Source organism: Streptomyces sp. Q2 (genome assembly GCF_056820935.1).
Window position 1 is genome coordinate 1 of sequence record NZ_JBXEJE010000033.1, and the last position, 54,421, is coordinate 54,421.

At 68.6% G+C, this 54,421-nt stretch carries 50 protein-coding genes and 15 pseudogenes (1 of these 65 cut by a window edge); 29 read left to right on the plus strand and 36 right to left on the minus strand.

Going from position 1 to position 54,421, the window contains the following annotated elements; genetic code table 11:
- Positions 1-231: 231 nt before the first annotated feature.
- Positions 232-600: a VOC family protein gene (locus ACWBNA_RS32305; RefSeq protein ID WP_482708063.1), complete on the minus strand. Its 369-nt coding sequence runs from the start codon at positions 598-600 to the stop codon at positions 232-234.
- Between the two features lie 63 nt (positions 601-663).
- On the opposite strand from ACWBNA_RS32305, the gene ACWBNA_RS32310 reads away from it, so the two are divergent.
- Entirely contained in the window at positions 664-1,122 is a 459-nt protein-coding gene (locus ACWBNA_RS32310; protein ID WP_482708064.1) for a MarR family winged helix-turn-helix transcriptional regulator, read from the plus strand.
- A 43-nt stretch (positions 1,123-1,165) separates the two neighbouring features.
- On the opposite strand, the gene ACWBNA_RS32315 is transcribed toward ACWBNA_RS32310, so the two are convergent.
- Positions 1,166-1,342, minus strand: a complete 177-nt coding sequence (locus tag ACWBNA_RS32315; RefSeq protein ID WP_482708065.1) for a hypothetical protein — start codon at positions 1,340-1,342, stop codon at positions 1,166-1,168.
- Positions 1,343-2,230: 888 nt separating this feature from the next.
- Between ACWBNA_RS32315 and ACWBNA_RS32320 the strand changes: the two genes are divergently transcribed.
- On the plus strand, positions 2,231-2,986 hold the full coding sequence (locus ACWBNA_RS32320; protein ID WP_482708066.1) for a GAF and ANTAR domain-containing protein: 756 nt from the start codon (positions 2,231-2,233) through the stop codon (positions 2,984-2,986).
- Positions 2,987-3,250: 264 nt separating this feature from the next.
- Here the strand turns inward: ACWBNA_RS32320 and ACWBNA_RS32325 are convergent, their stop codons facing one another.
- Positions 3,251-3,622, minus strand: coding sequence for an STAS domain-containing protein (locus tag ACWBNA_RS32325; RefSeq protein WP_482708067.1), 372 nt, complete (start codon positions 3,620-3,622; stop codon positions 3,251-3,253).
- A gap of 362 nt (positions 3,623-3,984) precedes the next feature.
- Here ACWBNA_RS32325 and ACWBNA_RS32330 point away from each other — a divergent pair, with 362 nt between their 5' ends.
- The 3 genes and pseudogenes from ACWBNA_RS32330 to ACWBNA_RS32340 form a co-directional block, all read left to right on the plus strand.
- Positions 3,985-4,500, plus strand: a complete 516-nt coding sequence (locus ACWBNA_RS32330) for an ATP-binding protein (protein ID WP_482708068.1) — start codon at positions 3,985-3,987, stop codon at positions 4,498-4,500.
- Positions 4,501-5,248: 748 nt separating this feature from the next.
- Positions 5,249-5,344, plus strand: a pseudogene (locus tag ACWBNA_RS32335) (hypothetical protein); the annotation flags it as partial.
- A gap of 132 nt (positions 5,345-5,476) precedes the next feature.
- Positions 5,477-5,575 (plus strand): annotated as a pseudogene (locus tag ACWBNA_RS32340) (hypothetical protein); the annotation flags it as partial.
- Between the two features lie 562 nt (positions 5,576-6,137).
- Here ACWBNA_RS32340 and ACWBNA_RS32345 read toward each other — a convergent pair.
- The 8 genes and pseudogenes from ACWBNA_RS32345 to pdxR all read right to left on the minus strand — a co-directional run bounded on the left by ACWBNA_RS32345 (position 6,138) and on the right by pdxR (position 12,637).
- On the minus strand, positions 6,138-6,512 hold the full coding sequence (locus ACWBNA_RS32345; protein WP_482708069.1) for a hypothetical protein: 375 nt from the start codon (positions 6,510-6,512) through the stop codon (positions 6,138-6,140).
- Positions 6,513-7,113: 601 nt separating this feature from the next.
- Positions 7,114-8,021, minus strand: a pseudogene (locus ACWBNA_RS32350) (ATP-binding cassette domain-containing protein); the annotation flags it as partial.
- Between the two features lie 72 nt (positions 8,022-8,093).
- A pseudogene (locus ACWBNA_RS32355) lies at positions 8,094-8,369 on the minus strand (ABC transporter permease); the annotation flags it as partial.
- On the minus strand, positions 8,359-8,736 hold the full coding sequence (locus tag ACWBNA_RS32360; RefSeq protein WP_482708164.1) for an ATP-binding protein DrrA1-3 family domain-containing protein: 378 nt from the start codon (positions 8,734-8,736) through the stop codon (positions 8,359-8,361). The gene ACWBNA_RS32360 and the pseudogene ACWBNA_RS32355, both read right to left, overlap by 11 nt.
- Before the next feature lie 33 nt (positions 8,737-8,769).
- A pseudogene (locus ACWBNA_RS32365) lies at positions 8,770-9,174 on the minus strand (ATP-binding cassette domain-containing protein); the annotation flags it as partial.
- Between the two features lie 159 nt (positions 9,175-9,333).
- Positions 9,334-9,570 carry a hypothetical protein gene (locus tag ACWBNA_RS32370; RefSeq protein WP_482708070.1) on the minus strand — a complete coding sequence of 79 codons (237 nt, stop codon included), beginning with the start codon at positions 9,568-9,570 and terminating at the stop codon, positions 9,334-9,336.
- A gap of 415 nt (positions 9,571-9,985) precedes the next feature.
- On the minus strand, positions 9,986-10,453 hold the full coding sequence (locus ACWBNA_RS32375; RefSeq protein ID WP_482708071.1) for a hypothetical protein: 468 nt from the start codon (positions 10,451-10,453) through the stop codon (positions 9,986-9,988).
- Between the two features lie 693 nt (positions 10,454-11,146).
- The gene (gene pdxR, locus ACWBNA_RS32380; RefSeq protein WP_482708072.1) at positions 11,147-12,637 is read right to left on the minus strand and encodes a MocR-like pyridoxine biosynthesis transcription factor PdxR; all 1,491 of its coding nucleotides are present in this window, start codon (positions 12,635-12,637) and stop codon (positions 11,147-11,149) included.
- A 56-nt stretch (positions 12,638-12,693) separates the two neighbouring features.
- Between pdxR and ACWBNA_RS32385 the strand changes: the two genes are divergently transcribed.
- Positions 12,694-13,386 carry a pyridoxamine 5'-phosphate oxidase family protein gene (locus tag ACWBNA_RS32385; RefSeq protein WP_482708073.1) on the plus strand — a complete coding sequence of 231 codons (693 nt, stop codon included), beginning with the start codon at positions 12,694-12,696 and terminating at the stop codon, positions 13,384-13,386.
- On the opposite strand, the pseudogene ACWBNA_RS32390 reads toward ACWBNA_RS32385, so the two are convergent.
- The 3 genes and pseudogenes from ACWBNA_RS32390 to ACWBNA_RS32400 form a co-directional block, all read right to left on the minus strand.
- Positions 13,381-13,521: pseudogene (locus ACWBNA_RS32390) on the minus strand (IS5/IS1182 family transposase); the annotation flags it as partial. The gene ACWBNA_RS32385 and the pseudogene ACWBNA_RS32390 overlap by 6 nt on opposite strands.
- Positions 13,522-13,620: 99 nt before the next feature.
- A complete protein-coding gene (locus ACWBNA_RS32395; protein WP_482708074.1) occupies positions 13,621-14,013 on the minus strand; it encodes a hypothetical protein in 393 nt (130 codons plus the stop codon).
- Positions 14,014-14,029: 16 nt separating this feature from the next.
- A pseudogene (locus ACWBNA_RS32400) lies at positions 14,030-14,772 on the minus strand (transposase family protein).
- 227 nt (positions 14,773-14,999) lie between these two features.
- Between ACWBNA_RS32400 and ACWBNA_RS32405 the strand changes: the two are divergent.
- A complete protein-coding gene (locus tag ACWBNA_RS32405; RefSeq protein ID WP_482708075.1) occupies positions 15,000-15,938 on the plus strand; it encodes a MerR family transcriptional regulator in 939 nt (312 codons plus the stop codon).
- Between the two features lie 74 nt (positions 15,939-16,012).
- Complete coding sequence (locus ACWBNA_RS32410; RefSeq protein WP_482708076.1) at positions 16,013-16,579, plus strand: GNAT family N-acetyltransferase; 567 nt, start codon at positions 16,013-16,015, stop codon at positions 16,577-16,579.
- Positions 16,580-16,614: 35 nt separating this feature from the next.
- Here ACWBNA_RS32410 and ACWBNA_RS32415 read toward each other — a convergent pair whose 3' ends face one another.
- Positions 16,615-17,871: an IS256 family transposase gene (locus ACWBNA_RS32415; protein ID WP_482708077.1), complete on the minus strand. Its 1,257-nt coding sequence runs from the start codon at positions 17,869-17,871 to the stop codon at positions 16,615-16,617.
- Positions 17,872-18,191: 320 nt separating this feature from the next.
- Between ACWBNA_RS32415 and ACWBNA_RS32420 the strand changes: the two are divergent.
- From ACWBNA_RS32420 to ACWBNA_RS32445, 6 genes and pseudogenes are all read left to right on the plus strand, one after another.
- Positions 18,192-19,132 (plus strand): annotated as a pseudogene (locus ACWBNA_RS32420) (IS630 family transposase); the annotation flags it as partial.
- A gap of 128 nt (positions 19,133-19,260) precedes the next feature.
- Positions 19,261-19,830, plus strand: coding sequence for a hypothetical protein (locus tag ACWBNA_RS32425; protein ID WP_482708078.1), 570 nt, complete (start codon positions 19,261-19,263; stop codon positions 19,828-19,830).
- Between the two features lie 257 nt (positions 19,831-20,087).
- Positions 20,088-20,729 carry a maleylpyruvate isomerase N-terminal domain-containing protein gene (locus ACWBNA_RS32430; RefSeq protein WP_482708079.1) on the plus strand — a complete coding sequence of 214 codons (642 nt, stop codon included), beginning with the start codon at positions 20,088-20,090 and terminating at the stop codon, positions 20,727-20,729.
- Positions 20,730-20,991: 262 nt separating this feature from the next.
- A pseudogene (locus tag ACWBNA_RS32435) lies at positions 20,992-21,802 on the plus strand (phosphotransferase).
- 124 nt (positions 21,803-21,926) lie between these two features.
- Positions 21,927-22,427: a GNAT family N-acetyltransferase gene (locus ACWBNA_RS32440; protein WP_482708080.1), complete on the plus strand. Its 501-nt coding sequence runs from the start codon at positions 21,927-21,929 to the stop codon at positions 22,425-22,427.
- Between the two features lie 73 nt (positions 22,428-22,500).
- On the plus strand, positions 22,501-23,499 hold the full coding sequence (locus tag ACWBNA_RS32445) for an aminoglycoside phosphotransferase family protein (RefSeq protein WP_482708081.1): 999 nt from the start codon (positions 22,501-22,503) through the stop codon (positions 23,497-23,499).
- Between the two features lie 31 nt (positions 23,500-23,530).
- Here ACWBNA_RS32445 and ACWBNA_RS32450 read toward each other — a convergent pair whose 3' ends face one another.
- The 3 genes and pseudogenes from ACWBNA_RS32450 to ACWBNA_RS32460 form a co-directional block, all read right to left on the minus strand.
- Positions 23,531-24,031 (minus strand): Tn3 family transposase, encoded by a 501-nt coding sequence (locus ACWBNA_RS32450; RefSeq protein WP_482708165.1) that lies wholly within the window; start codon positions 24,029-24,031, stop codon positions 23,531-23,533.
- On the minus strand, positions 23,932-24,207 hold the full coding sequence (locus ACWBNA_RS32455) for a Tn3 family transposase (protein WP_482708166.1): 276 nt from the start codon (positions 24,205-24,207) through the stop codon (positions 23,932-23,934). Before ACWBNA_RS32455 ends, ACWBNA_RS32450 begins: the two co-directional genes overlap by 100 nt.
- Positions 24,195-24,536: pseudogene (locus ACWBNA_RS32460) on the minus strand (Tn3 family transposase); the annotation flags it as partial. The pseudogene ACWBNA_RS32460 and the gene ACWBNA_RS32455, both read right to left, overlap by 13 nt.
- 555 nt (positions 24,537-25,091) lie before the next feature.
- On the opposite strand from ACWBNA_RS32460, the pseudogene ACWBNA_RS32465 reads away from it, so the two are divergent.
- Positions 25,092-25,205 (plus strand): annotated as a pseudogene (locus ACWBNA_RS32465) (helix-turn-helix domain-containing protein); the annotation flags it as partial.
- 162 nt (positions 25,206-25,367) lie between these two features.
- Here the strand turns inward: ACWBNA_RS32465 and ACWBNA_RS32470 are convergent.
- The 3 genes from ACWBNA_RS32470 to ACWBNA_RS32480 all read right to left on the minus strand — a co-directional run bounded on the left by ACWBNA_RS32470 (position 25,368) and on the right by ACWBNA_RS32480 (position 29,559).
- Positions 25,368-26,714, minus strand: a complete 1,347-nt coding sequence (locus ACWBNA_RS32470) for an IS630 family transposase (RefSeq protein WP_482708082.1) — start codon at positions 26,712-26,714, stop codon at positions 25,368-25,370.
- A gap of 45 nt (positions 26,715-26,759) precedes the next feature.
- Complete coding sequence (locus tag ACWBNA_RS32475) at positions 26,760-28,550, minus strand: diguanylate cyclase domain-containing protein (RefSeq protein ID WP_482708083.1); 1,791 nt, start codon at positions 28,548-28,550, stop codon at positions 26,760-26,762.
- Between the two features lie 862 nt (positions 28,551-29,412).
- Entirely contained in the window at positions 29,413-29,559 is a 147-nt protein-coding gene (locus ACWBNA_RS32480) for a hypothetical protein (RefSeq protein WP_482708084.1), read from the minus strand.
- 259 nt (positions 29,560-29,818) lie between these two features.
- On the opposite strand from ACWBNA_RS32480, the gene ACWBNA_RS32485 reads away from it, so the two are divergent.
- Together ACWBNA_RS32485 and ACWBNA_RS32490 are read left to right on the plus strand one after the other, a co-directional pair.
- Positions 29,819-30,175, plus strand: coding sequence for an STAS domain-containing protein (locus tag ACWBNA_RS32485; protein ID WP_482708085.1), 357 nt, complete (start codon positions 29,819-29,821; stop codon positions 30,173-30,175).
- Complete coding sequence (locus ACWBNA_RS32490) at positions 30,175-31,107, plus strand: anti-sigma factor RsbA family regulatory protein (protein WP_482708086.1); 933 nt, start codon at positions 30,175-30,177, stop codon at positions 31,105-31,107. The genes ACWBNA_RS32485 and ACWBNA_RS32490 overlap by 1 nt, the downstream gene beginning before the upstream one ends.
- A gap of 194 nt (positions 31,108-31,301) precedes the next feature.
- On the opposite strand, the gene ACWBNA_RS32495 is transcribed toward ACWBNA_RS32490, so the two are convergent.
- A complete protein-coding gene (locus ACWBNA_RS32495; RefSeq protein WP_482708087.1) occupies positions 31,302-32,150 on the minus strand; it encodes an RNA polymerase sigma factor SigF in 849 nt (282 codons plus the stop codon).
- A 131-nt stretch (positions 32,151-32,281) separates the two neighbouring features.
- Between ACWBNA_RS32495 and ACWBNA_RS32500 the strand changes: the two are divergent.
- From ACWBNA_RS32500 to ACWBNA_RS32510, 3 genes and pseudogenes are all read left to right on the plus strand, one after another.
- A pseudogene (locus ACWBNA_RS32500) lies at positions 32,282-32,401 on the plus strand (anti-anti-sigma factor); the annotation flags it as partial.
- A 131-nt stretch (positions 32,402-32,532) separates the two neighbouring features.
- Positions 32,533-32,958 (plus strand): annotated as a pseudogene (locus tag ACWBNA_RS32505) (ATP-binding protein); the annotation flags it as partial.
- A 520-nt stretch (positions 32,959-33,478) separates the two neighbouring features.
- Entirely contained in the window at positions 33,479-33,646 is a 168-nt protein-coding gene (locus ACWBNA_RS32510; RefSeq protein ID WP_482708170.1) for a hypothetical protein, read from the plus strand.
- A gap of 11 nt (positions 33,647-33,657) precedes the next feature.
- Here the strand turns inward: ACWBNA_RS32510 and ACWBNA_RS32515 are convergent, their stop codons facing one another.
- Positions 33,658-34,485, minus strand: coding sequence for an SDR family oxidoreductase (locus ACWBNA_RS32515; RefSeq protein WP_482708088.1), 828 nt, complete (start codon positions 34,483-34,485; stop codon positions 33,658-33,660).
- Positions 34,486-34,548: 63 nt separating this feature from the next.
- Here ACWBNA_RS32515 and ACWBNA_RS32520 point away from each other — a divergent pair, with 63 nt between their 5' ends.
- Together ACWBNA_RS32520 and ACWBNA_RS32525 are read left to right on the plus strand one after the other, a co-directional pair.
- Complete coding sequence (locus tag ACWBNA_RS32520; protein WP_482708089.1) at positions 34,549-35,775, plus strand: acyl-CoA dehydrogenase family protein; 1,227 nt, start codon at positions 34,549-34,551, stop codon at positions 35,773-35,775.
- Positions 35,776-35,939: 164 nt separating this feature from the next.
- Positions 35,940-36,404 carry a MarR family winged helix-turn-helix transcriptional regulator gene (locus tag ACWBNA_RS32525; protein ID WP_482708090.1) on the plus strand — a complete coding sequence of 155 codons (465 nt, stop codon included), beginning with the start codon at positions 35,940-35,942 and terminating at the stop codon, positions 36,402-36,404.
- Positions 36,405-36,997: 593 nt separating this feature from the next.
- On the opposite strand, the pseudogene ACWBNA_RS32530 reads toward ACWBNA_RS32525, so the two are convergent.
- Both ACWBNA_RS32530 and ACWBNA_RS32535 read right to left on the minus strand, forming a co-directional pair.
- A pseudogene (locus tag ACWBNA_RS32530) lies at positions 36,998-37,787 on the minus strand (IS5 family transposase); the annotation flags it as partial.
- Between the two features lie 173 nt (positions 37,788-37,960).
- Entirely contained in the window at positions 37,961-38,806 is an 846-nt protein-coding gene (locus ACWBNA_RS32535) for an RNA polymerase sigma factor SigF (protein WP_482708092.1), read from the minus strand.
- A 498-nt stretch (positions 38,807-39,304) separates the two neighbouring features.
- On the opposite strand from ACWBNA_RS32535, the gene ACWBNA_RS32540 reads away from it, so the two are divergent.
- The 4 genes from ACWBNA_RS32540 to ACWBNA_RS32555 are packed head-to-tail and all read left to right on the plus strand — an operon-like array spanning position 39,305 to position 41,389.
- Entirely contained in the window at positions 39,305-40,063 is a 759-nt protein-coding gene (locus tag ACWBNA_RS32540) for a hypothetical protein (RefSeq protein WP_482708093.1), read from the plus strand.
- 20 nt (positions 40,064-40,083) lie between these two features.
- Positions 40,084-40,521 carry an SRPBCC family protein gene (locus ACWBNA_RS32545; RefSeq protein ID WP_482708094.1) on the plus strand — a complete coding sequence of 146 codons (438 nt, stop codon included), beginning with the start codon at positions 40,084-40,086 and terminating at the stop codon, positions 40,519-40,521.
- The gene (locus ACWBNA_RS32550) at positions 40,518-40,931 is read left to right on the plus strand and encodes an EVE domain-containing protein (protein ID WP_482708095.1); all 414 of its coding nucleotides are present in this window, start codon (positions 40,518-40,520) and stop codon (positions 40,929-40,931) included. Before ACWBNA_RS32545 ends, ACWBNA_RS32550 begins: the two co-directional genes overlap by 4 nt.
- Positions 40,928-41,389, plus strand: a complete 462-nt coding sequence (locus tag ACWBNA_RS32555) for a MarR family winged helix-turn-helix transcriptional regulator (protein ID WP_482708096.1) — start codon at positions 40,928-40,930, stop codon at positions 41,387-41,389. Before ACWBNA_RS32550 ends, ACWBNA_RS32555 begins: the two co-directional genes overlap by 4 nt.
- 77 nt (positions 41,390-41,466) lie before the next feature.
- Here ACWBNA_RS32555 and ACWBNA_RS32560 read toward each other — a convergent pair whose 3' ends face one another.
- The 9 genes from ACWBNA_RS32560 to ACWBNA_RS32600 all read right to left on the minus strand — a co-directional run bounded on the left by ACWBNA_RS32560 (position 41,467) and on the right by ACWBNA_RS32600 (position 49,997).
- Positions 41,467-42,102: a 3-oxoacid CoA-transferase subunit B gene (locus tag ACWBNA_RS32560; RefSeq protein WP_482708167.1), complete on the minus strand. Its 636-nt coding sequence runs from the start codon at positions 42,100-42,102 to the stop codon at positions 41,467-41,469.
- 20 nt (positions 42,103-42,122) lie between these two features.
- On the minus strand, positions 42,123-42,878 hold the full coding sequence (locus tag ACWBNA_RS32565; RefSeq protein WP_482708097.1) for a CoA transferase subunit A: 756 nt from the start codon (positions 42,876-42,878) through the stop codon (positions 42,123-42,125).
- A 46-nt stretch (positions 42,879-42,924) separates the two neighbouring features.
- Entirely contained in the window at positions 42,925-43,674 is a 750-nt protein-coding gene (locus ACWBNA_RS32570; protein WP_482708098.1) for an SDR family NAD(P)-dependent oxidoreductase, read from the minus strand.
- On the minus strand, positions 43,671-44,642 hold the full coding sequence (locus tag ACWBNA_RS32575; protein ID WP_482708099.1) for a fumarylacetoacetate hydrolase family protein: 972 nt from the start codon (positions 44,640-44,642) through the stop codon (positions 43,671-43,673). The genes ACWBNA_RS32570 and ACWBNA_RS32575 overlap by 4 nt, the downstream gene beginning before the upstream one ends.
- Positions 44,643-44,757: 115 nt before the next feature.
- Positions 44,758-45,696, minus strand: a complete 939-nt coding sequence (locus ACWBNA_RS32580; RefSeq protein ID WP_482708100.1) for a VOC family protein — start codon at positions 45,694-45,696, stop codon at positions 44,758-44,760.
- Positions 45,697-45,711: 15 nt separating this feature from the next.
- A complete protein-coding gene (locus tag ACWBNA_RS32585) occupies positions 45,712-46,722 on the minus strand; it encodes an amidohydrolase family protein (RefSeq protein ID WP_482708101.1) in 1,011 nt (336 codons plus the stop codon).
- Complete coding sequence (locus ACWBNA_RS32590; RefSeq protein ID WP_482708102.1) at positions 46,719-47,882, minus strand: FAD-dependent oxidoreductase; 1,164 nt, start codon at positions 47,880-47,882, stop codon at positions 46,719-46,721. Before ACWBNA_RS32590 ends, ACWBNA_RS32585 begins: the two co-directional genes overlap by 4 nt.
- A gap of 151 nt (positions 47,883-48,033) precedes the next feature.
- Positions 48,034-48,990, minus strand: a complete 957-nt coding sequence (locus tag ACWBNA_RS32595) for a cyclase family protein (RefSeq protein WP_482708103.1) — start codon at positions 48,988-48,990, stop codon at positions 48,034-48,036.
- Positions 48,987-49,997: a fumarylacetoacetate hydrolase family protein gene (locus ACWBNA_RS32600; protein ID WP_482708104.1), complete on the minus strand. Its 1,011-nt coding sequence runs from the start codon at positions 49,995-49,997 to the stop codon at positions 48,987-48,989. Before ACWBNA_RS32600 ends, ACWBNA_RS32595 begins: the two co-directional genes overlap by 4 nt.
- Before the next feature lie 121 nt (positions 49,998-50,118).
- Here ACWBNA_RS32600 and ACWBNA_RS32605 point away from each other — a divergent pair, with 121 nt between their 5' ends.
- Positions 50,119-51,108 (plus strand): LysR family transcriptional regulator, encoded by a 990-nt coding sequence (locus ACWBNA_RS32605; protein ID WP_482708105.1) that lies wholly within the window; start codon positions 50,119-50,121, stop codon positions 51,106-51,108.
- Between the two features lie 56 nt (positions 51,109-51,164).
- On the opposite strand, the gene ACWBNA_RS32610 is transcribed toward ACWBNA_RS32605, so the two are convergent.
- Positions 51,165-52,433: an MFS transporter gene (locus ACWBNA_RS32610; protein WP_482708106.1), complete on the minus strand. Its 1,269-nt coding sequence runs from the start codon at positions 52,431-52,433 to the stop codon at positions 51,165-51,167.
- Positions 52,434-52,778: 345 nt separating this feature from the next.
- Positions 52,779-53,228 (minus strand): DUF6069 family protein, encoded by a 450-nt coding sequence (locus tag ACWBNA_RS32615; protein ID WP_482708107.1) that lies wholly within the window; start codon positions 53,226-53,228, stop codon positions 52,779-52,781.
- A 130-nt stretch (positions 53,229-53,358) separates the two neighbouring features.
- On the opposite strand from ACWBNA_RS32615, the gene ACWBNA_RS32620 reads away from it, so the two are divergent.
- Both ACWBNA_RS32620 and ACWBNA_RS32625 read left to right on the plus strand, forming a co-directional pair.
- Entirely contained in the window at positions 53,359-53,862 is a 504-nt protein-coding gene (locus ACWBNA_RS32620; protein WP_482708109.1) for a MarR family winged helix-turn-helix transcriptional regulator, read from the plus strand.
- Between the two features lie 77 nt (positions 53,863-53,939).
- Positions 53,940-54,421: pseudogene (locus ACWBNA_RS32625) on the plus strand (TIGR01777 family oxidoreductase) (it continues 432 nt past the right edge of the window).

A 54,421-nucleotide genomic window follows, 5' to 3' on the forward strand; every position in this document is an offset into this window, starting at 1 on the left:
CCTGCCACCGCCCCCTGCCCAGAACATCCACCACCAGCCCGAACCCAAGAGCCAGAGCAACCTAACGGAGTCCTACTAGCAACATGGCGTGGTCGATGCAACTGTTGGCCGACCACTTCCAAGCCGAGGTCATCCAGCCGGCAGAACGTCGTCAAGTCAGCAGGGCAGAAGTAGCGTCACACATGAGCCCAGGGTGCAACCGCTGATGATCGTCCGGTGGCGTTTGGTCGATCAAGCACGGTCGTGGAGCGTGATCTGATAGCCGTCGGGGTCGGCGAAGGTGAAGGTCCGACCGAAGGGACCGTCGATCGGTGCGGAGACGATGGTTTCACCGTCGGCGACGAGCGCGTCGTGGATGGCCTGGACGTCGGTGGCGTGGAGCCAGATCGCGACACCGATGCCAGGCTGGGCGACGGATGCGAGGTCGGTGCCGGGAACGACATCGCGGAGTGCGAACGCGATCGGCTTCGTCTCGAAGACGACGGCGTGCGGAGGTCCGGCCGGCGAGCGGACGAGGCCCAGGTACTGCTCGTAGAACGCCTGCGAAGCGTCGAGGTCGCGTACTTGGAGCGAGATGAAGTCGGGGCCGGTGGCGGGCATGATGACGCTCCTTCTTTGTATGTCAGTTTTCTGACATGCGTGAAGCTATGTCAGAATGCTGACATGAGTCAAGAAGGTGTCGGCGTCGACCTGGAGACGTCACTGGGCTACCTGCTCAAAGAAGCGTCGAGCGCCCTGCGCGCGGCCATGGAGGAAGTGCTGCGGCCGCTCGGGATGAGCGTCACGCACTACTCCTGCCTCGAGCTGCTGGCGCAACGACCGGGCTTGTCGAACTCCGAGCTCGCGCGGGGCGCGTTCGTGACACGGCAGACGATGAACGTGCTGCTCCAGGCCCTGGAACGAGACGGCTACGTGACCAGGCCTGCGGAGGCACCCGTCGGGAAGGTTCTTCCCACGCAGCTCACGCCTCGCGGCCGACGAAGCCTCGAGAAGGCGAGCGCAGCCGTCCGGTCCGTCGAGGCCGGAATGCTGGCCGGCCTGACCGAGACCGAGCAGTCACACGCGTTCCGGATCCTGCAGAGCATGATCCATTCCCTGCACGGTGACAACGAGGGTGCATAGCTCGATCCGCGGCGCACGTATCTACACGGCAGAGGCAGATCGGTCATGAGGCGCGGCGGAAGACGGTGGCCGGGCCGATGACGCCCGGGCCGAACTTGTCGCGGACGCGGTCGATGGCCCCCTCGGCCACCAGCCGGGCCTCACGGGCGCCGTCGAGGCTGACCTGCTGAGCGACCTGATCGGCGCCGACCAGGACCAGTACTCCCCCGCCACCGATCACCGATCACCGACACCGAGCCGGACCCCTCCACCTTCGCCTGCCCCGGCAGCCTGGTCGGCCCCTGCTCCGGATGCCAGCGGCCCACCCACCAATACGGCCGCGGCGGCAGCCCCCTGTGCCAGTGGTGCATGGCCCCCGTCCAGGAGAAGAGGGGCAACGGCGTCCGCTACACCAGCACCCGCCCGCAGGGCTGACCGCGACGCCCGGCACAGCTGCGCGGCACGGCAGGACCGGTGCAGCACCCGGACGGCGTACCGCTGGCGGGGAAGGCATGGCGCGTGACGTGGACACTGCCGGAACCGATGCCACCGCCCTCACGCCCGGGACGGAGCTGACGCCGGGGTGGGCCGCGGAGCCGAAGTGGGGCGGGTACCGGCCCCTGCTCTCCGTCGATGCGGGACGGGTGGTGTTGCGCTCTCGGCGTGGCACCGAGATGGTGCAGGCGTTCCCGGAGGTCGTGGCCGGCGTTCGTACAGTTGCCGGATGCGACCGCGCTGGACGGTGTTGTGTGACCTGCACGGGTGTCTCAGCCCTCGCGGGCCGAGGCCGTCGACGTCGCGCGCTACCGGTGCGCCGACGTCGACGCGCTGCCAGCCGCGCATTCCGAGGTCGACTCAAGTGCCCCGCACCGGGAGGTCTATGCCACCGCGCCTGCTGTCCTTCGGCTGCCGTCTGCATAGCGGTACGGCCGCGGCGGCGGTCAAGGTGAGCGGATCGGGCACGGCGGCACCTGTCTGCCCGGCGCTCCCGGCTCAGCAGCTCAGCCGCCTGCCCGAAGCTCCCCAGACCAGGCGAGAACTGATCACCAACTTCACGACCGCGCCACCACAACTCACCGCCTACGCCACCTGGAACATTCGGGGGCCCACGGCTGCACGGTGGCGACGGATGACGGGCCATGAAGAGCTGGCGGTACTGTGGCTGGACTTGATCGAGGTGGTGGTGGCGGTGGAGTGGCGTGAGTACGCCGAGCAGATGGCTGTGCTGGCGCGGGATCTGCTGGCCCAGGACTCGCTGCAGGCGACGCTGGATGAGATTTCGGCGGCCGCGGTGAGGCTGGTGGACGGCTGTGACGCGGCCGGGATTCTTGCGATGCGCAAGGGCCGGGCCGTGACCCTGGCCGCCTGCGGGGACATGGTCCAGGAGTCCGACCGCCTGCAGGGCGAGCTGGGCGAGGGGCCCTGCTTCGATCTCGCCCGGCGTAAGGGCGGCGAGCGCGTGTACCGGATCGCGGACATGAGCCGGCCCCAGCCGACCTGGCAGCGGTTCGCCGCGCAGGTGCGCAAGCTGGGGGTGGGCAGCATGACCGGCGTCCTGCTCTACACCGACAACGAGGACTTCGGCGCGCTCAACCTCTACTCCCGCCGCTCCGGCGCCTTCGACAGGGACATCGAGACGGCGGGCTGGCTGCTCGCCTCGCACGCCGCCGTTGCGCTGGCCAGCGCCCGCACCATCGACCAGCTGGAACACGCCATGGAGACCCGGCACGCCGTCGGTGAGGCCATGGGCATCCTCAGGGAACGCCACCAGCTCAGCGAGGAGGACGCTTTCAACGTGCTGCGCAACATTTCCCAGCATCACAACATCAAGTTGCGTGACGTCGCTCAGCGAGTCCGATCCGAAGGCACCGAACCACCAGCTTGACGTCAGCCCTGCCGTCTTCCGAGCGTGATCGCAGTGCCGCCCAGGCCTGGTACCCGGGATTTTGAACCGGGACGAGACGGGCGGGCCCGGGGCACGGGGCGGGCAGGCGACGGGGGGCGCCTGCCCGCCCCGTGGGCATGACCCGCTCACGGGGGGAAAGCGGGCCTTGCGGAGGCCGATGACGGCCTTACCAGTGACAACGCACGGGACGCCGACAGTGTCACACCTGCCGGCTGGCTGCGCCAGCTGTCTACGCGATCTTCGTCAGGCCGCATCACGGGCCAGTAGCACAGAGTCCGTACCGGTCAGCCGGAACAAGCGCTCGACCATGGGGGGCGCCGGTCCGGTCACCACGAAGCGCACGCCGGCATCGCGACCGCGGCTGCGGGCTGCGGGCTGCGGGCTGCGGGCTGCGGGCAGGACGTTCAGCCCGGCGCAGTCGCAGAAGTCCACCCGCCGCAAGTCCGCTACGACGCTCCGGGCACCGCTGATCACCGCCGTCTCCAGCTCGTCTTCCAGCCGGGCCGAGCTCTGGTGGTCCACCTCGCCCGCCACGACCACCACGGTCTGGCCGTCGGCTGTCGTGCTGCACACGTGCAGGCGCTCGCCGGTCTGCGTCCAGGGCTCGCTGTCCACATCGTCAGCCTTCCGGCTGTCCGGGCCGTAGTCAAAGGCCGGTCAGGGAAACCCGGACCGGTCTGTCTTCGGCATGCCTGTACCGGGCGCTGGTCTGGCGAGAGTGTGAACGCACGCGAGAGCCCAGCTGCCTGGCCCAGCCATGTGGACTCGTCTCTCGCCAGGGGCTCGCTTGAGCAGTCAGGCGGGAGCGGCCATCTTCACGGCGAGGCCGGCAGCTGTGCATTCGCCCACCGGGCGGGTGTGCCCCCGCCCCGCCGTACTTGGTCGACGGTGTGCGCGGTCGGCGTCCGGGTATACGCACGCGGAAAGCCGCCCGGAGCGGCGACCGCAACGAAAGAACGCATATGGTCATCCCGCTTATGAAGCAGGCGGCAGATGAGCTCGGCACGGACAAGCAGGCCACCCTGCGCTGCGCCACGGTGTGGGACGAGTGCGCGGCTCGTGCTGTCGACGCGCGCCGGGCCCTGCGCGCCTGTCTCGCTCACGCCCGGCATACCGGCCGCACCCCCGTCCCGGCCCCTGTGGCCCTGGACGCCGAACTCACCGTCAGTGAACTGGTCACCAACGCCATCCGGCACGCCCCCGGCCCCTGCGGGCTGATCGTGCAGTTGTCCAACGACGAACTGACGATCACCGTGTGGGACACCTCCACCGAAGAACCCACGGTGAGGCACGGCGACCGGCACCGCGTCGGCGGCCACGGACTTCACCTCGTGCACACGGTCAGCGACGAAGTCGTCGTCGCACCCCACGCCCGGGGAAAACAGATCACTGCCTCTCTACGCCTGGCACCCCATGAGACCACCGCCGGGAACAGAAGCGTCCTGCCCGCATCCCTTTCCGGCAGAACGCGGCAGAACGCGGCAGACGCATGACACGTGAGGCGACCGCGCGCGTCCGGTCCGTTCTCCTGATCATCCCGCCTTCCTCTTCCTGTACGGCGTAGCGGCAGAGCGGGCCGGGCGCGGCTGTTGTCCTGGTGACTGCAGCACTGCTGACCTGAGGGCACAGGCCAGAGGCGACCGCGCACTCTGGTCGCATGTGAGGAGCGGTCACGGGGCACCCATCGATCGCGGGCCGCCGCTCCATCTGATGGCAGCGGCCCGACCAAACTCTGCGAGCAACGAGGAGACCAGCCCAGCGCTGCCCAGTCTCTGCCCGACGGCCACTGCGCCGGGTCCGCCCCTCCGACAACGACGACGACGTCGTCCTGTTCACCCTGCGCACCCCGGCACCGACCTGACACAGACTCCACTGCGAACGGCAGGAAGCAGCCGGCCACAGCCTTGACTCTGCCCGCGTTCCCTCGCGGGCAAGAGACGGTTCCTGCCCGACGCGGCTACGGATCGGATGCCCAGGCACAACCAGGAGAGGGCCCCGCGTCGGCCGGCACACTGCGTCTGCCGCGAGCTGCGCCGGCGGGCCTTGCCGAGGGCTCACCCCGTCGAGCACGAGCTGCGCCGCTCCGGCGGCGGGGCGGACCCGTGCCAGGTGCCTGAAGAGGTGCATGAGCTGCGGCGTCGGCCGCGGGAGCAGGGGCTGTGGAACCTGTTTCTGTCCGCCGGACACGAGGGGCCCGACGCGGAGCGGCTCGGCACGCGCGGCGGCACGGGCCTGACGAACATGGACTACGCCCCGGTCGCTGAGGCGACCGGGTGGTCGTTCCTGGCCCCGTATGTGTTCAACTGTAACGCACCGGACACCGGCAACGCCGAAGTGCTGCTGCGCTACGGGTCCCAGGAGCAGAAGGACCGCTGGCTCGACCCGCTGCTGGACGGGCGGATCCGTTCGGCGTTCGCCATGACCGAGCCGGGCGTGGCGTCCTCGGACGCCACGAACATGCAGCTCACGGCCGCGGTCGAGGGTGATGACGTCGTCCTCGACGGCCGTCGGTGGTGGACCACCGGCATCGGGCACCCGGACCGCGAGGTCCTCATCGTCATGGGGCTCACCGACCCGGACGCACCCAAGTACGCGCGGCACTCGATGGTCCTGGTCCCGGGGCGTGCGCGCCACCCATCCCGCCCTCATCCCTCACTCCAGCCAGACATGAGCAAATCAGCCGCCAAGGGGATGTCGGCCGCTCGGCACCTGTCTACTGAACCGGCTCGGCTGCGTCAGCCAACACGGCCTGCCCGCCGCCAAATTTCCTTGACGAGCCTTTGCGTCGCCTTGTGGAATGCCTCTGCCATTGAGAGTGCGACGTCGTCGACGGGATCGAGCTCGGCACCAGATCATCGCCGAAGGGCTCAAGAGACCTACTTCCAGGGCGGCGAAGGACGCGCCACAGGACTCGACGAGCAATGGACCTTCATCGAACCGTATCTGCCGATAGGTGAGCGCGGCCCCTACCCCAGGGCCAGGCATCGGGAGCGTGGGGGCCCGGCCGTGGTCGGAGCCCCCACGCTCCGAGCTGTACATCCGAGGAATCAGGCGCCGCTCCATCCAGACAGCGGGGCTGGGCCCTCCCCTTCTTCACCGTCCAAGGAGTCAACGCCCGACACCCACCGGGTCATGCCCGTTCTTGCGGCTCTTCCTGAAGGGCCACCCAATGCTCCCGCCCATCGGACGCGAGCGGCTGCGCCGGGCGGCCCTCCAATTCCCGCTGCCTGGCGGCCAGGGCCCTCGCCAGCATCTTCGCCCGGTAGGGGTTCGACGTACCGAGGGCCTTCGCCACCTCCACGGCCTCGTCCAACAGGGCCAACCGTCGCTCAGGCAACTCCCGCACCAGGGGCGACGCGCTCGCCTCCATCAGGACGTACGCCAGCTTCGACCCGTACGCCTCCGGCTCGACCTGTGTCAGAAGGCGGTAGATCCACAGCCCCTCGGCACCGCGCACCACCCGCCTGTTGGCACTGAGCAGCCTGACCCTCGCCAGTACAACCATGTCCTGATCCATCGATCCCCTTCGTCCCCCATCCCCGACCGGTGCACGTCACGCGGCGAGACAGCACAGCGAACTCGCCGGCAACCGATAAAGGTTGCCGACAGGTTGGCCGGAGAGTGAATGACGACGAGTCTGGCGCGCGGTAGCAGCCGCCACAAGGTCGAACGGACGTGCCATGCGTCCTACCGAAACCGCCTCCGAACAGGCATGATGGATCTGACACTCACTCAAGCCCCGTCTGCCACCCCTTGCGTCGACTCGAGTAATTGTCAAATTGTGTGGACCACGAGGCTCCGGAGACGTCCTGTAGCAAGTCTTGCCAGGGCCACGTTCACTTGTACGCCGACAAGTGCGCCAGCCGCGTGACCGTCATGCCCCGGACCCGCTCGGGGGCTGGAAAGCCTCCTGCGGCCCCAGCTCCGCAGACGGCGAGGTCATCGACGCCGCGGCGCATCGTCGCGACAGGTATTCACCACAGCTCACAACGACGCGGTGCGAGTGGGTCGGGAGTTGGCGGGCATAGAGATCGGTTGCACCCGAGCCGCCTCATCCGGCGCGACGAGCACGTCGGCTCCCGACGTTGCCGGCACGGCCCCGATGATCAGACGCGGCCCGCATTCGAGAGGTCCTGGCGGAAGTGCGCGGCGGTGTGGGACTCGGTGGTCTTCAGAAGATCGGACGGAGTTCCTTCGAACAGGATTCGTCCGCCGCCGCTGCTCCCTTCGGGCCGAGGTCGATGATCCAGTCGGCGCTCCTGACGACGTCGAGGTTGTGCTCGATGACGATGACGGTGTTGCCCTGGTCGACGAGGCGCTCGATGATGCCGAGGAGGCGGTGGACATCCGACATGTGCAGACCCGTGGTGGGTTCGTCCATGACGTAGACGCTTCCGACGCGGTGCAGGTCGGCCGCGAGCTTGAGGCGCTGGCACTCGCCGCCGGACAGGGTGCTGAGCGGCTGGCCGAGGCGAAGGTAGTCCAGCCCCACCTCGTTCAGGGCGTGCAGGACGGGGCGGAGCTTGGGCTCTGTAAAGAAGTCCGCCGCCTCGGCTGTCGTCATCTCCAGGACGTCGCTGATGGACCTGCCCCGCAGGCGGTGGCCGAGGACGTCCTCGGAGAAACGGCGGCCTCGGCAGACCTCGCACACCGACTTCAGCGTGTCCATGAACGCCAGGTCGGTGTAGAGGACGCCGAGCCCCTGGCAGTTGAGGCATGCGCCCTTTGAGTTGGCGCTGAACAGGGAGGCGCTGACCTTGTTGGCGTTGGCGAACAGTTTGCGGATCGGGTCCATCAGGCCCGTGTAGGTGGCGGTGTTGGAGCGACGGCTGGTGGTCACCGTCGACTGGTCGATGACGATCGCGTCGGGGTACCGGCTGAGGAACTCGTCGTTGACCAGCGTGCTCTTGCCCGATCCGGCCACGCCGGTGACGACCGTCAGGACGCCGGTGGGGAAGCCGACCGTCACGTTCTTGAGGTTGTGGCTCGTCGCGTCGGTGACGGTGAGCGTCCCGGCTTTCGGGAGCACGGCCTGGGCCAGGACCTTGCCGAACAGCAGGGCGGCCCTGCTCGCGGGCGTGCCGCGGAAGCGGTCGACGACGCCGACCCGGTACTCGGTGAGCAGTCCCACCCCGGCGAAGGAGCCGCTGAACAGTGCCGTCTGGACGATGAGGGCCGGTGTGAGCACCTCCCAGGCGCCGCCGGGCGGGAAACCGGGGGTGTGGTCGACCACGGACACCATGAGGGGTCCGAAAAGGAACAGGTACAGGAGTGGCTGCATGATCCCGATGAGCAGCCAGGTCGGGCTTCGCAGCGCGAGCTTCATGTCCCGCACGAAGATCAGTTGGGTGTCACGCGGCATGGGCGGCCTCCCTGGCCTGAGGCGCGGGGTCGCCGTCCCGCAGGGAGCGTCCGGTCAGGCTGAGGAACACGTCGTCGAGGGTGGGCCGGTTGACCTTGACCGAGGCCATGGTGATCCCCCGACCGTCGAGGGTGCGCAGCAGTTCCGGCAGGGCGGCGTCGCCGCGGGGCACCCGGAAGCGCACCGTGTCGCCGTCGACGCTCACCTCGGTCGCCCCGGTCAGCCGCCCGGCGACGTCGGCCGCCTCCGCGACCTGGTCGGTCACCTCGATGGTGATCGCGTCGCCGGCGACCCGGGCCTTGAGTGCGTCGAGGGTTACCTCGGCGACGATCGTGCCGTGGTCGGTGACGAGGATCCGGTCACACAGCGCGTCCGCCTCGTCGAGGTAGTGCGTGGTGAGGAAGACGGTCGTGCCCTGCTCGGAGCGCAGGCGGCGGACGTGGTCCCAAAGGTTGGCCCGGCTCTGCGGATCGAGACCGGTGGTGGGCTCGTCGAGGAAGACGAGCGTCGGTTCGTGGACCAGTCCGAGAGCGATGTCGAGCCGGCGGCGCTGACCGCCGGAGAGCGTCTTGACGGGGCGCTGGTCCAGGCCGGCGAGGTCGAGCCGCTCGGCGAGCAGGGCCCCGCGCTGTCTGGCCTCGGACCGGGACAGGCCGTAGAGCCGGGCCTGGAGTTCGATCTCCTCGGCGACCCTGGACTCGGGCCAGGTGGCGCCGCCCTGGTGGACGCAGCCGATCCTGCGCCGGACGCCCTGGGGGTCTGTCAGCAGGTCGCAGCCGGCCACGGTTCCGCGGAGGGTGACAGTGCCGTTGGATGGACGGGGTGGTCACGAGCCTGGTTGTCCGGCTCGAGCACGACGGCCGTTGCCGCCCGCTGTTCCTGGTCGTCACCGGCGGACAGCAACGGACTGCCCTCAGGAAATCGCGGCCGGCGGCGGTAGTGACCACACGGTGATCGTCGAATCTCATGTCGGTGCTCCTGGTGTATGGATCGAAGGTTGTGGTGAAGTGCGGCGGCTGACCTCGGCTGCGTAGGCGGCCCAGTCTCCGGCAGCGGCTCGCTGCCACTTGACGGCGACGGTGATGTCGATGCCGAGGGTGCGGGCGAGGACGGCGGCGGCCAGCTCGGTGGCGAGCTGGAACAGGGCGGTCGAGCGGGCTTCCGCGAGCCGGATGCCGAGTTTGCGGAACCGTTCGCCCATGGCCCAGGCGCTGATCGGCCGGCCGGGCTGGCCGCCGGGGAAGACCAGGGGTGAGTCCGTCCGGGCGGGGACGGCATGGCTGCGGCGGGCCTCGACTGCTGTCGGGCCAGGTCAGCGACGGGTGCGGGAAGCTCGACCGGACCGGACCGGACCGGACCGGACCGGCGCCGAGGCGGATGCGGACGGCTCCGTCAGTCCTCTCGATGTGGTCAACGGTGAGCCGGGAGATGGCGGCGGGTCACTGGGCGTAGAGGAGCAACAGCAGTTCGGCGAGGTGGACTTCAGGTTTGAGAGTGTCGTCGTGCAGCAGTCGGCGGGCAGTGGCCCAGCGGGCCTCGTCGTCCATGGCTTGGGAGGGACCGTTCCATCGCTCGGCAGGGAAGCTGAGATCGCGGGCGATCTTCTGGGAGAGAGCTCAGCGCACGAAGTGGCCTGCCTCCCGGCGGTGGCGGACGTCGTCGCTGGTCATCCAGCGATCGAGGTCGTTCTGTCGGCAGGTGGCCAGGGTGAGGTTCTGTTCCTCGAGCCAGTCCAGGAGGTGGACGGCCGCCCGTAGATGTTGCCGCGCAACTGTGAGCTGGTAATGCGTGATCTCCTTGCCGCGGCTTCGTCGGCGCAGAAGGTGCCATGTCGCGTACCGGTGCAGGATCTTCCGGCCCTCGGTCGTCGGGTGGGAGTCTACGAAGCTTTTCACGTGCCGTTCGAGGCGGGCCATCTGCTCGTCCCGCCGGGGCAGGACTTCGGTGGCGACGAGAACGCTGCGGATGTGCTCGACGACCTTGCCTTCAGGGAGTTCGTCCAGGGCCTCATGGGTGAGAGGCCGGCGGCCGGAGCCGAGATCGGACAGGACGGTGGAGACGATGCCCTGGGAGAGCCAGCGCATCGCGGTGCCGGCCGGTTCTGTGTCGGCCAGGGCGTCGTGAAGGGACTGTAGCTTCGGGTTGATGAAGCCGGTTTCCTCGGCGAGGAGTTCGTGGAGCCGCTGCTTGAGGGTGCACCGGGGGCACGGTCCCGGTGCGTGCAGCCGTTCGGCTTGTCCGCAGGTGGGGCATGGGCGCCAGAGCCCGGCGTCCGGCGTGGTGCAGGGGCCGCAGACGGGGCGTCGGCGGTGCCGGAGTGGATGCCGCGCATTCGTCCGCAGAGGGTGCAGTGAGCTTGGCGCCTGTCACAGCCGCCGCAGCGGGGCAGGCCGGTGAGCTTCGAGAGCATCCAGGGTGCGGTGCGGCCGCAGATCGAGCCGAGCAGGATGGGCAGGGGGCGGCAGTTCGGGCAGATCGGTCCGTCCGCGATGCGGGAGTTGACCATCTGTGACTCGCCGCAGACGATGCAGGTCTCCAGGTTCGCCTGGTCCCTGACCAGGCAGCTCGGACACGGTGGCCGCCTCTGGGCATCGCGGGTGGCCGGCTCGCGCCGGGCTCCGCAGCGTACGCATTCTTCGAAGCGGGACTTGGCGATGCAGGCGATCAGTTTCGGCTAGAGCGTGTCTCTTTGATCGGTTGGTCAGTTGATCGGATGTGTCTGTCCGGTTAGTGATCTCTGATGCGATGTGGGACCGGATAGAGCCGGGATACCGGCATCACCAGTTGGCTGACCGACGGAATGGCGCGTCGGCGTAGGCACAGCGGATCGTGTCGGTGAGTTCGCGTACAGCTGGTTCGATGGCAGGTTCGGGGAGTCGGCCGTAACCGAGTACCAGGGCCGGGCCCGAAGACGCTTCGGGTGCCAACTGGAAGCCGCTCAGCGGTTGGAGACGTATTCCTCGGGCCCGGGTGGTACTGATGATCGCGGCTTCGTCGATGCCCGCGGGGAGTCGGACGAGCACGTGCAGCCCTGCGGCGATACCGTCCACTCTGCAGTCGGGTAGTGAACGGCTCAGACTGTGGAGCAGTGCGTCTCGCCGTCTGCGGTAGGCAGAGCGCGCCTTGTGCACCGCGCGTTCGTAGGCGCCGGTGGTGAACAGCCGGCTGAGCGTCAGCTGCTCGAGAGCCGGTGATCCCGAGTCGGCGTATCGCTTGGCGTCGAGGAAGCGGTCGAGGAACGCCGGGGGAACGACCGTCCAGCCCAGGCGCAGTGCCGGCGCAAGCGTCTTGGACGTTGTTCCGACGTAGAGCACGTGGCTGGGCGCGAGTCCTTGCAGGGTGCCGACGGGGGCGCGGTCGTAGCGGAATTCGGAGTCGTAGTCGTCCTCGATCACGAGTGCGTTCCGCTGCGCTGCCCAGGCGAGTACTGCGCGTCGGCGTGAAGGTTCCAGGACAGCGCCGGTGGGGAACTGGTGTGCGGGAGTGACGACGACGGCATCCGGATCGGTGCGTGCCAGCTCGTCGACGCGAATCCCGTCGCCGTCGACCGGCAGGGGAACGAGCTCCAAGCCGACGCGGCGGGCCGCCTCCCACTGATCGTTGTGGGAGGGGTTCTCGAAGCCGATGCGGCGTGCACCGGAAGCCGCCAGCACGCGAAACGCGATGTCGGTTGCCTGGCTGTAGCCCTGGACCATGACGATGTGCTGCGTCGTCGCCACCACTCCGCGGACTCGCCCCAGGTAGTCCATCAGGCTGCGTCGGATCTCGAGACAGCCTCTGAGGTCTCCGTAGTCGAGCACAGCATCCGGTGCGGTGCGCAGCACGTATTCGTGTGCCCGTGCCCAGGCCCGGCGGTCGAACAACGAGACGTCGGGTGTGGTCGCGGTGAAATCGAACCGCGTTGGCGTCGACGGGGTCTCGGGTTCGTCGGTACCGTCGGCCGCGGGTGAGGGGGGCCGACTCGCCACCACCGGGACAGCCCGGTCCCGTGACTGGAGGAATCCTTGCGCACCCAGTGCTTCATAGGCGTCGACCACGACACCGCGCGAGACGCCGAGCTGCCGGGCGAGGTCACGCGAGGACGGCAGGCGGGTTCCGGCCTGGAGGCGGCCGGCCCGGATGGTGTCGCGCAATGCCGCTTCGAGCTGCCGCCGCAGTGGTGTTCGCTCAGTACGGTCGAGCGAGACGAAAAGCTCCCGTAGGACGGTGCTCTCCCTGCCGAGGCGGAGATCTTCGGGAGTGGCGGACTGACCGCAATCTGGTCCCATTTTTGTCCCGCTCTGTGGCCCTGGGTATCAGGGCCAGATGCTACTACCTTCGCGGCATGCGAACAGATTCAGCCAGCCGAAGCGTCCGGTTGGTCCGCCAGCCGGAGCGGGCCCGCTACGAGCGCGAGTTGATCGATACGATCTTGGACGAAGCGATGGTCGCCCATCTCGGTTTCGTGCACGACGGGCAGCCTTTCGTGATTCCGACGTTGCACGCCCGGCTGGGAGACGCCGTCTACGTCCATGGTTCGGCCGCGAGCCGGATGCTTCGCGCGCTCGACAGCGGCGTGCCGGCGTGCCTCACAGTGACCCTCCTCGACGGCATCGTTCTGTCGCGGTCGGTGTTCGAGCACGACGTCAACTACCGCAGCGCGGTCCTGCTCGGCCGGATGTCCGCCGTAAACGACGAGAAGGGCAAGCTGGCGGCGCTGGAAGCATTCATGGAGCGCTTGATCCCGGGCCGTTGGGCCGAGGCGCGGCCACCGAGCCCTCAGGAGCTCAAGGCGACACACATCCTGCGGCTACCGATTGACGAGGCATCGGCCAAGATACGCGCCGGCGCGCCCGACGACGCCGATACCGAAGACGGCCGACTCGATGTATGGGCGGGCCACATCCCGATCGCCCTCCACTACGGCGAGCCGACGCCCGACCCGGCGCTCCGTGCAGGGATCCCCGTCTCCGAGGCCGCTCTCGCGCTGGTCCGTGTCGCTGAGATGCGCACTGAGCCTTTTCCAACCTCCGGTTGAGGCGTGGTGAAGGACGAGAACGGTCTTCACGATGTCGGTGATCCGGTTGGTGCTGCAGCTGAGCTTTCGCAGGAGGCGCCAGCTTTTGAAGGTGGCCATGGCCTGCTCGCCGATGCATCGGATCTTGGCGTGGCTGCTGTGGCGGAGGCGTACTGGCCGGGGGCCGCGCCCGCGGGGAGACGAGGGGTCCGTTCCCGGTGACACGCACCGGGGACGGGCCCCTCGCCCGTTCGTTCAGGAAGCCCGGATCGCCCGGTCGATCTCCACGCCGGTACGGGCCATGACGACGGGCCACTCCTCCCTGAGGGAAGCGGGCAGAAGCTCGCGGTCCTCGTCCCGCTGGATCATGGTCGGCCCGCCCGGGACGACGAGCACGGCATCCAGCCGTTGCAGCAGGACGGCCAGGAGGTCCATGATCCCGCCCCCTCCGAAGCGGTTGAAGGTGATGCCGGTCGGGTTGTTGAAGTACACACCCGCCTCCTCCCCCTCCGCCGTACTCACCAGCAGGAAGTCCGTATCGGGATCCCGCACCACCGCATAGGGATCGAGGACCTCGTGCGCAGCCCTCATGTCCAGCGTTGCCGGCTCACCGTTCTCGAACCGGCACACGAAGATGTCAAAACTCATGGAGCCCTTTCTCACCTCAGGTTGAGGCGTGGTGAAGGACCACGATGGCCTTCACGATGTCGGTGATCCGGTTGGTGCTGCAGCGGAGCTTCCGCAGAAGGCGCCAGCGCCATGGCCTGTTCGCCGAGACAGCGGATCTTGGCGTGGGTGCTGTTGTGTCGCCACTGCCAGCGTTTGAGCCGACGGCCCTGAACGGCACCCGGACGCGGTGCCCGGCGCCCTGGTCAGCCTTGTCCGCCCAGCACTTCACGTCGGCCTCAGTGAGCGCATCCATGATGCCGTGGCGACGCGCGGCAGTCAGGTCATGGGGCGATCCGGGCAATGCCGGTGAGGCCCACAGCAGTCGGCCGAACGGGTCGGTGAGGACCTGGACGTTCATGCCGTGGCGTTTGTGTTTTCCGGAGTAATACGGGGTGTCGGCGGCGATCCGGTCGATCGGCAGCAGGGTGCCGTCCAGGATCACGAAGGCTTTCGCCCGTACGGTCTTCATCGCCTCGGTCAGGGTAGGCGCGGCGGCGGCCAGGACGTCGATCACCTCACGTATGTACCGGTACACGGTCGCGACACCAATGCCGACCCGGCGGCGAGCCGCGCGTAGGTGTCCCCGCACCGCAGGTGGGCGAGGACGAGCAGGACCTGTCGGCCGACGCGCAGCCGTCGCCACCGGGTCCCGATCTCTCGCTGCCGGGCACAGAGCCGCGTGGTCAGATAGCGCAGGGTGCGGCCCGACAGATCGATCGACGAGGAGTAGGCAAGCACGCGAAGCTCCTGGCGGACACGGGTGATCTTGGTCGAGAACCTCTCTATCAGGAGCTTCGTCGTTCCGTACAGCTGGCAACCTCCAACACCTGGCCGCCGCAGTCAGGTTGGAAAAGGCTCAGTGCTCGTACCGGAGGAATTGTCAAGACTTGTGGATGAGGAGTGGTTGCCTGCTGGCAGGCGAAGGGACTTGAGTCTCCAGTAGGGGGAGACGCAAAGGTGGGGGCATGGACGGCGACACGCTCTACTCGATCGGCGAGCTCGCTCGACGGACCGGTCTCACGGTCAAGACCATTCGGTTCTACTCTGATCGCGGAATCGTGGCGCCGACGGACCGCAGCCCGGCCGGCTACCGCCTCTACAGCATCGACGCCGTCGCACGCCTGGACCTCGTGCGGACCCTGCGTGAGCTGGGACTGGACCTTCCCACGATCCGCAAGGTCGTGGACCGTGAGCTCTCGCTTCCCGAGGTCGCCGCGGCGCACGCCGAAGCACTGGCAGTGCAGATCCGCGTCCTGCGCCTGCGGCGCGCGGTGCTGACGGCGGTGGCCGAGCGCGGGTCCACACCTGAGGAGACGGAACTCATGCACCGGCTGGCCCAGCTTTCCGAGGACGAACGCCGACGTCTGATCGGCGATTTCCTCGACGCCGTCTTCGGCGGTCTTGACGCCGCACCCGCATTCGCGGGGGTCATGCGCTCGATGACCCCCGAGTTGCCCGACAACCCGGAGGCGGAGCAGGTCCAGGCGTGGGTGGAGTTGGCCGAAATGTCCCTGGACCCTGATTTCCGCGCCAGGCTGCGGCGGATGGCCGAGGACCAGGCGGCCGAGCAGACCCGAAGCGACATGATGGGCCCGCGCCGCGACATTGCCGCAGCCGTCCGTGACCAGGTTGGCCCGGCCCTGACCGCCGGCATCGACCCGGCCTCGCCCCAGGCCGATCCGATCGTCGCGGCGTTCACGGCGCACTACGCGCACCTCCTCGGCCGCCCCGACGACGTTGAGCTTCGCCGCCGACTGGCGACTCGGCTGGAGAGCGTGAATGACCCCCGCAGGGAGCGGTACCTTCAGCTGCTCGCAGTGGTCAACGGCTGGCCGGCCCCGGAGAGTCTGGCTCCAGTGTTCGACTGGTCCGTCCAGGCTCTGCGCGTCCGGACACGGCAATGATGGGGCGGTCGCAAGGCGGCATGGGGCGGACGCGGCTGGCGTCGGGTGAAAACGCCGCCGCATATGATCGGTTGATGAGTGCCCCGGTCGTACTTCAGGTGGCTGCGTCGCCGGTCTCTCCCGCTCTCGTTCTTCGTCCCTGGCGCATGGAGGACGTTGCCGCATTGGTCGAGGTGAGCCGGGATCCCGCACTGCGCCAGTGGGCGAGCTCTGTCGTGGACGACGATGCCGACGGGGCACGGTGGGTGCAGGCTCAGCAGCAGGGCTGGGCAGCGGGGGACCGGTTCGGCTTCGCCGTCCTTGAGGCACAACCCGGTTCAGTTCGCGAACAGTTGGTGGGCAACGTGGTCCTCAAGGAAGTCATCTCCGGCAAACCGGCGGCCGAAGTGGGCTACTGGACCGCGGCGCACGCTCGCGGGCGGGGAGTGGCCTCCCGCGCTCTGGAGGCACTCACCAGCTGGGCCTTCGACACCTTCGAAGCCGACGGGCTGGAGCGTCTCGAACTCCTGCACCAGGTGGACAACCTGGCATCGTGCCGGGTTGCGCAGAAGAGCCGCTACGACTTCGACACCATCCTGCCCGCGGCACCGCCCTCCTTCCCCCGCGATGGCCACCTGCACATACGGCGCACGAGTGCCTGAGATCCTCCCGGCTTCTACGGATCGGCTGAGGCTGCTCACGCCGAGAGGGTCTCGGGGCGTTCGACGAGGTGGCCGCGTTCGAAGCGGGCCCCGGCACGGACCAGAGCGACGAGGTGGGGTGCGTTCACAGCCCGCCAGCGGGCCTGGGCTGACTCGACCAGCTTGAAAACCATCGCCAGCCCGGCGGCCCGGCTGCCGGCATCCTTGGTCACCTTGGTCCGCAGCCGCACGGTGGCGAACGTCGACTCGATGGGATTCGTGGCCCGCAGGTGGATCCAGTGCTCGGCGGGGAAGTCGTAGAACGCCAGCAGCTCGTCCTCATCGTCCACGATCTTCTTGACCGCCTTGGGGTACTTCGCGTTGTACTGCTTGGCGAACATGGCGACGGCTTTGCGGGCCTGCTCCTTGTTCTCGGCGTTGTAGATGTCCTGGATGGCGCGCTTGGCCGCGGGCTGGGCCGACTTCGGCAGGGAATCGAGAACATTTGCGGTTTTGTGAACCCAGCATCTTTGTTCGCGGGTGTCGGGGAACACCTCGGCCAGGGACTTCCAGAAGCCGAGCGCGCCGTCCCCGACGGCCAGCACCGGGGCGCGCATGCCCCGGCGGGCACAGTCGCGTAGCAGGCCCGCCCACGCCTCCGTCGACTCGCGATAACCGTCGGCCAGCGCGATCAGCTCCTTGGTGCCGTCCGCCCGCACGCCCATCACCACCAGCACGGCAGCCTTGGCCTCCTCCAGGCGTATGCGCAGGTGAATGCCGTCGGCCCACACGTACACATAGTCCGTGGCCGACAGATCGCGGTCCATGAAGGCGGCGTGGTCGGCCTGCCACTGGGCCGTCAGCCGCGTGACCGTGGCCGGCGACAGCCCGGCCGAACTGCCGAGGAACTGCTCCAGCGCGGGCACGAAGTCCCCAGACGACAACCCGTGCAGGTAGAGCAGCGGCAGCACCTCGCTGAGCTTCGGGGACTTCCGGGCCCAAGGCGGCAGGATCGCCGAGGAGAACCGCCTGCGTTCGCCCGTATCCATGTCGGTGCGCTTGTCGTTCACCCGCGGGGCCTTCACCTCCACGATCCCGGCCGCAGTGGTGACCTTCCTCGGCTGGTGGTAGCCGTTGCGCACTACCAGCCGCCGCCCGTTCTCGTCCCGCTGGTCGGCCAACTCGGCGATGTATGCGTTGACCTCGGCTTCCAGCGCGGCGGCCAGCATCCTGCGGGCGCCCTCCCGGACGATCTCGTCCAGCAGCGACGACCCATCTCGCGTGGCGCCGTCTCCGTTGACTACGGTGAGCATGAAGGTGCCTTCCCGACCGGCGCCGCGCACGTCGGTCTTGCTCGGTGACCTATCGATCAATCGCCCGGGAAGGTACGTCCTCCCGGGCCCGATCCACAGGATCTGAGCATTGCTCCTCGTACCGGCGGGAATCGCCCTGCTGATGATCGGCCTCTACCCTCTACCTCAGGGCGCCGTGACCGGAAGTCCCGCCGCACCGGTCGCGTGCGCTGGACATGAGGCGGCGCACCCCTCCTACTGGGTGCAACTCGCGCTTGTCGTCACACAGTTGGCGCTGCATCACACATGGGCCCGGACAGTGTCCCAGCACCTGAGGCGTCGCGCTGTGGGTAAGCGAGCGGTCTGTTGAGCGCTGGCGCCGGGCCTGGCGCCAGCGCGGCGAAGCCGGGGTCCTATCAAAGGGTTCGCCGGGTCGACCTAGGCTCAGCGAAGCCCAGATCGCCAGATTGGAACGGGAGTTGGAGCGTGGTCCGCTGGCCCACGGCTGGGTGGACCAGCGATGGACGCTGGCGAGGATCAAGACGCTGATCGGTCGGCATTTCCACGTCCCCTACACCGTGGAGGGCACTTGGCGGCTGCTGAAGCGGCACGGCTGGAGCTGGCAGCAACCCGCCCGGCGGGCCATCGAGCGCGATGACGAAGCGGTCGAGGTGTGGAAGAAGGAGACCTGGCCGCGGGTAAGAGCACTGCGGCGGAGCTCGGCGCCTGGATCCTCTTCGAGGACGAGGCCGGTCAGTCGATGGCTCCGCCGCGCGCCAGGACCTGGGGCCGGATCGCCCGGACCCCAGTCGTTCGGGTCAGGGGCCGGGGCTCCGGTCGGGTGTCGATGGCGGGCATGACCTGTTACAGGCTCGGCGAGCGGTCCCGACTGATCTACGCGATCCGCGAGTACCGGGGCCGCAAGAACGAGCCGAAGGACTTCGGTTGGCGGAACTTCCGCGACCTGATCGTCCGCGCCCGCATCCAACTCGGCGGCCCGATCGCGCTGGTCTGGGACAACGTGCGGCTCCAACTGACCCCTGGCATGCGGGAGTTCATAGCGGCGAACACCGAGTGGCTCACAGTGTTCCAACTGCCGGCCTATGCACCCGACCTGAACCCGACGGAGGGTATCTGGTCGCTGGTCAAGCGCGACCTCGGCAACCTGGCCGCCGCGGACCTCGGCGAGATCACCAGAGCGGTGAAACACCGACTCAAGAAGATCCAGTATCGCCGGGACCTCGTTGACGGCTGCCTCGTCGGCACCGGCCTATCCCTAAACGGCGGCGAGCAGGCGACCAGCCAGTCAGTCTCCAGGAGCGACACCTCTGCGTCCTCGATCGAACAGGGCCGGTATCGTCGCGCTGCTGACCGTCCAGGCTGAAGCGCTCTACTGACCGGAGGTTGATCGTGGCAACGGACGTCTGGGGCGTGCTGGACGAGACCCAGCGCCTTCCATGGGTGTTCGCGCCGTTCGAACGCGTAGGGCCTCTGGAGTTCGGCATGACGCATGAGCAGGCAGAGGCGGCAGTTGACGGCGTCCTGCAGACCGCTCTCCGAGAGGGCTCCTCCGGAAACGAGGCGCGGGCTGACTTTTGGCTGGGGCATCGACTGGATGCCAGGTTTTCCGGGCCGGCGGTAACCGTGTACTACGACCGGTCGATCGGCCTGGCAGCCATTGCAGTAAACGCGCTGCGCGGTCCACAGGTGACCTTGGACGGGATGGGCCTCGTCGGTCAGGTGCCATCACGCCTGGAGGATCAGTTCATCGACTACCTCGGAACGCACAACAAGGAACTGCAGTACTCGCAGTGCGCTGATCCGTGCTCGTCGCAACTTGGCCTGGCGCTTCGCGCCCAGCGGGCTGGCGACCTCGTACTAAGCCGCCCGGTGATGGTGGCTGAAGCATGGGCTGACCGTTGCTGGGACACTACGGAGGGCTCCATCCCTCGACAGGAGTGGAAGACCTTCGAGTGGTGAGTGCCAGCGGGCCCTCCCCGGGTGCCTGCACCCGCCTCTTCTGCCCACCGCGGTCATCGCTTCGTCCGACATCACCCTTTCAAGTTCAGTAGCCACCCGGGCGGAGATCCCCAGTGGGGTCTACTAGCCTGGCACGCAGTACAGCCGCGGCGTGGTGTGGGCACGACGCCGTGTTGTCCTCGTCCACATCATGGTCAAATGTTCCATCATGTGAACGCCTCGGCCGTGACGATCTTGGTGCGGGCAAGATGCCTCGCATGATTAAGGAAATACGCAAAGCATACCTGCTGGGCGCCGAGCGGGCCGTGCACCTGCTGGCCACCGAAGAGGTGGCGCGTTGCTGGGACCAGGAGTCAGTGCTGCCGGGGATGACGGTGGGTGGCCTGGCTGGTCACCTTGCGCGCAGCGTCCTGCAGGTCGAATGGTTTCTCGACGGCGAGATAGCCGGCACGGAGCCAGTATCGCCGGTACGCTACTACGCGCGACTCGTCGGCACGTCTTTGCCGGACTCCGCACTCAACCTCGGCGTGCGCGCGCGGAGCGAGGAGACGGCAGCCGCCGGCCCCGCCGCCGTGGCTGAGCAGGCGCGCGCTGCATGGCAAAGGCTGGCACAACGGCTGGACCAAGAGCCAGCCGATCGGCGAGTGGCCGTCCTCCACCGGCCTGGAGAGGAAATGCTGCTCGATGGCTACCTCCAAACCCGCTGCGTCGAATTGGCAGTGCACCTTGATGACCTGGTTCTGAGCGTGGGCGCTCACTGGCAGACACCCGAAGCCACGCTCGCCATTGCAGTCGATGTCCTTGTCGCAGCCGCCCGTGACCGGCACGGCGATCAGGCCGTGCTACATGCGCTCGCCAGGCGTGAACGCGACTCCGACCAGGCTTTGCGCGTACTGTAAGAAGCCGTAGCCGTTGCCCTTTGTCCACTCCCCGCTTCGGGCAGACACCCTGCCCGAAACGAGGCCAACCGCTTCGTTGCCACGGCAGGGCCAGCAGCCAGGCGAGGGCGTGCCGGGCATGCGAGGGGACGGCACGCTCCCCACTCTGAACCAACTCCCTGATGGCAGTGGCGGCCTCCCCCTCAGTGTTGCCCATGGCGGCTTCCATCGAGAACTGATCGGGCACCTGCCCGGGCCGGTAAATCGAGTGGCCGAGGTTGCGATGGCCTACGTCGCGAACCGACGAGTTGAAACGCCGCCCGCTCATCACCTAGTGGATGACCAACTTGCCGCGCTGGCCAGCGAAGTGTTGCAGCAGGAACTGCGGGATGAAGTGGTGCTTCTTGGCGTGCGGCGGCAAGGGACGCCATCCACGGCGCCCCCGACAGCCGTACAGAGACGGGTGGGGCTTCCAACAGTGACCCCACCAGCCGTGGTCGGGGCTGGACGCGGCACGGCCGGACCGTGGTCTGGTTCTGCGGCCGGCACCTTGGCCGTCTTCCTGACGGCCCTTCACCGACCTGCCCCCGGCGGGGCGCCCGCCGGCCATGGCCGCGGGGGGCCACTGGCCGACCGTGCCGAGCAGTTCGCCGAGCAGTTCGCCTCGGCCATCGAGCTGGGGCTGCTCCCCGAACCGGATGCCGTCCGCGCGGTCTGGGACGTTGCCGCGCCCGAGTGGGCGGGCCCGGCGCTGTGGATTCACGGCGATCTACATCCGGCCAACGTCCTCACCGCGGACGGCACCTTCTGCGGCGTGATCGACTTCGGCGACCTCTGCGCGGGCGATCCGGCCTGCGATCTCGCCGCATGTTGGATACTGGTGCCAAACGGGGCCGCCGACCGCCTCCATGACGCCTACCAGCCGGTGGTGAACGCCGCGACCCTGCGCCGCGCCCGCGGCTGGGCGGTGCTGGCAGCCCTCAGCGGCATCCTCATGAGAGGCCGGCCTTCATGGCCACCCCGGCGGCAAGGCCACCTGGGGCCCACCCGCCCACGCCGCGCTGCGACGCCTCATCGCAACGATCCGCCGATGAACGCGCTGTCCACCTTCGGTGACAAACGCCCTCAACGCGCGGTTCGTTGAGACAGACCACACCTGTCCCTCTCACGTGATCTCCATTGCCCTGGATCGGGGAGCGGCGTCGATAGGGTGTCGCCATGCCGTATTCGCCGATGCCGCTCCAACTGGAAACCACTCGACTGAGCTTGCGTCCGTGGACCGAGTCCGACGTCGACGCCCATCGCGTGCTCGTCGCCGAACGTGGTGGTGGCATGCCGTCGATCGAGGACAACCGGCGGATGATCGAGGATCAGCGCGCTGCGTCGGCACTGACAGGAATTGCTCTGCTGCCCGTTATCCGCCGCGATGCGGGTGACTTCATCGGGTATTGCGGGCTCACTGTCGGTCGGGCTTCCGTTGACGAGCCAGAGATTGCCTACGAGCTGTTCCGGAGCGTACACGGACAGGGCTATGGCACCGAGGCGGCGTCCGCGGTGCTCGACGCGGCGATCGCGACTGGGCGGAAACGGCTCTGGTCGACGGTGCGTCCCTGGAATGCACCATCGTTTCGCGTCCTCGAAAAGCTTGGGTTCAAGCGCGACCACGTCTCGACCGAAGACAGCGGCGAACTGGTGTGGCTCACCCGCTCCCTGCCGTAGAAGACGCGTTGCAGTCAGTTCGAACGGACAAGTAGCCATCGGGTCGCTCCGGCGAGGGGGCAAGATCGTCCCCATGACCGCTGAACGAAAATTCGCCGATGCCGAAACCCTGGCCCCGGTGATGCGGGAGGTCTTCGGCACCGACCGCCGCATCGCCGCCGTCGACCGCCTCCTCAACGGCACCAAGAAGGGGGTCTACCGTGTCACGCTGGACGACGCCACGAGCACGATCGTCTATGTCTGGAACGCCGACGAGGACTACTGGGACGGGCTGCTTCCGGACGGTCACGACGACCCGTCGAACCCGTTCGCCCACGCCTCCGGCATCGAGTTCTTCGAGGGTGCCACCCGTCGGCTGGAAGCGGTAGGAGCTCGTTCACCGCGGCTGTTGCTCGCCGACCGCAGCAGGAATCTGTACCCGGCCGACATCGCCGTCGCGGAGGACGTCCGCGGCGGAACGCTGGAGGCGCTGCTGGAACACGATCCGGACGCCGGCCGGCGAACGCTCGCGCAGCTCTCAGACATGCTTCGGCGCATGCACGCCTACCGCGCGCCGGCGTTCGGGCGGGTGGCGTGGATCGATGGCGGGGGCGCCTCGCCGGACACGACCTGCGAGCAGGCATACCTGGAGCGCACGCTGGTGAGCATCGCCACCGCCGTGCCCCGCGACGCCCGCGCGGCCGAAGGCGAGGCCGTGCTGGAGGAGAAGCTCCGCATCCTGCACGCCGCTCTCGAACCGCGCGCAGAGCTGGGCGTGGTCCACGGCGAGCTCTGCGCGGAACACACCCTCGTCGGGCCGGACGGGGAGCCCGTCATCATCGACATCGAGGGCCTGATGTACACCGATATCGAAGTAGACCACTGCTGGATGCGGATGCGTTTCGGCCCGCACTACGAGGCACTCCGCAACCCAGACCTCGACCCGCGGCGCGTCAAGTACTACCAGTACGTCATGCACCTGGACTTGGTCGGCGGCCCGCTTCGCATAGCCGAGGGCGACTTCCCGAACCGGAAGTGGATGCTCGACGTCGCAGACTTCCATCTACAGAAGGCGCTCGCCTACGAGGCATGAGCCAGCCGTAGGTCTTCGGCCGATCGCGGCTTCACACTGACGCGGTGGGAAACAGCGCTCCGGGGGCCAGGTCCAACCTGGTGGCGATGACGTCCTTGGGCGGGGTGAGGTCCAAGTGCCAGTCGCCGAAGCGCCGTATCGTGCGCGTGATCAGCGGGCTGACGGTGGGCAGGTCGTCGGGGTCCACGACGTGGCCCTCGGCGGCGAGGGCGTTGGCGGCATCGGTAATGTCCAGCGCAGTGGAGTGGATTGCGCAGTTGGCGATCAGCTCGTTGAATTTGACGACTCGCTCCTGGTAGTCCGGGTCGTTGTGGCCGATCAGCCGTCCGCCGGTCATCAGATGCGCAGCGAAGCCGTGGAACGCCTCCGTGCGGTTGGTGATCGCGGTGATCTGGTCACGCAGCTCGGGCTCGGACAGGTATCGAAGGAGCGTCACGGTCCTGACGACGCTGCCCAATTCGCGCAGCGCCTTGTAGATGCGGTTGCGCTTCGAGTCGTTGCCCAAGCGGTGCAGCAGCGTAACCGAGGACAGCCAGCCTCTCGGATCGAGATCCCGGTGCGCAACAGATCCTTCCAGTGGCGTTCGATGAGGGCCCAGTCGATGACGTTGTCGTCGAACAGGGAGTCGATGTGCTTTGCCGCACCTTGGCGTCCGGCCGGTAGAAGTTCAGGTCGTGCCAGTTGCGTATGCGGGGATGGAGGTCGAATCCGAGGAGCGCGGCCAGGCCGAAGACCGGCAGCGAAGCCCCTTGCGTGTCGGCGTGGATGGTGTCGGGCTGGATGTCGGAGACGTTGGACAGCAGCGAGTCCAGCAAGTACACCGCCTCCCACACCCCGCACGGGATGAAGTGGGAGAACAGCGCGATGTAGTTATCGGACACCAGCCGGAACGCCAGAGCCCCGAACCCGCCGTATCTGACGTGGGACTCGGCCCGCAGGCTGTCTTCCCAGGTGTCGATCTGCGAGCCGTCCGTGGCCGCGGTCGGCCCGTCGCCCCACATCGCGGCGACATCCAGCTTCGCGGAGGGGTTGACCATGGCCGCCGACGCCTTGCAGGAGCTTTCCGATGATGCGCCGCAACCTGCTGCGTGGCGCGCTCGCCGCCCTCACCGCCGCCCGGACCGACGTCGACCAGCTGCACGCCTGGGTCCTCGCCAGCGAGGCGATGGTCCCACTCAACTACGGTGCCCCGAAGGCCGCGGCCGGCCTCGCCGAACAAGCCCGCCGCACCGCCGGACACCGGCTGGCCGCCGCCGCCGCCGTGTTGGCAGCCGCCGTCGCCGCCCGTGCCCACGCACTCAACCACCAGCCCGAGCAGGCCTGCGCCGCGCTCGCCGCCACCGACGCCCTAATGGAACGGCTCCCCGGCAGCGAGCGGTCGGACACCTGGCTGACGTACGGCGAGCAGAACCACCTGACCGCGCTGCCCGTCGACTACCGCACCGGTCTGGTCCGCCGCCGCGCCCTGGACCTGTACGAAGCGATCCCCGCCCAGTACCACAGCGAACTCGCCGTGCGTGAGTTGCGAGACGTAAGCTCGTGGTGCTCGTGCGGCGTCGAGGTGGGGCAAGCCCACCGGCGGCCGGCCGTAGGCCCTGCCTCTGGAGGACCGCATATTGCTGGTGGCCGCGTATTGGCGGACGAACCTGACGATGCGCCAGCTGGGACCTCTGTTCGGGATCTCGAAGTCGGCAGCGGACCGGGTCTGCGCCTGAGCCGTCGTGCGGCGACGCATCCAGCCCTCCAGCACGGGCCGTTGGGCATCAGGGACCGACAACGGCGGAATCTTCGGACCCGGACGGCTCATACCGAACCAACGACGAACCTCCGATTCAGGTCACTAGTGTCATGCGCCTGAAATCGCGGGCTTAAGTCTCTCGCTGATTGTCGGTGGCTGGCGGAGTGAGCTTGGTGAGGTAGTCGGCGAGAGATTTGAGGATCTCGTCGGCGGTTTTGGTCCAGGTGAAGGGCCTGGGGTTCTCGTTCCACGAGTCGATCCAGGCCCTGATGTCATCCTCCAGCGCCTTCACCGAGGTGTGGACGCCGCGGCGAATGAGTTTGTCGGTCAGCAGGCCGAACCACCGCTCGACCTGGTTGATCCAGGAGGAGCCGGTCGGAGTGAAGTGGACATGGAAGCGAGGGTGCTTGCCGAGCCAGGTCTTGATCTCCGGGGTGTTGTGGGTGGCGTAGTTGTCACACACCAAGTGCACATCGAGTTCGGCGGGAACCGCCTTGTCTATCGTGACCAGGAACTTCTTGAACTCGACGGCCCGGTGGCGGCGGTGCAGTGCCGATATGACGGTGCCGTCGGCGATGTTGAACGCGGCGAACAGGCTGGTGATGCCGTGCCGCAGGTAGTCGTGGGTGCGCCGCTCGGGCATGCCCGGCATCATCGGCAGCACCGGCTGCGAGCGGTCCAGCGCCTGGATCTGGCTCTTCTCGTCCACGCACAACACCACGGCCTTCTCGGGCGGGTTGTGATACAGGCCGACGACGTCGACGACCTTCGCGACGAACTGCGGGTCGGTGGAGAGCTTGAAGGCATCCTGCAGGTGCGGCTTGAGGTCGAACTTCTTCCAGATCCGCCCGATGGTGGACTTCGACAGCCCGGTGCGGGCGGCCATCGAGGCCCGCGACCAATGCGTGTCCTGGCCAGGGGTGGATTCCAGCGTCGCGACGACAACGTCCTCGACCTGGTCGAGCAGGATGGACGGCGGCCGACCGGGCTGCGGCTCGTCGACCAGACCGTCCAGCCGCCGCTTGACGAACCGGGCCCGCCAGCGGTTCACCGACTGCTCGCTCACACCGAGTTCGGCCGCCACCTGCTTATTCGTCCCGCCCTCCGCGCACCGCAGCACGATCCTCGCGCGCAGAGCCAGGAACTGCGTGGTCTTCGCGCACCTCGCCCAACGCGTCAGCTGAGCCCGCTCGTCATCACTGAGCACCAGCTCCGACTTGCGCCGGCCCGGCCGCGGCTCATCCGCGAGTCCGGCCATCCGCCCGGCAGCAAACCGCGAGCGCCACTTCCTCACCGTGTCTGCGGTTACCTCGAATTCCGCCGCCACACGTGTATTCGGCTTCCCGTCCGCGCATGCCAAGACGATCCGTGCCCGCTCGACGAGACGGGGCGTCACCGCCCCGCCCGCCCAGCGCAGCAACTCGGCGCGCTCCTCATCGGACAGCACAACTTCGACGGCACGAGGACCCCGAGACATGAAAACAAGCTACAGACTTAAGCCCGCGATTTCAGGCGCATGACACTAGAGCGCGTCATGGTGTTCGCCGTGTGGAAGCATCGGTCGCCACGCGATGGGCGTGTTGCGGTCGCCTTGATGGACTGACGGCGGGTCTTGCGCAGCCGGTTCGTCTGACTCCTGGAGAGGAATGGCGGCATGGTGGGCCTCGGGTGACGGACTGTGGCGATTTTGGTGGGGTTGGGGGACATGCATGCGGATGCGTGCTTTGCCTGCTCTTTTGGCCTCGTACATGGCTTTGTCGGCTTGGTGGAGGAGCTCGTCCGGTGTGACGCCGGGGAGGGCGACTGTCATGCCGATGGAGGCGGAGACGAGCGCCTCCTTGCCGGCGATCTCGTAGGGCTGTGCCAGGGCGGACAGGATTCGCTCGGCGACGTCTCGGGCACGCGAGGGGTGTGTCCCGGCCTCTCCCTCCAAAAGGGCGGCGAACTCGTCACCGCCGAGGCGGGCCACGGTGTCTCCGGCCCGTACGGATGCCTGGAGCCGACGAGCGGCGTGGACCAGGAGAGCATCGCCGACCGCGTGTCCGGCCGAGTCGTTGACGTCCTTGAAGCCGTCCAGATCCACGAAGAGCACTGTGGGTGGGGCTGTGCGAGTGGTCCGTTTCCGCATGGCGTGCGCGACTCGGTCGGCGAAGAGGGCCCGGTTGGGCAGTCCGGTGAGCGCGTCGTGGAAGGCCAGGTGCTCGAGTTGTTCCTGCAGGGCGAGCCGTTCGGTCACATCGCGACTGCTGAAGATCATTCCCTCGGTGTGGTGGCTGACCGTCGATTCGACATGGCGCCAACGTCCGTCGGCGTGGCGGACCCGGCAGGACACGCGGCGGCCCGGACCGCGGATGCCCGATGCGGCTTGCTGCTGCAGCGCCTCGACTGCCTTCATCAGCGGCATCAGGTCGTCGGGGTGGCAGTACAGGGGCAGGCGAGCACCCAGCAGGTCCTCAGGCCGGTAGCCGAAGACGTGGTGGGCGGCAGGACTGACGTAGCGGACGCGGCCGTCCGGGCTGACGATGGTGATCACGTCGCGAGTGCCGTCGACCAGGGTGCGGTAAAGAGCCTCCCGGGTGGTGGCTTCGCGGGTGATGTGAAGGTGGTCGGCGTGAATGATGCCTTGCCGGATACCAAGCGCGACAAGCAGCGAGCCTGCCAGGACCATGAGGGCCATGTCAGTGTGGCCGCCGACCATGGTGTGGGCTGCCAGGGCAAGGGCGCAGACGGCCACGGGAACGAAAGCGGCCACGACTCCGACGACGGGCATGAGGTGTTGGTCGACGTCCACGACCGCGGTGCCTCCGGTCAGCCATGGGGCCACGGCGATGAGGACCAGGCCAGTGATCGAGCAGGCCGTCGCGCAGGGAATGCCGTACCAGGTGCCGGGGGCCGGCATGAGGATGCGCAGCATGTCGCTTGCGGACAAAGCGACGAGGGCCAGGGCACCCACCGTTGTCGATGTGCGCTCAGGACGCTTCAGTGCGTAGCGCAGTGCCACCAGAAGTCCGAAGACCAGGATGTCAGTCACCACGCGTGCCAAATCCTGCAGAGAACCGAACGCATCGCCGCTTCGGTCGGCGCGATGCAGCAGCAGCACCCAGCCCAGGGTGAGCAGGGAGCCGGCGATCATCCATCCGTCCAGGACTCGCCGCAGCCAGATCAGCGTCGTACCGCGGTCCGCAACTGCGAGCACCAGCCCGGCGACCGCCACCAACAGAGACAAAGCGATTCCGGTGACCGCGAGCAGCTGGAGGACTAAGTGGACACCACCAGCGGGCTTTCCCCGAGAGGAAGAAAGCTGACTGACCACGACATGGTGAAGGCCACCCGCTGCCGCAGAACCCGCAAAGAGGACGAGGCGAAGACGCACCCGTCCGGCGACCGTCCTGGCACGCCCAAGGAGGGACAGGACGGCCAGACCATACCCAGCCGGCACTCCCGCGACGGCTGGGATGAACAGCGCCGCTGTCCCGCCCGCGCTCACTGCGGCGACAAGCACAAATCCCAGCCACAGAGTCCTGCACCGCCCACAGGCTGCCGATGGCCAGCTGATACGAACGGCGTGCAACGAGCCCCACCAACCGGCCTTGCCCAGCCTCACGCGAACCCCCCCGACGGTCATCAAGCCCAAAGAGGGCAGGCACACCGTGTCCGGTCTGCTCCAGTCGAGAGGAGGATATGAGGATGTCTAACGGATATCCCCATGAAGGGAGGTAAGTTCACCCGAAGAACGGACTAGCTCCTATGGGACACCCTGCCAGTTGTAGCGCTTGTGATGCACGACTGACAGCACGGTTTGAGCATGTATGCCCGCTTATTTTGGGACGTCAGATTGCTCACCAATGTTGACTGCTACGGGGTGGCGCAGATATGACGGGACTGCTGATCAATATGACTTCCCGTCAGGGTGACACGACGTCTGCGGCGCCAGTTACGTCTGCGGGGCGTGCTTCGGTTTCGACCGGTAGACACGACGCAGGGCCGGAACGGTCGTGCGAAATTCCGGCGGCTGAGGAGCCGGGTTTACGTCAGTCGGTCCTGATGCCACCGGCCTGAGGACCTCCAAAACCTGGAAGCCATCGGCCTACGGCTGTTTCCAGGCCGCGTTGAGGGGTTCCGTTTCCGACCGCACAGCAGTAGCCCCCGCCGGGATCACTCCGGGTTGGGCCTGGTCAATCAGCCTCGTACTGGATCTTCGTCACCATCTCGGCGAGTCGCGCGCCGAGTGCAGCGATGTCGGAGGGCAAGTCATCGCGCATCTGCTGCCTCGCCCGCAGCAGTTCCCATGGTGTGGGGTCCTGGCCCTGCGGCTCAGTCACGGCGTCGCCCTCCATCGCGGCCCCGCGCCGTGGTTTCAGTCTAAGGACCTGGGGCATTGACGCGCACACTGCCGCCTGTCCTGGGCATGATGAGCATGGAGCAGGGGTCCACCCTGGGTATTGCCTTGGGAGGGGCCTGCACGTGTCCGGCCGTCCGGGGTTGGCCTGTCTGCCGGGATACACTCCCCCGCTGGGGGGAGTTTCTCGCCTGCCCGTGCCGGGGCGGCTGACAGGTGGCTCGATGTGAAGGAGTCCGAACGTGGATGCCCCACATGTGGTGGGCGGAACCGGCCCGGTAGCGCCCGGGAAGGTCACGTTGGAGGTGAGCCCGTTGCCCGGCGGTCGTTCTGGGATAAGTGCCCGTGGTGAGATCAGCGCCCTCACGCGTCCGTCGTGGGAGCAGGCCCTGACGGAGCTGGCCCGGCGGCACGCGGGCGTGTCGTACGTGGAGCTGTCGGATGTGGCGTTCGTCGACGTGGCCGGGGTAACCGCGCTGGCGGTCACCGCCATGAACCTGCCCGACGGGAGGGTTGTGGTCGAGAATCCCCCGCCGCAGCTGCCGCGGGTTCTGGAGATGTTCTGGCCGGGCCTGGACCGGATCGAGGTGGCTCTGTGATGAGCACGGTGACCACCCACGAGGCGTTCGTGCACCCTGCCCTGTTCTACCGCACGGAGCAGGAGTACACGCGGCAGACGGTGGCCTTCCTTCGCGAGGGCCTGACCCACGGCGAGCCGATGGCCGTGGCGGTGCCCGGCCCCAACCTGGAGCTGATCCAGGCAGGTCTGGGCGGGGACGCCGAGGGCATCCTGTTCCTGGACATGACCGAGGCCGGCCGCAACCCGGGGCGGATCATCCCCAAGGTGCTGCGCGGATTCGCCGACGCCCACCCCAAGGGGCGGGTGCGGATCATCGGCGAGCCGATCTGGGCGGGACGCAGCGCGGTGGAGTACCCGGCGTGCGCGCAGCACGAGGCGCTGATCAACGCCGCGTTCGAGGGCCGGGCGGTGACGATCCTGTGCCCCTACGACGAGGTGCGGCTGGATCCGCAGGTGATCGCCGATGCGCGGGTTACCCACCCGACTCTCATCAGCGGGGAGGGCCGGGAGTCGGTCAGCGACGTCTACGACTGGCAGGCGGTCGTCTCTCGCTACAACCAGGAGCTGCCGACTGTGCCGGACGCCGCGGTCTTCTCCTACGGCGGGGAGGACCTTCCGGCGGTCCGTCACTTCGCTCTCGCTCAGGCGATGCGGCTGGGCCTGGCCGGGGAGCGGCTGGTCGATGCGGAACTGGCGGTCGCGGAGCTGACGACCAATAGCGTCGTGCACGGCGGAGGCCGTGGGACGCTCGCAGTCTGGGCCGATCGGGAGCAGCTCGTGATCGAGGTCCGTGATGCGGGCCTGCTGACTGATCCGCTGGCGGGCCGCCGCCCGCCGGAGCGCGGCCAGCTGGGCGGCCGGGGCTTGATGCTGGTCCACTACGTGGCCGACCTGGTGCGCGTGCACACCGGCGACGACGGCACAACCGTGCGCTGCTACCTGAGCCTGTAACCGCACGCGTAGGCGGCCCACCTGTCCGGGCGGCCGCCTGCCCCTCCTGCTTTCACGCAGCACCGATCGACGAGTCGGGCCGCCCTCAGGCCGGGGCCGTTCGACCCTCGGCGGGCGGGCGATGCACGAGCCGCGTCCCGGAGTCCTGGGCACGACGGCCACGGCCGCGAAGGCGCCGGTTGATGTTGGCGCTGTCAGTGGGTGGTGAGCATGCCCTCGCGGAGCTGGGTCAGGGTGCGTGACAGCAGTCGGGAGACGTGCATCTGGGAGACGCCGAGCCGTTCGCCGATCTGGGCCTGGGTCAGCTCCTCCACGAACCTCCAGTGCAGGATCTTGCGCGCGCGCTCGTCGAGGTCGGCGATCATCGGGGCGAGGGCGTGGAAGTCCTCCACCAGTTCCAGCGCGCCATCGTCGTTGCCGATGAAGTCGGCCAGGACCGTCTCGCCGTCCTCGCTGTTGCCGATGGTGGCGTCCAGGGAGGAGGAGTTGTAGCCGTTGGAGGCCAGTCGCGCCTCGATGACCTCCTTCTCGTCCAGGTTCATCAGCTGGGCGAGCTCCGCCACGGTCGGCGTACGGCCCAGGCGGCTGTTCAGCTCCTCGGACGCGCGCGCCAGCTGGACGCGAGCTTCCTGCAGGCGGCGCGGCACGTGCACGGCCCACGTGGTGTCTCGGAAGAACCGCTTGATCTCTCCCACGATGTAGGGGATCGAGAAGGAGGTGAACTCCACCTCGCGCGAGAGTTCGAACCGGTCGATGGCCTTGATCAGGCCGATCACGCCGACCTGGACGATGTCCTCCATCTCCTCCGCGTCCCGACTGCGGAAGCGGGAGGCCGCGTAGCGGACCAGGGAGATGTTCATCTCGATCAGCGTGTTGCGCGCGTACTGGTACTCCGGCGTACCCTCCTCCAGCCCGGCGAGCTGCTGAAAGAACAGGCGGGTGAGCTCACGCGCATCCTTCGGAGCAACCTTCGACGGGTCGCCCACCTCCGGCAGTGCAGCGCACTTTGCCTCCGACGTCACCGCTGCCTTATCCGTAACCATGTGTCCCTCCCCTGCCGGCCATGCCGACCCCGGCCCACTTCTATTCGCCGCTGCCGCGCCTACCCCTCCTCCCCGCCTTCATGCTTACTCCTTCCGCGGAGCAAGCAGGTCAGCAAGCGCATTGCGGCCCGGCCCACGCCGCCCAGGCCGACATCGCCCTCGCCGCAGTCCCCGCCCACACCCTGCGCGTCGTCGGCCTCGACCAGATCTTCCCTCTCCACCCCGACAGCGACGCCGCAACGCGGCCCTAACCCACAAAGCGTGCGGCCAAGTGGCGGTGCTCGGGAGCGCGTTCGGTGTGTGTGGTGGGCACCCGGGTACACGACGGAACGGAAAAGCCGAAAAGCACCGAAGAGCGGCGAACGCGGCGAAAGAGCACCCTATGGTCATCCCGCCGAGGAAGCCGAGGAAACAGACGGCCGATATTCAGGGCACAGGTGAGGGCGCCCCACTGCGCTACGGCGCGACCTTGGGGGGATGGCGCGGTCCGGGCCGCAGACGCCCGCCAGGCCCTGCGCGCCTTCCTGGGCCACGCCCCGCGAACCGGCCGCACAGCGTGCCGACCGCCCTGGCTGCCGATGCCGAACTCACCGCCAGTGAGCTGGTCACCAACGCCATCCTGCACGCTCCGGGCCCCTGCGGAATGACCCTACAGTTGTCCAGCGACGAGTTGACGATCATCGTATGGGACAACTCCACGGAGAAGCCGGCAGCAAAGAAGGCTGACCCGCGCCGCATCGGCGGCCATGGACTGCACCTGGTGCACACGATCAGCGACAGGGTCGTCATCCCACTCCGCGAAACGGGAAAACGGATCACCGCCCATCCCGCCCTGACACCGAACCAGAGCACTGGACCCGGGATCTCCGGTCGCCGACCGGGCCACCCGGTCCTGCTTCCGGGCCGTGATCATCGGCTCGATCAACGCCCACTGCTCGTCCGACAAGTCGCTGGGGTACGGCTCTCTCTTCACGTCCCGCATCTCGGCATGCACATGCTCAACAGATGGCCTGCCCGACGATCAGTACCTCGATCGAGCGATCACGAACCTAGGAAGATCGGACTTAACGTCCACGTAGACGGTGTCGGTGGCTCCGGCACCGCCACGCTGATGTCGGATGCCGGTTTGACCGACCGAGGCTTCTGCGGCCACTTCGCATCCGAGGGCGACGTCGTCGCCAACGTCGTCGCGGTCTCGTTGGCGACTGTCTGTCGCCCGGGCGCCGGGACCAGCGCGGCGTCGGATGTGCTTCCGTCGCCTTGCTCGAGGAGTCGGCCGCTGCCCGGACGCGGTCAATCGGGTCGGCAGCGACGGCGCGCGGGCCATCGTGGACGAGATCGTCGGCCATCTGGCACCCGAGGATTCCAAGCCCGCACGCGGCAAGGCCCTCGGACTCTTCGCGATGATGGCGGGGTCACTGCAACTGTCCCCCGTCGCCTTCGGCTCGAAGCTCGCCGACGAGGTCCTTGAGAACGCCCTCGCGTTCATGTGCTGAGCGGTGCGGGATCAGGCCGGATCAACGAATATGTCGAGCGCGAGATCGCCCTCAAAGCCGGCAGGGCTGTAGGCGGACAGGTCGGTGACGCCCTCGTCCGAGAGGACCTCGTCGTCGATGAACAGGTTGGCGGTGCACTTCCGCGCGTCACGCGTGACGATGGCGTACGCGGCGTCAGCCATGATCCGCGGACTACGGGCTTGTCCGGCGCCGCCGACCACATTGCGCACGGCGGCTGTGTTGATCAGGGTCCGCGGCCATAGCGAGTTGGCGGCGATGCCGTCGGCGGTGAGCTCCTCGGCGAGCCCGATGGTGCACAGACTCATGCCGTACTTCGACAGCGTGTAACCGAGATGCTTCCCCACCCAGTGCGGCGCGAGGTTCAACGGCGGGGAGAGCGTGAGGATGTGCGGGTTACTCGCCTTGCGCAGATGTGGGATCGCTGCCTTGCTCAGGAGGAACGTGCCACGCGTGTTGATGTCCTGCATCAGGTCGTACCGCTTCATCTCCAGCTGCTCCGACGACGACAGGTCGATCGCGCTGGCGTTGTTGACCACGATGTCGATGCCGCCGAAGGCGCTGACCGCCGCGTTGACGGCGGTGCGCACATCGCCCTCTTCGCGGACGTCGCCGACTACGGCCAGCCCCTTGCCGCCCGCGCGCTCAACCTCGTCGACGGCGGTGTGGACCGTGCCTTCGAGCTTTGGATGCGGCACGGCGGTCTTGGCGAGCATCACCACGTTCGCACCGTCGCGGGCCGCGCGCAGGGCGATGGCGAGTCCGATGCCGCGGCTGCCTCCCGACATCAGGACGGTCTTGCCGGCCAGCGTCTGAGTCATGGCTGAACCTCCAAAATGAATTGTCGAACTAATGATACGCGATACTAATGATATCTTCCACGTATGACTTCGACTCCCACACGCCAGATCGACCGGCTCTACCACGAGCTCCTGGCCCCCAAAGAGACACAGTCCGTTCGCGCTGCCGTGCGCCGGATCGCAGAACGCGAAGTGGCTCCGCACGCCGTGGCGATCGCCGGGGGCGACGAGCGCACGGACGGCTTCCCCCGGCATGTTTTTGAAGGGCTTGCGTCGGCGGGGGTCTTCCGAATCCCCTTCCCCGGCGAGGTCGGCGGCGATGGCCTGACCCACCCGGCGACCGCCACTGCCGCGGCCATCGAGGAACTGGCCTACTACTCGAGCAGCGTCGCGGCCGTCTTCGATGTGCACTGCATCCTGGCGGGCAACGCCCTGCGGCAGGGCACTGAGGAGCAGCAGCAGCGGTGGCTGCGGAAGGTCGCGGAAGGCTCAGTGGTCGGTGCCTTCGCCACCACTGAGCCGGATGCCTCCAGCGACCTGTCTCCGCAAGCGGTACAGACCGAGGCGATACGCACCGAGGCCGGCTGGGTGCTGAACGGCCACAAACGGTGGATCTCCAACTCGCCCGTCGCAGGGTTCGTGGTGGTTCTCGCCCGCACCGGCAGGCGGCTGAGCATGTTCATCGTCGACACAGCACTTCCGGGCGTGGAAGTCGGCCTTCCCGACCGCAAGATGGGAAACCGCGGTCAGCTCACCGCGGACATCCGATTCACGGGAGTGCAGCTTTCCGACGACGACCTCCTTGGTGGCGCCGAAGGGCACGGACTGCGCCATGCGCTGTCGACTCTGACCTATGGCCGGATCGGCATCGCGGCTGCCGGGGTCGGCATGGCGCAGGCCGCCTTCGATCACACCGTGGCCCACCTGTCGACGCGACACGCCTTCGGCAAACCGGTGGCCGCCAACCAGCACTGGCAGTTCCTGCTCGCCGAACGGGCCACCGAGATCGAGAACGCCCGCACCCTCTGCACCAAGGCCGCCCTGCGTCTGGACGCCGGTGACCCGTCCCCGGAGCCCGAGGCCGCGATGGCGAAGTACTACGCCACCAAGCTGTCCGTGGACATGGCACGCGACGCCGTCCAAGCCTTCGGAGGCCTCGGCTTCGCGCGCGAACTGGGTGCCGACGGCAGCCCCGGCCCTGTCGAGGCGATCTACCGGGACAGCAAAATCGGTGAGATCTACGAGGGGACCAATGAGATCCAGAAGTGGGTCATAGCTCGGCAGATCTTCGGTCGGGCCATCGTCGGCTGATCGCCCAGGACGCGCCGGTGCAGCAAGCCGACGGACAGTGGGCATCCCGTCGGCCTGCAGCGGTCCCGCCGCCCCGGGCTTTCTCGTACGATGGACAGGACCATACGTATGACTAACCATGGGTGGGATAAACGATGTCCGAGGCTCCGCTGGTACCAGGGACAGTGGCCGAACACACCATCTGCCTGCTGGTCAAGCTCGGGCAGGTGGCGTTCAGGATCGCTGAGGACGGTATCGGCGGGACCGGTCTGCGAGTGCGGCACTACAGCGTCTTGCAAGCTCTTGCGGACAACGGCGCCATGCCGCAACTGGCACTTGGTTCATTCCTGCGCATCGACCCGGCGACGATGGTGACGAGTCTCGACGACCTGGAGCGCACCGGATACGCCGAGCGGACGCGAGATCCACAGGATCGTCGCCGCTACGCCGTGGACATCACCGCCGAAGGCCGCAAGGTTCTTGCCGACCTCAACCGCACACTCGTCGATCTCGACGGCGAAGTCCTCGCAGACCTGGGTGCCACGGAACGAGACTCGCTTCACGTCCTGCTGGGCAGCCTCGCGGGAAGTCCCGCTCTGACCTCCCTGTTCGACGCCGTCCGGGAGCAGAATGGACCGAAACGGGCTTAGCGGCTTGGGGGGATCGCACCCGGGTGCGGCGGTACGCCCCGGTTCTGGCAAAGTCCCGGAAGGGCGGCCGCCGAGGTCGCACTTCTCTTTTCCTTCAGCGACCACATGATCTATGTCTGGAGCCGTGGGCAGCTCATCGAATGGGGCAGTTGCCCGGCACTAACTGGAGCCCGACCAAGCGCGGAACTGAGTGGACGTGAAGTCCGTTTCTGGTAGCGGCTTCGTCCGGGTTGGGTGAGGAATCCTTGGCGGGTGAGGCGTCCGAGGCGGGCGCGGGTGACGTTGACCGACGCCTCGTCGGTGGGCATGCCGAGGAGCTCGTGCAGCTCGCGGGCTCGGAACTCCCGCGTGGGGTGCTGGTTGAAGGCGTTCACGATGGCCTGGTAGGCGGTGTTCTTCTCGGGCGGTTCGGGTTCGTCCTGGGCCGGTGCGAGCTCGGCGATGACCCTTGTGTGCGGTGGCCAGGTCCGCGAGTCGCACTTCGGTCTCGGCCAGGGCGGCGGTCAAGTGCTCGATCTGGTCGCGTGGTTCACCGGCCCGAGCCATGGTTTCGTCGTGCTGGGCCTGGATGCTGGCCAGAAGGTCGGCGATGTTCACGCGGCCAGCCCGGGGGTGTCTCGCCAGGCCGGTGCGGGTGTGGTGAGGCGCCGGGTCATGTTCGCGATCGAGGCCCAGTAGACGCATGAGGCGGAGGTGTCGGCGCTGTGGTCGTACTCCCGGGCCAGGCGCCGGTGCAGCATCAACGTGCCGTTGACCTGCTCCACGATCCACCTTTTCGGCTGCGGGACGAAGCCTTTGCCCCGGTCATCGGCGTTGCGGCGGACGACCTCGACGTCGATGTCCAACAACGCGCCATGGATGAGGACTTCGTCCTTGAAGCCCTGGTCCACCAGGCCCTTCTCCAGACGCATCCCGCACCGCTCGGCGGCCTCGTCGAGCAGGGCGGTGCCGGCCGCGTTGTCGTGGGCGGATGCGGCCAGCACCACGTACGCCGATGATCAGCCCCAGAACGTCGACGGCCAGTCCCCGCTTGCGGCTCGACACCTTCTTGTTGACGTCCAGCCCCGTCGTGATCTTCGGGACACCGGCTGCCGCGCGGACGGACTGGGGGAGGATCACGAGGGACGGGTCCTCTAATCGCCGGGCTCTCTCCCACACCTGGCAGCGCAGGAGTTCCTGGATCCGCTGGTCCAGGCCGTCATCGCGCCATAAGCCGAAGTAGTAGAACACCGCCGACCAGGACGGCAGATCATGTGGGAGGTAGCGCCACTGGCAGCCCGTCCGGTTCTGATAGAAGATCACGTTCACGACCTCCCGAAGGTCACAGGACCCGGGATCTCCGGTCGCCGACCGGGCCACCCGGTCCACCGCAGTGCGAAGCGGTCAGGAATCCTGCCGCACTCGACAGCGAATCCGGCGCCCACGCCTACACCCCCGGCCGCCACACCGTCGGCGGCCCCGGCGCGGCCCGCGCGGCGCGCAACACCGGCGAGCGCGCCCCGATCCCCGGCCACGGCAGCGCCGCCCATCCCGTCCTGCCTTGCGGGCGACAGATATCAGCGGGTGGTGAGCATGCCTTCACGCAGTCGGGCAAGGGTGCGGGACAGGAGCCGGGAGACGTGCATCTGCGAGACGCCCAGGCGTTCGCCGATCTGGGCCTGGGTGAATTCCTCGACGAACCGCATGTGGATGATCTGCCGGTCCCGCTCGTCGAGTTCCGCGATCAGCGGGCCAAGGGCGTGGAAGTCCTCCACCAGCTCCAGGCCCGCGTCCGGGGCGCCGATGAAGTCCTGCAGGGCGGCCTCGCCGTCCTCGCTGCCGCTGATCGTGGCGTCCAGGGAGGAGGAGTTGTAACCGTTGGCGGCCAGGCGGGCCTCGCGGACCTCGTCCTCGGGCAGGCTCATCAGCTCCGACAGCTCCTTGACCGTCGGGGTGCGGCCCAGTCGGCTGCGTAGTTCCTCGGTGGCGCGGGCCAGCTGGACACGGGCTTCCTGCAGCCGGCGCGGAACGTGCACGGCCCAGGTGGTGTCGCGGAAGAACCGTTTGATCTCGCCGACGATGTAGGGGATGGCGAAGGAGGTGAACTCCACCTCCCGGGACAGCTCGAAGCGGTCGATCGCCTTGATCAGCCCGATCATGCCGACCTGGACGATGTCCTCCATCTCCTCCGGCCCGCGGCTGCGGAACCGGCCGGCCGCGAAGCGGACCAGGGACATGTTCATCTCGATCAGCGTGTTCCGCGCGTACTGGTACTCCGGAGTGCCTTCCTCCAGCACGGCCAACTGCTGGAAGAACAGCTTCGACAGTTCGCGGGCGTCCTTGGGCGCCACCCGGGACGGGTCAGCAACGTGGGGCAGCTCCGCCGTCCGCGTCTGTGCTGCCGCCATACTCATGGGCGCCATACTGTTCCCCTTCCAGGTCGATCCCGCCGCCGGCCGGCCAAAAGCGGCCGACGACGCACCGCCTACCCCCGCATCCTGCCCCCACTCCCCCGTCATGTCTGCCACAGGCTGCAAGGGCATCCCCCGCCGCCGTCACCCCGCGCAGCCCGCCTCTTCACCGCAGGCCGAGGGAAAGACAGTGGTGCCAGAGGGAACGCCGGCCACTACTGAGGGCGGCGTCCGGTGAGAGCACCGTCCAGGTCGTCGGGCAGGGCGATGCGGGCCGTGATGCGTTTGCCGACCGGCTCCCGCTGCCGACCGGCTCCCGCTGCATTTCGAAGCCCTGCGCGACCGCCATGACCATCTCCAGGCCGTGCTGCCCGACCCGGCCCGCATCAGCGGCCCGCGCCACCGGCAGCACCGGGCACTGCTCCGGCAAGGGGCGAACTACAGGGCCTTCGGTGGCGTTCAGCGCGAGGGCGACTGCCCCGAGTGCCGCGGCGACGGCAAGGCCCGGCCGTGACCACCCCGACCCTCATCGCGGCAAGCCCGCCCCAACTCGACCTCGACACCCGGCTCGCCCTCCGCCTGGCCGACATGACCATCCGCCTCGACGAGGCCGCTGTCGCCTTCGAGGTGAATACCGCGCACCTGCCCGGCGCCGACCCCATCACAGACATCGCCGAAATCGTTCGGCTCACGCCGACCCTGACGCCGACGGTCAACCCGTACAGCACCCCGATCGCCGCGCTCCTGCACCGCCTCGAAACGAACGGCCGGCTGCGCGGCGGCCTCCGCGAAGACCACGGCACCCGCCGCTGCCCGATCGGCGCCATCCCCGCCGCACTCCCTGGCCGTGCCGGAAGCCGCACCGGCTTGATCCGCCACGCCGCCACCCACGACGAGGACAGCACACTCACCGATAACTCACTCGAGGTCATCCGCCTCGACCACCTCGCCGAAACCCACCACCGCCCTACACCAACCTCTAACCCGCCCACCGAGCAGGCAAACGGCCCTGACCAGTACAAACACCAACCGAGCCTGTTCGCGCTAGAGCTACCCGCGACGAACCCGTCCCCGCTCAGCACACAACACACGGCCCCCGCCCCTACACCCTGCCCACCCCGCCCGAACCACTCACTCAACCTGTCAACAGACCAGCAACACACCAGGCCAGCCGCCACCCCCCACACCAACAAGCCTCCCTCCGAGCGTCAATCGACTGGTTTGGGCGGCAGTTGCATGCCGTGCCTCAAGGTTTTGACACCAATTTAATAAGCGCGCATACTATCTGCATGATGACCATCGCCACCGCCCAGATCACTTCGACCGCTGCCCCGTCCGCCTTCTTTGCCCGCTGGGCCGACATGGCGACCTGGCCGGAATGGAACGCTGACACTGAATGGGTCCGCCTCGACGGCCCCTTCGAGACCGGTTCAACCGGTGTCCTGAAGCCAAAGGGCGGCCCCAAGACGAAGTTCGTCATCGCCGAGCTCGCAGACGACCGATTCGTCGATGTCTCCAGGCTCACCGGAGCACGTATGACGTTCAGCCACTTCGTGGAGGGAACCCCGGACGGCGGCACCAAGGCTCAGGTCAGCGTCACCCTGGCCGGGCCGCTGTCCCACCTCTGGAATCTGATCCTCGGCAAGGGCATCAAGGCGACGTTGCAGCGGGACCTGGAAAGCCTGAAGGCCGTGACCGAGGCTTGCTCCCCCAGGAGCCTCGCGTGAAGCACTGGCTGGGCGTCGTCAGCCGTGACCACGTGCACCGCGGCACGACGGCGGGCATAGTTCAACTGGGCCACGGCAAGCGCCCTGGCCTGGCCCGACTGAGCCCCGGCGACTGGCTGATCTACTATTCGCCACGCACGAGCCTGCGAGACGGTGAGCCGCTCCAGGCGTTCACCGCAATCGGCGAGATCACCGACGGCGAGATCTGGCAAGCCGACGAAGGCGGCTTCCAACCCTGGCGCCGACGGGCCCGTTATGTGGAGCACGCGACGGAAGTCCCCCTCCGCCGGTTCAACGGCTCCCTGGCCCTGACCTCCAACGCGAACTGGGGCCACCAGCTGCGACGCGGCCTGGTCGAACTGACCGAAGACGACTTCCGTCAGATCCGTTCGGCCATGGTCGCTTCATGACCCCGCGCGACCTGGACACCGCCTTCACCAACGCCGAGGAGAGCCCCGGACTGCTCATGTGGCAAGTCACCAACCGGTGGCAGGCGGCTATCCGCCTCACCCTCAAGCCTTACGGGCTCACCCACGTCCAATTCGTGCTCCTCGCGGCTCTGACCTGGCTGGGATCCGAGGGGCCGGTGACGCAGAAGGCGCTTGCCGACCACGCCGCGTCGGACCCCATGATGACGTCCCAGGTTCTGCGTGTCCTGGAAGGTCGCGGCTTGGTCGAGCGGCGCCCGCACCCGCAGGACGGCCGGGCCCGAGCGCTCGCTGTGACAAAGGAGGGGCGCGTGTTGGCGAACCGAGCCGTGGTCGCGGTCGAGGCATGCGACGCCGAGTTCTTCGGAGCCCTGGGGGAACAAACCGATGCGTTCACACAGGCGTTGCGACGCCTCAAGACGGCGTTGGCGCAGGAGTGACCTCACATGCGGCGGCTTCGCGGGACGCAGAGCGTCGGGGGGGCAGAGACCGTGGTCCCTGCCCGCCCGACGCATGGTTATGGCTTCCGGATCAGAGGTGCGTCGGTGCGGGCGGCGACGTCCTCGGCGGTGACACCCGGCGCGCATTCCACGAGGGCGAGGCCCTCGGGTGTGACGCCGAGGATGCCGAGGTCGGTGATGATGCGGTGGACGCAGTGTTCGCCGGTGAGCGGAAGGGTGCACTCCTTGAGGATCTTCGGGGTGCCGTCCTTGGCGGTGTGTTCCATCAGGACGATGACGCGGCGGGCGCCGTGGACGAGGTCCATGGCACCGCCCATGCCCTTGACCATCTTGCCGGGGATCATCCAGTTGGCGAGGTCGCCGGTCGCGGAGACCTGCATCGCGCCGAGCACGGCGGTGTCGACGTGGCCGCCGCGGATCATGCCGAAAGACAGGGCCGAGTCGAAGAAGGAGGCGCCGGGCAGGACGGTGACCGTCTCCTTGCCGGCGTTGATGAGATCGGGGTCGACCTCAGCCTCGGTCGGGTAGGGGCCGGTGCCGAGGATGCCGTTCTCGGAGTGCAGGACCACATGGACATCGGGGGGAAGGTGTCCGGGTATGAGGGTGGGCAGGCCGATGCCGAGGTTGACGTAGGAGCCGTCCGTGAGTTCGGCGGCGGCGCGGGCGGCCATCTGGGCCCGGGTCCAGCCCAGCTGCGTTCCGAGGGTGGTGCTCATGCGCGTACGGTCCTCTTCTCGATCTGCTTGTCGGCGGCCTCGGCCGGGGTGAGGACCACGAGCCGCTGGACGAAGATGCCTGGCAGGTGGATCTCGTCCGGGCTCAGCTCGCCTGGCTCGACGAGTTCCTCCACCTCGGCGACGGTGATGCTGCCCGCCATCGCGGCCAGCGGGTTGAAGTTGGCGGCGGACTTACGGAAGACCAGGTTTCCGTGGCGGTCGCCGCGCCAGGCCCGTACGAGGGCGAAGTCGGTGGTGATGCCGTGTTCCAGGACGTACGCGCGGCCCGCGAAGTCGCGGGTCTCCTTGGGCGGGGAGGCCACCGCGACCGTGCCGTCGGGCCGGTAGCGCCAGGGCAGGCCACCGCGGGCGACCTGGGTGCCCACCCCTGCCGGGGTGTAGAAGGCGGGAATGCCCGCTCCCCCGGCGCGCAGCCGTTCGGCCAGCGTGCCCTGGGGCACCAGTTCCACCTCCAGCTCGCCCGACAGGTACTGGCGGGCGAACTCCTTGTTCTCGCCCACGTAACTGCCGGTGACGCGGGCGATCCGGCGGTCGGCCAGCAGGACTCCCAGGCCGCGCCCGTCCACACCGCAGTTGTTCGACACGACCTCCAGGCCGGTGGCGCCCTGGGCGTGCAGTGCCTGGATGAGGACGCCGGGGATGCCGCTGAGGCCGAAGCCGCCGACGGCCAGCGACGCGTCGTCGGGGATGTCGGCGACCGCCTCTGCGGCGCTCGCGCTGACCTTGTCCATGGGAGGGAGGGCCTTTCTGTCGTGTCTGTCGTGCGTGGTCGCCGGCTCAGACGTCCACGCGCAGGGCGTCCGAGATCGACTTGGTGCCGCCGTGCGCGGTGAGTCCGCCGTCGACCGGGATCTCGGCCCCAGTGATGAAGGACGCCTCGTCGGAGAGAAGGAAGGCGACGAGCGGGGTGATCTCGTCGACGGTTCCGGTGCGGCCGAGCGGTGTCTCGCGGACGTTCGCCTCTCGGAACGCGGGCGCCGCGGAGGCGGTCATCTCCGTCTCGATGAAGCCGGGGTGAACGATGTTCACGCGGATGCCAACGGGCCCCAGTTCCATGGCGGCGGTCCGCGACAGGCCGCGCAGCGCCCACTTACTGGCCGTGTAGGCGACCGGGTAGTGGCCGGTGAGCGCGGCGGACGAGCCGACGTTCACGATCGAGGAGCCGGACGGCATCAGCGGGGCCAGGTGCTGGATGCCCAGCAACGGGCCGGTGACGTTGACCGCGTGGACCCGGGCCATGTCCTCGGGGCGAACGTCACCGATCCGGGCCCGCCAGGTGACGCCCGCGTTGTTGACCAGGCCGTGCACCTGGCCGTACGACTCCCGTAGCTCGGCGGCGAGTTCCGCCCAGTCCTTCTCGCTCGTGACGTCGAGACGGCGGCAGCCAGGTGACTCCGTGACGTCGACAGCGATCACCCTGGCGCCCTCGCGGGTCAGCGCCTCGGCCTCCGCGGCGCCCTGACCGCGGGCCGCGCCCGTGATGACCACGACCTTGCCGAGGAGCCTCTTGGGCTGCTGATCGCTCACGGCCGTTCCCTCGTGCGGCGGCGGGCTACGGGAACGGTCATGGGCTCCGCGCCGGCCACCACGGTGTTGGAGACGGAGCCGATGCCCTCGACGGTGAGGGTGACCGTGTCGCCAGGCTTCAGCGGCGGCGGGGACTGCTCACCCCGTACACCCCACAGCTCGGCGAGGCAGCCGCCGTTGCCGCAGGTCCCGGAACCGAGGACGTCGCCGGGGCGGACGACGGTGCCGCGTGAGGCGTAGGCGACCATCTCCTCGAAGGTCCAGCTCATGTTGGACAGCAGATCCTTGCCCACGACCTCGCCGTTGATCTCGGCGGTGAGCGCCAGGCGCAGGAAGCCGTCCGCGTCGCGGTACTTCCCCAGCTCGTCGGCGGTGACCAGGTAGGGACCCAGCGTGGTGGCGGTGTCCTTGCCCTTGCACGGGCCGAGGCCGACCTTCATCTCGGCGGACTGCAGGTCGCGGGCCGACCAGTCGTTGAAGACGGTGTAGCCCACGATGTGGTCGCGAGCCTGCTCGGGGGTGAGGTCGCGGCCCTCCTTCCCGATCACGGCGGCGACTTCGAGCTCGAAGTCGAGCACGCCCGACCCCGGCGGCATGGGGATGTCGTCGTGCGGGCCGTACATCGCGTAGGGGTTGCCGAAGTAGAACGTCGGGGCCGCGTACCACCGCTCCGGTACCCCGGCAGCCCCGTCCACGGACCGCCGAACGCCCTCGACGTGTTCCTCGAAGGTGACGAAGTCCCGCACGGTGGGCGGCTGAAGCGGCGGCAGCAGCCGTACCTCGGAGACGTGGGGACCGGCCGGGACGTCGAGGACCGCGGAGCCCGAGTCGAGCAGCTCGGGCAGACCGCCTCCCTCGGCGAGCAGGCGGGTCAGTGAGTTGACGCCGGGTAGGGCGTGGAGCGTGCCGTTCTCTTCGACGACCGCCACCTGGCGTCGGTTGCGGTACTCGTACGTGGCGAAACGCATGGCGGTTTCCAGTCGGCTGTCGGCGTGCGGGGTGGACACGAGGGCCGGGGGCGCGGCATGGGAGTCAGGGCAGTGACAGGACCACCGCGCCCCCGGTGACTCAGGGCTTCGCCGGTCAGACCGGCGGGGCGACGAACACGCCGCGATCGACGTCGTTGAAGGACTCCTTGGTGACCAGTTCGTTCATGGGGTTGGCGGTGCCCCACTGGTCAGTGACCTCGGGGTTCGAGAAGTCGTAGACGTGCGGGTGCCAGGTGTCCTCGTCCAGCGACTCCAACTCCGTCGTGTACTCGACGGTGTTGCCGTGCGGGTCGAGGAAGTAGGTGAAGGTGTTGTCGCCCGCCATGTGCCGGCCCGGCCCCCAGATCTTCTTGAAGCCGGCGCGCATCACACGGCCGGAGCCGCGCATGTACTCGTCGAGCCCGCGCATCTCGAAGGAGATGTGGTGCAGCGAGGTGTGCGGGCCCTTGGCGATGGCCATGGAGTGGTGCTGGTTGCTGATCCGCATGAAGTGCATGACGTCGCCGATGTGCGGATGGCCGAGCGTGTCGGACAGCCGGAAGCCGAGGTGCTCCTCGTACCACGCCTTGGTCTTGTCCAGATCCGGCGAGTTGAGGACGACGTGCGACAGCTTGACCGGGATCGACTCCTTCTCCTCGATCTTGCGGTGCTGTCGGACCTCGACGTCGGCCAGGACCTCGATGGTGCGCCCGTCGACGTCGAAGAAGCGGAAGCCGTAACCGCCACCGGGTGTTTCCACTTTGCCCGGCTGAGTGACCAACTGCGCGCCCCCTGCGAGGAGTTGTTCGGCGAGGGTGTCCACGTCGGCCGTGCTCGCGGCGCCGTAGGAGACGAGGTCGAGGCGCTTCTCGTCGGCCTTGCGCAGCCGCACGACGTACTGCTCGGGGCTGCCCTCGGCGGCCAGGAAGGAGATGCCGGAGTCCTCGGCGACCTTGGTCAGGCCCCAGACGCCGGCGTAGAAGTCGAGCTGCTTGTCGTAGTCGGGCACGGCGAGGTCGACGTGTCGGAGGTGGGTGAGCAGGCGGTTACTCATCGGGGGGGATCCTTCTCAGGCGAGGTTGAGCAGGGAGGCAGCGTTTCCGCCGCGGACGGAGTGGAAGTCGTGGTCGGGCAGGTCGGCGGCGCGCAGTGCGCCGAGCGGGTCGTCCGTGCCCATGTCGAAGGGAAAGTCGGAGCCGAGCAGGATCCGGTCGGCGCCGACGGTCCGGATCAACTCCCGCAGTACGTGCGGGCCATGGACGAGGGAGTCGTAGTACAGCTGCTTCAGATAGCTGCTCGGTTCGCGCTCGCAGCCCTGGGCGTCGGGGCGGACTCGCCAGGCGTGGTCGGAGCGGCCGATGTGGGTAGGAAGGTAGCCGCCGCCGTGCGCCGCGATCAGCTTCAGCCCCGGATGGCGGTCCAGGACGCCGGAGAAGATCAGGTGGGAGAGGGCGACGGCGTTCTCGGTGGGCTGGCCGACCATGTTGGACAGGTACCACTGGTCCAGGCGCTCGTCGAGGGTGCAGCCGAACGGGTGCAGGAAGAGGAGGGCGCCCGTCTCCTCCGCACGGGACCAGAGGGGTTCGTACGCCGGATCTGACAGCTCGTGGCCGGGCGCGTGCGAGGAGATCTCCACACCCCTCAGCCCCTGGTCCAGGGCGTGGTCGAGCAGGCCGACCGCGAGGTCGGGATGCTGGAGCGGGACCAGGCCCAGGCCGTGCAGGCGGTCGGGAGCTTTCGCACAGTGTGCGGCGGTGCCCTCGTTGGCCAGCCGGCATATCTTCTCGGCCAGTTGGAGCTCCGCCCAGTAGTGATAGTGGGACGGCGAGGGGCTCACCAGCTGTATGTCCACGCCCTGCGCGTCCATGGCCGCCAGGCGCACCGCGGCGTCCGTCAGCTTCGGCACGCGCGCACCGACCATCGGACCGCTCACGGCCAGGGCCGCCGGGCCATTGCGGCGGGCGTCGAGGGCGCGGGCCTCGACGAGGCCGGGATGACCGGCGACGGCCTCCTCGACCTCCGGCAGCAGGAGGTGGGCATGGACGTCGATGGTCGGCGCGGAGGATGCGGTGGCGGTCACGGGAGCTCCTTGAGGCGGTTCATGGTGCTGCCGACCAACCCGGCCATGTCGGCGTCGTGCACGCCGTCCAGCTGCCACTGACCGATCTGCACGGACGCCGCAACGACGGTGCGCACCCGGGGAATGCGGCGGTCGTAGTAGGCCTGGAGCAGCTCGCCGTCCCAGTCCCGTCCGCTGGTGAGCAACTCGGCGAGGACGAGGGCGTCCTCCAGGGACATCGCCGCGCCCTGGGCCATGGTGGGCGGGCAGCAGTGGGCGGCGTCGCCGATGAGCACGACCCGGCCCCGGTGCCAGGAGTCCTCGATCAGCAGGTGGTCGAATCTGGTGTAGTTGACCTTCTTCGGGTCGGTGATGTGCTCGGTGATCTCCGGCCAGACCCCGCCGTAGCTCTGCGCCAGGCGGCGCATCTCGTCGGCGTAGGTGGCCGGGTCGATGGAGGCGCGGTCGCGGCACCCTTCGACGACGTACGCGTAGATGGTGTTCTCGCTGGTTGGGCAGTAGCCGGCGATGTAGGCGGGGCCGCCGTAGGCGAGGTCGGTGCGCGTCACCCTCTCGGGCCGCGGGGCGGCGATGCGCCAGATAGCCATGCCGGTCGGCTCGGGTTTGTCCGTGATGCCGATCGCGGCGCGGGTGGCTGAGTTGAGACCGTCGGCACCGATCACCAGGTCGTAGCGGCCCTCGCTGCCGTCGCTGAAGCGCACCGAGACGCCGTCGGCGTCCTGCTCCAGCGATTCGGCGGTGGTGCCGAGGCGGACGTCGGCACCGGAGGCGCGGACCGTGTCGATGAGGAGTTGCTGCAGCTGGGGGCGCTGCATGCCGAGGGTGGCGGGCAGGTCCTCCCCGCCGGTCTGGATGTCCTCGGCGACGAAGATGACGGTGCCGTCGGGGGCCGTCACGCCCAGCGAGCCGAAGGCGTATCCGGAGGCTTCCACCTGTTTCCACACGCCCAGTTCGCGCAGGACCCGCAGGGCGTTGCCCTGGAGGGTGATGCCGGAGCCGGTGGTGGCGTTCCAGTCGGGCTTGGCCTCGATCAGGTCGACCGCGATGCCGGCCCTGCGCAGCAGGATGGTGACGGCGTTGCCTGAGGCGCCCCCGCCGATGACCAGGACGGTGGGTGTGCCCCCGGGCGGAGGCTGGGGGAGAGTGCGGCTGTCAGCCATGTCGGGGATTCCTCCGGGGTTGGGCCGCGCGACTTCGGGCGGCGGGGACTGCGGCTCGCCCGCTGGGAGCACGGGCCAGAGATGGGGACGGGGGTGCGGGCCGGATGCGCCGTTGCTGTCCGGGGAACGGCGCATCCGGCAGTCGTGCGGGTTACTTGACGGCGATGGGGTTGACCGGGGAGCCGACCGCTCCGGTGATGGGGAGGGGTGCGGCGGTGAGCCAGAACTCGTACACGCCGTCCTCGGCGCAGTCCGCGGCCAGCGCGTCGAGGTCCCACATCTCGCCGATGAGCAGGCCCATGTTGGGGATGACGACCTGGTGCAGCGGCTGGAAGGCGTTGTCGAACTCGTTGGGGCGGACCTCGAAGCCCCAGGTGTCGGTGGCGATCGCGGCGATCTCGCTGCCGTGCAGCCATCCGGCGGTGGTGAACGACAGTCCGGGCGCGGGGCCGCCCGCGTACTCGCCCCAGCCGTCCCGCCGGGCGCGGGCGAGCCGTCCGGTACGGACGAGGACGAGGTCTCCGCGGCCGACCGTGACACCGTGCGCTTCGGCGGTCCGTTCGAGGTGCTCCTCGGTGATGGCGAATCCGTCGGGCAGCTCGCCGTCCGTGCCGACGACCAGGCCGACGTCGAGCAGCACGCCGCGTCCCGCGACGTACGGCGCCATGTGCTCGATGCCGGTGACGAGGTCACCCTCGCAGGTGACGACCTTCTCGGCGTCTCGTCCGTTCCACGCCTTGCCGTGGTCGAAGATGTGGCCGAGCCCGTCCCACTGGGTCGAGCACTGCAGCGGCATCGCGATCACGTCGTCGGCGCCGCCGATGCCATGCGGGAAGCCCTGGTTGCCGAGGGCCGCGTCGGTGCCGGTGTCAAGCATGGTGTGCACCGGGTTGGTGCGCCGGCGCCAGCCCTTTTGCGGGCCGTTCATGTCGAAGGACTGCGAGAGCGAGAAGCTGACGCCGCGCCGGACGAGCGCGGCACCTTCCCGGCGCTTGGCCTCGTCGAGGAGGTTCAGGGTGCCGAGTACATCGTCCTCGCCCCAACGCCCCCAGTTGGAGTACGACTTGGCGGCCTCGGCGATCGCGCCCTCGGGGTCGTGGCGGTTCACGAAGCGTCCCCGACGCACCGGGTGCGCTGGACGCCCAGACCGGTGATGGACCCCTCCATGACGTCGCCGTCGCGCAGCAGCCGTCCCCAGTGGATGCCGTTGCCGGCCGGACTTCCAGTCAACACCAGGTCACCGGGCAGGAGTTGAGCGCTCTGTGAGGCGTACGACACCAGCCGCGCGACCCCGAAGAGCATGTCCTTGGTGGACTCGTCCTGCATCGTCTGGCCGTTCAGCTTCAGCGTGACCCGCAGGTCACCGGGGTCCGCGATCGACTCGGCCGGGACGAGCCACGGGCCGAGCGGGGTGAAGCCGGGGGCGTTCTTGCTGCGCAGCCAGTCGGTGCCGATGGCCTTCATGTCCCGGCGGAAGACGGTGGCGCGGTCGGTGAGGTCGTTGGCGATCGTGTACCCGGCGACGTACTCCAGGGCCTCCTCGACGGAGATCCGGTGGGCCGGCTTGGCGATGACAGCCGCCAACTCCAGTTCCCAGTCCGGCTGTTCGGCCCAGGCCGGCAGCGTGACGTCGTCGTAGGGGCCCGTGATGGCGCCGGGCAGGCCGATGAAGACGTACGGCAGGTCCTCGGCGGCCCTCCGGTCCATGATCGCGGCGATCTCCGCGCGTGCCTCCTCGACGGTGCGCGGGTCGTCGGCGGCGCGGTGGGCGACCTCCAGGTCGATCACGTGCTGCCGGTAGTTGGCGCCGGACTGGAAGATCTGCCGCGGCTCGATGGGGGCGTGCACCCGCAGGCCCTCCAGCGGACGCCGGTCGAGGGTGTCGTCGTCCGCCAGGGCGCGCAGGAGGGGGAGGGTCATCTCCCACCGCTCCACCACGGCGCGCAGATCCGACGGCGCCCATTCCAGGGCGCTGCGTAGATCGAGTACCTGGTCTTTGGCCAGGAGGCCGGGAAACGGCTCCCCGTCCTGAGCGGAGAACGTGCCGAGCGCGAACGGGCCGACGGGTGCCGGGCCAGCAGGTGCCGGGCCGGCGGGTTGCGCGAGCGTTGCCATCAGATTTCCTCCTGCTGGGTTGCGGTCTACTCTGACCTCGATCGACCGATCACGGAAATCAATCCTGTGGATGTGCCGAATCCATGGCATGGATGGTTCTCGCTCGCTAGGTGGTTGCCCTGTGAACCTGTCCCGACTGGACCTCAACCTGGTCCTCGCCCTGCGCGCGCTGCTGGAGGAACGCAACGTGACCCGGGCCGGCGAACGCGTCGGGCTGAGCCAGCCCGCGATGAGCGCGGCGCTGTCCCGGCTGCGCCGCCATTTCGACGACGAACTGCTCGCCCGGACCGGCAACGCCTACGAACTGACCCCGCTCGGCACCGCCCTGCGCGACCGCAGCGCCACCGCGTGCGACCTGCTGGAGCGGGTCTTCTCCAGCCAGGCGGACTTCGAGCCGGCCGCGGAGACCCGCGAGTTCACCCTGCTCGCCTCCGACTACGGGGCGGCCGTGTTCGGTGCGGCACTTTCCCGCGCCCTGCACGAGGAGGCGCCCGGCATCCGGCTCACCTTCCAGCACCCGGCACCGTCCGTCGTGGAGAACACCACCACCGTGCTGAGCACCGTCGACGGACTGCTGATGCCGCACGGCGTGATCGACGGCTTCCCCGCCGTCGACCTCCACCAGGATCGCTGGCTGTGCCTGGTCGCCGACGATCACCCCGAGGTCGGTGACGACATCACCCTGGACCAGCTGGGGCGCCTGCCCTGGGCCGTCTACCAGCGTCCCTACGACGCCCCGGCGGCCCGCCAGCTCAGCATGATCGGGATCAGTCCCCGGGTGGAGGTGTCCGTGCAGACCTTCCAGCTGCTGCCCCACATGGTCGAGGGCACCCGCCGGGTCGCGATGATCCAGGAACGCCTCGCGCGCAAGGCGGTCCGCTCCGCCGCGGTGCGCGTCCTGCCCTGCCCCTTCGAGGCGGTACCGGTGCGGGAGGCGATGTGGTGGCACCCGGTGCACGCCCAGGACGCGGCCCACATCTGGCTGCGGCAGAAGGCCGCGGAGGTCGGTTCGACGCTGACGGGCAACGGCCACAGCAGCGGCAACGGCAACGGCCCGGGAAAGGCCGTCTCCGCCGAACAGGGCGCCGGGCTGCCGCAGGGTCGGCTCTGATCCGGTCCGGCGGCAGCCCGTGCGTGACGCGTCCTCGGCGGTCGGCCCGCGCACCCTCAGGCCAACTGCTCCGGCAGCGGCCGGGGATCGACGGCGCCCGCGCGGCGGCGGGCCGTCCACAGCCCCGCCGCGACGAGGGCGGCGGCCAGCCCCAGCACGCCCACCGCGCCCGCGAGACTGCCGACCGCCGACTCCCCGGCGAGCAGCACCAGCGGGCAGACGAACTCGCCGCCGAAGAAGGCCGCCAGCCACAGCCCCGTACCGCGCCCGCGGTCCTCGAACGCCAGACGGGACATCGCACTGGTCAGGAGGGCCGGCAGCAGCATGCCGGTGCCCACACAGTTGACCACCGCACCGATGACCAGCAGCGGTGCGCTGTCCGCGAGGAACATCACCCCGAAGCCGACCGCGCAGACCGCGAGAACGGCGGGCAGCATCGGATCGGGAGAACGCTTGAGCCGGGCGAAGGTGATCGCTCCGCCCACGGTGGCGGCACTGGCGATCGCGGTGGCCAGACCGATCACGCCGGGGTTCTCCACCCCGAGGTCGTCGAGCAGGTACGACATCTCCACCGGGACGGTGTAGAAGACCATCGCCCCGAAGAAGGTGAGGGCGCAGATGCCCGCCAACTGCCGCAAGGGGAACGAACGGCGGGCCTCCGCCTCGGCCACGGCCTCGTCGCCGGCCACGCGGGCCGCCGGGTTGGGCAGCACGATGGCCATCAGCGGGGCGAGCACCAGGCTCACGGCGTACACCCAGAACGGCACACGCCAGCCCGCCGATCCGGCGGCGCCGCCGAGCACGAAGAAGACGGTGGCCGACGCGGAGGCGCACATGGTCTGCAGGGCGAGGTACTTCACCCGCCGGTGACCGGAGTAGTAGTCGCCGATCAGGGTCGTGCAGCAGGTCATGATCGCCGCCTCGGCGACCCCGACCAGGGCGCGGCTGGCGATGATGCCGCCCAGGGAGTCCAGCCACAGCGGTGCCGTGCCGAACAGCGCGTACAAGACGGTCGCCACGACCAGCAGGCGCTTGCGGCCCACCCGGTCCACGATCACACCGGCGAACGGGGCCAGCAGTGCCAGTGCCAGCGCCGGAACGGTCAGCGCGAGGGGCACCAGCGCCTTGGCCCCCGGGACCGAGGCGAAGTGGTCCTGCATCTTCGGCAGCACCGGGGCGATCAGCACCGCCCCCAGGATCGGCAGGCAGCTGCCCGCCATCAGAAGGGTCACCCGCAGCAGGTGGGCCGGGCCCGAGACGGCGACGGCTGACGGAGTGGGGGTATCGACCGCGGCGGGAGGCGGCGGGGGCACGGAACCGGGCATGGCGACTCCAGGGGACGGTGTAAGGGAGCGGGCATGCCTCACGGGCGCCGACGACGCACGGCATGCGGGGTAGCTGGCACGCCGGCGGTATCCGGACAGCGGCGTGCGGTAGCGACGACTATGGGGGCGCCGAGGCGCCGGTGCCATCCCCAGCGCAATCCGAATCCCGTATCCGGGCTATCCACGCCGTGGATGGGATGGGCAACCGACAAGCAAACGGAAGACGTGCGCGGCCGTTCCTGCGCGCGGACAGCGGTGTCCCGGAACTCGGTCACCCCGGACCCCGGAACACCGCCCGCGGCACCCGAGCCCGCAGTCGGCACGGTCGCGCGCCCGCCAGGGGCGTCAGCGGACAGGCAGCGGCAGGACGCGCCGATATGCGGCAACGGCGACGGCCGCGACCACCGCATGCATCACCATCAGCGCAGCGACGGCCAGCGGCCCACTGCCGGGCGTACCGCCACCGAGCAGGGACAGATCGGGCACGAACGACACGACCACGAGCACGGGCACCAGCCACCTCAGCAACGCCGCCGGATTCTTGGAGACGCGACGGACGACCGCCCAGCCGATGGCGCCGAGGACGACGCCGAACACCGTCAGCGGCGCGTACGCGGACAGGTGCAGCGGAGCGAAGTCGTCCGACGCCCCCGCCGCATGGGCGAGCACCGCGACCACCGCGTTTCCGAGGACGGCCACGACAGCCGCGGCGAGAAGCCCCGCGACTATGGTCAGGGCGCGGGAGCGCGGCGAGGGCGGGGCGGGCGGTACGGCTTCGGGGACGGAACCGGACATGGGGACCTCCTGCGGAGAGCTCAAGAACGACAGGTGCAGCGCCAGAAAGGCAGACGTTTGATTTCTCAAACACTGGGGACGCTACCCCGACATGTTTGATCAGGCAAACATCTTGGCTAGAGTGGCCGCCATGACATCCCCCCGATGGCTCACTCCCGAAGAGCTGCGAGCCTGGATCAACTTCCTCGACTGCTCGACGCTGCTGAACGACTACCTCGATCAGCAGTTGCGGCGCGACGCGGCCGTGACGCACGCGGACTACAGCCTCCTGGCCCGCCTGTCCGGGGCGCCCGACCGCACCCTGGGGATGTCCATGCTCGCCGAGCAGTTGAAGTTCACCCGCAGCCGCCTCACGCGCGCGGTGATCCGCCTGGAGGAGTCCGGCTACGTGCGGCGCCGGGAGGATCCGGCCGACGGACGCGGACAGCTGGCCGAACTCACCGAAGCCGGCATGGAGTTGATGACCAAGGCCGCCCCCGGCCATGTGACCGCCGTCCGCCGCGTGGTGTTCGACGCCCTCAGCCCCGAACAGGTGGAGCAGCTCGCCACCATCACCGCCACCATGGTCGCCTCCCTCAAGCAGGCCGGCGAGGAGGACGCCTACCCGTCTGCCCTGCCGTGGCATCGCCGCTGACGCCGAGAGCCTCGAAGTCCGACAACCATCCCGGATGGCCACCAGGCCACCTGCCCAAGCCCGTTCGGGAGAACGCCATGCGCGTCGCGATCACCGGGTCCACCGGACTCATCGGATCCGCCCTCACCCACTCACTCCTCACCGACGGCCACCAGGTCGTTCGCCTCGTCCGCGATCGGTCGGCGCGCCCCGCGCAGGACAGCAGCGAGGCGGCGCAATGCGATCCGGCCGGTGGCCGCGTCCAGCCCGGCGCGCTCGACCCAGTGGACGCCGTCGTACACCTGGCCGACGCCGGGGTCGGAGACAAGCGATGGAGCGCCGCGTACAAGAAGGAGATCCGCCGCGGCCGCACACTGGGAACCCGGGCCATCGCGCGGGCCTGCGCCGAATCGTCCACCCCGCCCCGCGTCCTTGTCTCCGCGTCCGCGACCGGTTACTACGGCGACACCGGCGACAGGACCATCGAGGAGAGCGCGCCGCCCGGGGACGACTTCCTGGCTGCCGTATGCGTCGACTCGGAGGCCGCCGCGGACACTACCCGGGAGGCGGGCATCCGGGT

What these genes read in the sequence shown, in the direction of transcription:
- ACWBNA_RS32305 (WP_482708063.1), bottom strand. Translation starts at nt 600, where the DNA reads ATGCCCGCCACCGGCCCCGACTTCATCTCGCTCCAAGTACGCGACCTC.
- ACWBNA_RS32310 (WP_482708064.1), top strand. Translation starts at nt 664, where the DNA reads ATGAGTCAAGAAGGTGTCGGCGTCGACCTGGAGACGTCACTGGGCTAC.
- ACWBNA_RS32320 (WP_482708066.1), top strand. Translation starts at nt 2,231, where the DNA reads ATGACGGGCCATGAAGAGCTGGCGGTACTGTGGCTGGACTTGATCGAG.
- ACWBNA_RS32330 (WP_482708068.1), top strand. Translation starts at nt 3,985, where the DNA reads ATGAAGCAGGCGGCAGATGAGCTCGGCACGGACAAGCAGGCCACCCTG.
- ACWBNA_RS32345 (WP_482708069.1), bottom strand. Translation starts at nt 6,512, where the DNA reads ATGGTTGTACTGGCGAGGGTCAGGCTGCTCAGTGCCAACAGGCGGGTG.
- ACWBNA_RS32370 (WP_482708070.1), bottom strand. Translation starts at nt 9,570, where the DNA reads ATGGGCGAACGGTTCCGCAAACTCGGCATCCGGCTCGCGGAAGCCCGC.
- ACWBNA_RS32375 (WP_482708071.1), bottom strand. Translation starts at nt 10,453, where the DNA reads ATGCGCTGGCTCTCCCAGGGCATCGTCTCCACCGTCCTGTCCGATCTC.
- pdxR (WP_482708072.1), bottom strand. Translation starts at nt 12,637, where the DNA reads ATGGGACCAGATTGCGGTCAGTCCGCCACTCCCGAAGATCTCCGCCTC.
- ACWBNA_RS32385 (WP_482708073.1), top strand. Translation starts at nt 12,694, where the DNA reads ATGCGAACAGATTCAGCCAGCCGAAGCGTCCGGTTGGTCCGCCAGCCG.
- ACWBNA_RS32395 (WP_482708074.1), bottom strand. Translation starts at nt 14,013, where the DNA reads ATGAGTTTTGACATCTTCGTGTGCCGGTTCGAGAACGGTGAGCCGGCA.
- ACWBNA_RS32405 (WP_482708075.1), top strand. Translation starts at nt 15,000, where the DNA reads ATGGACGGCGACACGCTCTACTCGATCGGCGAGCTCGCTCGACGGACC.
- ACWBNA_RS32410 (WP_482708076.1), top strand. Translation starts at nt 16,013, where the DNA reads ATGAGTGCCCCGGTCGTACTTCAGGTGGCTGCGTCGCCGGTCTCTCCC.
- ACWBNA_RS32415 (WP_482708077.1), bottom strand. Translation starts at nt 17,871, where the DNA reads ATGCTCACCGTAGTCAACGGAGACGGCGCCACGCGAGATGGGTCGTCG.
- ACWBNA_RS32430 (WP_482708079.1), top strand. Translation starts at nt 20,088, where the DNA reads ATGATTAAGGAAATACGCAAAGCATACCTGCTGGGCGCCGAGCGGGCC.
- ACWBNA_RS32440 (WP_482708080.1), top strand. Translation starts at nt 21,927, where the DNA reads ATGCCGTATTCGCCGATGCCGCTCCAACTGGAAACCACTCGACTGAGC.
- ACWBNA_RS32445 (WP_482708081.1), top strand. Translation starts at nt 22,501, where the DNA reads ATGACCGCTGAACGAAAATTCGCCGATGCCGAAACCCTGGCCCCGGTG.
- ACWBNA_RS32470 (WP_482708082.1), bottom strand. Translation starts at nt 26,714, where the DNA reads ATGTCTCGGGGTCCTCGTGCCGTCGAAGTTGTGCTGTCCGATGAGGAG.
- ACWBNA_RS32490 (WP_482708086.1), top strand. Translation starts at nt 30,175, where the DNA reads ATGAGCACGGTGACCACCCACGAGGCGTTCGTGCACCCTGCCCTGTTC.
- ACWBNA_RS32495 (WP_482708087.1), bottom strand. Translation starts at nt 32,150, where the DNA reads ATGGTTACGGATAAGGCAGCGGTGACGTCGGAGGCAAAGTGCGCTGCA.
- ACWBNA_RS32515 (WP_482708088.1), bottom strand. Translation starts at nt 34,485, where the DNA reads ATGACTCAGACGCTGGCCGGCAAGACCGTCCTGATGTCGGGAGGCAGC.
- ACWBNA_RS32520 (WP_482708089.1), top strand. Translation starts at nt 34,549, where the DNA reads ATGACTTCGACTCCCACACGCCAGATCGACCGGCTCTACCACGAGCTC.
- ACWBNA_RS32535 (WP_482708092.1), bottom strand. Translation starts at nt 38,806, where the DNA reads ATGGCGCCCATGAGTATGGCGGCAGCACAGACGCGGACGGCGGAGCTG.
- ACWBNA_RS32545 (WP_482708094.1), top strand. Translation starts at nt 40,084, where the DNA reads ATGATGACCATCGCCACCGCCCAGATCACTTCGACCGCTGCCCCGTCC.
- ACWBNA_RS32555 (WP_482708096.1), top strand. Translation starts at nt 40,928, where the DNA reads ATGACCCCGCGCGACCTGGACACCGCCTTCACCAACGCCGAGGAGAGC.
- ACWBNA_RS32565 (WP_482708097.1), bottom strand. Translation starts at nt 42,878, where the DNA reads ATGGACAAGGTCAGCGCGAGCGCCGCAGAGGCGGTCGCCGACATCCCC.
- ACWBNA_RS32575 (WP_482708099.1), bottom strand. Translation starts at nt 44,642, where the DNA reads ATGCGTTTCGCCACGTACGAGTACCGCAACCGACGCCAGGTGGCGGTC.
- ACWBNA_RS32580 (WP_482708100.1), bottom strand. Translation starts at nt 45,696, where the DNA reads ATGAGTAACCGCCTGCTCACCCACCTCCGACACGTCGACCTCGCCGTG.
- ACWBNA_RS32590 (WP_482708102.1), bottom strand. Translation starts at nt 47,882, where the DNA reads ATGGCTGACAGCCGCACTCTCCCCCAGCCTCCGCCCGGGGGCACACCC.
- ACWBNA_RS32600 (WP_482708104.1), bottom strand. Translation starts at nt 49,997, where the DNA reads ATGGCAACGCTCGCGCAACCCGCCGGCCCGGCACCTGCTGGCCCGGCA.
- ACWBNA_RS32610 (WP_482708106.1), bottom strand. Translation starts at nt 52,433, where the DNA reads ATGCCCGGTTCCGTGCCCCCGCCGCCTCCCGCCGCGGTCGATACCCCC.
- ACWBNA_RS32615 (WP_482708107.1), bottom strand. Translation starts at nt 53,228, where the DNA reads ATGTCCGGTTCCGTCCCCGAAGCCGTACCGCCCGCCCCGCCCTCGCCG.
- ACWBNA_RS32620 (WP_482708109.1), top strand. Translation starts at nt 53,359, where the DNA reads ATGACATCCCCCCGATGGCTCACTCCCGAAGAGCTGCGAGCCTGGATC.